We start from the raw sequence: 48,107 nt of genomic DNA, 5'->3' as shown, positions 1-48,107 counted from the left end.
TGTCATCAAAACCTGGTGCATGAAGAAGCGCCGATGACGGACCTGGATGCCAGCAAAGAGCAGGGCGAGCTTGTGCTGAAGGAAGACGGCTGGGATGATTGGGAGGAGGAAGATGACGATGACGACTACGAAGATGATGACGACGAGGACGACGACGATTATTAATATGTTTGTACCTTGCAGTCTATTGATCAATTAATACACGATAACCCGCATAGTGTCTACCTATGCGGGTTATGTATTTTTTAAAGACAAAATTGACTTTTTAAAAACCATAACAGAACTCAGTATTTTTACACTGCCATATCCATCCAATTTCACCTCTCGTCCGATTCCAGAGCTTAACGGCTTGATAAGCTGCATTCCCATTCTTAATGAAATCCGCGACTGATAACTCTAGTCTGATTTATTTTCTGTTTATGTATCAGGTCATTTTTTTCACAGGAAAACAACACCACTTATATTATGAAAATATAAGAGTAGTAAAAAGAAGCAAATGTTTAGGAGTTTAATAAATGTTATTTGAAGAGCTTGGTTTGTCAGCCAACATTCTACGGGCTGTTGCAGAAGAAGGTTATAAATCTCCAACACCCATACAGGAAAAAGCGATACCGACAGTTTTAGAAGGCAAAGATGTGATGGGCGGTGCGCAAACCGGTACAGGTAAAACCGCTGGCTTTACATTACCAATGCTGCAAAGACTTGAGGCTTATGCAAATACCAGTGCATCACCTGCCAGGCACTCACTGCGCGCTTTAGTTCTGGCACCTACCAGAGAACTGGCCATTCAGGTTTTTGAAAGTATTCAGAACTATAGTAAATATACAGGTTTAAGATCTGCACTTGTCTATGGCGGAGTTAATATTGATTCACAAATAAATATTATTAGAAACGGTATAGAGGTACTCGTTGCAACACCTGGTCGTCTACTGGATCATATCCAGCAAAAAAATATAGCACTTTCCAAAGTTGAAATTTTAATATTGGATGAAGCGGATCGAATGCTTGATATGGGTTTTTTGCCTGATATTAAAAAAATAGTAGATTACTTACCATTGAAACGTCAGAACCTTATGTTTTCAGCCACATTTTCTGATGAGATAAAAAACCTTGCCAACCAGATACTAAATAAACCGGTACTAATTGAAGTAGCCAAAGGAAATTCAATCAATGACTCAATAACCCATGTTGTTTATTCAACTCAAACTGTATCCAAGTCAAAGTTATTGATACAATTGATAAATGAAAAAAAATTAAGTCAGGTCCTGATATTTAATCGCACAAAAACTGGTGCCGATCGTTTAAAAAAATTCTTGGATAAAGAGGGTGTCTCTGCGGCGGTTATTCATGGTAACAAAAATCAACTACAACGGACACAAGCCTATAATGATTTCAAACAAGGTGCTATACAGGTTCTAGTCGCTACCGATGTAGCAGCAAGAGGATTGGACATTGAAGAATTGCTATGTGTTATTAATTTCGAATTACCCAATAATCCGGAAGACTATATTCATAGAGTAGGTCGTACAGGTAGGGCAGGTGCGAAAGGCTATGCCATATCATTTGTTAGTCCCGAGGAAAAAAAATTATTAGCAGGTATCGAGAAGTTATTACAAAAAAAAATAAAAATTGAAAAATTACCAGAACTTGAAAAGAAACCAGGTAAAGGCACTAAAGTTAAAGAGAAACCAACTATATCTGGTAAGCGCGATAAGAAAACAAAACATAATCCTGCTGAAAAAAGTAATGTGCGTGACTCAGGAGAAAATCGTGCTGAAGTAATTTATTTCAATGGCGAACAAGTGTCACATAATAATGCTTCAAAAATCTCAGAAAACGACGATCCACTATTTACACAACCGTATAATTCAAATCCAGATAAAACGAAATCACACTCCAACTTAGACGAGCGTAACTTGGCGTCAAAACATAGAAAAAGAAAATTCTTAACAAAACCGATTCCAGCTTTGTTCGAACCGCCGGTAAACAAATAGTAAGACATTAGACACTGCATTTGATCCAGCGGTAAAAGTTATTATGATCCAACCATAAAAGAAACGGATTATCTATATAGTCTGATCAGGTCGTTCTTTCGTAATTCAATTACTATTTACCTTATTTAAAAGGCTTCGAATATCCTCAAGGGCTGGGATTGGGATGAAACTGGTGAATTTCTTCAATTTCTTCGAACACATCTTTCGATAAATTCAAATGAATGCTATTGATATTCGATTTTAACTGTTCCATGGTCGTAGCGCCGATAATCGTACTGGTAAGAAAAAGTCGACTGTTTACAAAAGCAAGAGACATTTGTGCGGGATCCATTTGATATTTTTTTGCAATTGAAACGTAACTTTCAATCGCACGTATAGCGTTTTGACTGCTGTATCGCATATAATTCGGAAATAAATCGAGTCTTGATCCTGATGGCCTTCGACTGTTCAAATACTTACCAGATAAAGTTCCGAATCCCAGAGGGGAATAAGACAATAATCCAACTTTCTCACGCCAGGATACTTCAGCCATACCAACTTCGTAACTACGATTCAACAAATTGTAAGGATTCTGAACACTGACAATACACGGCAGATTATGCTGCCGTGCGAGCTCAAGAAACTTCATCACTCCCCAGGGTGTTTCGTTTGACAAGCCGATATAACGTATTTTTCCGGCACGAACTGCAGCCTCCAATACTTGCAATGTCTCAACAAACGGAGTGTATTGTGCATCGTCTGCCGGTGCAAAACCAAGTTGACCGAAATAGTTGGTTTTGCGCTCCGGCCAGTGTAATTGATACAGATCGATATAATCCGTCTGCAGTCGTTTCAGACTGCCGTCCAGCGCGGATTGAATATTTTCCCGATTGTATGTGGTTCGACCGCTTCGAATATGCGGTATCCAATCAGAACCGGGGCCAGCTATCTTTGTTGCCAGGACAACTTTATCGCGTCGACCTCGTGCTTTGAACCATTCACCGATGATAGTTTCTGTAAAACCATATGTGTCAGCTTTTGGTGGTATTGAATACAGTTCAGCGGTGTCAAAAAAATTGACACCTTCTGACAGCGCATAGTCCATTTGTTCAAAAGCTTCATTCCGGGTATTTTGCTGGCCCCAGGTCATAGTTCCCAAGCAAATGACACTGACTTTCGTTTCTGTATTGCCCAGATTTCTGTATTGCATGATTTCAGCCAGATTCTCGTAGAAATTTACAATGCGATTGTGTTGGTACGCTCTAAGTACCAGTAACGATTTCACTCTTGCGTCGATTGATGATCGCAGAATTAATCGGCGCATGTCAAACCACAAAATTCCACCACGTCTTTAGAGCGATACGTCCACTTGCGGACCATTATTCAAAATAGACGTAAAGCCATTGAACTTGAAATAGAAACAGTTATCATACCGACATGAAAAATTGCTTTATCTTTATCCTATTGCTGCTGTTCCCTCCAACACTGGCAGTAGCACATGAGCTGCCAGATCTGGGTGATGTGTCACAAGCAACAATTACACCACGTGAAGAACGACAGATCGGATTGCAGATTATGCGGCAAATTCGAGCTGACCCCAGTTATCTGGACGATCCAGAGATTTCAGCTTATCTCAATAACCTTGGGCACAAATTGATAGCAAATTCAAAAGAAACACGCCCGGGACAATCCTTTGAATTTTTTGCATTACAGGATTCCACCATAAACGCGTTTGCGTTACCGGGTGGTTTTATGGGATTTAACAGCGGCCTGATAATTGCTGCTCAAAGTGAATCTGAGCTCGCAGGCGTGATGGCTCACGAAATCGCTCATGTCACACAAAAGCATCTTGCGCGCATGATTGCTGGTCAGAAATACAGCATGATCACTTCAATAGCAGCGCTTGCCGTTGCCATTCTGGCATCACGTTCAAATCCACAGGCAGGTCAGGCAATCATTGCTGCATCCCAGGCAGGCGCCATACAGTCACAACTTAACTTTACACGGAAACATGAGAAAGAAGCAGATCGCGTCGGCCTGAACATACTGCTGGATGCAGGATTTGATCCACAAGGCATGTCATCTTTTTTCGAGCGATTGCAAAAAGCTGGGCGTTTTTATGAGAACGGTGCGCCATCCTATATGCGTACACATCCATTAACATACGAACGGATCGCTGATATTCAGAACCGCACGCATGAACTTGGTTACCGTCAGGTTCCTGACAGTTCGGATTTTCTACTGGTGCGTGCGAAGCTGCGCGCCTTGCACGGAAAATCCACTGATGCGGTCAATCAATTTAGAGCACGTCTTCAAGACAAACGGTATATTAATGAAGCGGTTGAACGGTATGGTTATATTTATGCATTACTGCGTGATAAACAATATCACGAGGCTGATTCGCAGCTGGCACGGCTTTATACGCTCATACAAACTGATACTAAGCCGGACATGGTACTTAAAAACCACAGGCTGGGAAAAGCTATTCAAGTGGAGCAAAAAGGATTGCAAGCTGGCGCAATGATCGAGACACTGGCCGCAGAAGTAAAACTGGCGAATGGACAGATTGAAGACGCATTTCGGATATATCGCACCGCGTTGAAAATTTATCCGCAACATAAAGCACTTATTCACGGATATGCCAATACGCTGCTACAAAACAATCAGACCGATGCCGCGCTAGAACTGATTAATCGTGAATTGCAGTTTAATCCCAGCGATATTCCATTATACCGATTACAAGCCCGTGCATACGCACAACAGGACAAGTTAATGTTGAAACATCGTGCACTGGCAGAAGTCTATTTCTTGCAAGGCTACCATGATGCAGCCATCGAGCAACTCAGAATTGCACTAAAGCATGATAATGGAGATTTTTATCAGTTATCAAGTGTCGAGGCACGCCTACGGCAGCTACAGAAATTTATTGAAGAAGAAAACGAAGAATGATTCATCAGATTACGGCAAATTACATCCTGATGGACCCGGACGAATAACTACCACGATACGTCAAAGATACTTTAATAGAATCTTTTAGGTGGAATAACCTTCATTTTTTCCAGAAAACCACGCGCTAGTTGGCGTGCTTCAGCAACAGGCGGCATCGTGTTGGTTGCAAAGCGCAACTTCAGACGAAATTGCGCGGAATTATCTTGTCCTTTTATCTCGGATCGACGCAAAAGAAAAGGATCGGTATCCAGTCTGTTTGGCCAGGGCATTGTCGAACACGCGCCAGTATAATTCGCATTCATGACAATTTCACGTACAGCAGGATTCCAGCTCCCGAATGGATATGCAAAGTGTGGTACTTCGCAAGCAAGTATATCTTCCAGCATACATTTACTCTTCAGTATTTCATCTATGGTGACTTGTGTTGCTGTCTTGCCCAAAGCAAGGTGATGGACAGTATGACTGCCAATATCCACACCGGCTTTTTTCAAGGCTTTTATTTGGTTGACAGTTAGCATGCGTCTTCGGGAAAAACCGTAGTTTCTGCTAAAGTCATTGTATCCACCAATATAACTTGTCACGACAAATACCGAAGCCGTATATCCAAATTCTTCCAATACAGGCAAGGCATTTTCATAGTTACAAGCAAGGCCATCATCGAATGTGATAACGACTGCTTTGCTTAAGTGTTGGTCTTTATTTTTTATAGCTTCTAGCAACGTCTTCATTGATATGACACGGTATCCCGCTTCATGAATAATCTGCATATCATTTCGAAAATTTTCTGGAGAACGGCAAAAACGTCGCTCCTCGGGTGTTACCGGCGTATCTATCATGTGATACATCAAGACTGTTACGCGCATCATTCAAGTTTTTTCTTCAAATCGTCATTTAATGAACGCCAGGTCGGCCAGGGAATATCAGTGCGATTCAGTTGCCGTGACAATTCGAACATGTCATCAGCCAGTAATGATTGCAAATATTCTCGTGTAGATGGCTGTATTGCAGGAATAATATCGCGCAGATCGACTTCATTATACTGACGAAGTCTGCGTAACCATTTGTTTTTCTTTACACTTTCTATGATGCTGCCAGCACCTAAAGCACGCCCTAACTGCCCTGTATATCTGGCAAAGCGCTCAAAACCTTGATGCCTGGAAATCTGGCTTTTATTGATCTTCTCTTTTAAGAATTTTGAATGATGAGAGTCATCTAGTCCGAGGAATCGATAAAGTTTGCGTGACTGCTCAAGAGGCGTATCGCGTATCTCTTCCTGAAATAACACCAGTAGCTGGCTGGCAGGAAAAATCTCCAGCCAGCGTTTCAAATGCAAAGAGTAACGCGATTGCAACAAATACATCGGATTATTTTTTAGCCCGGTTTCAAAAGTGAGGTTACGTCCGGTTATATGCTGTAGACGAACCTCATGCAGGTGATTTGAATAAGCTCGATCAATCGGGTCGCGCAGGGAGAGAATGATGCGCATGCCAGGATTGTAACTGAATACACGTTCAGGCGAATCACTGTCCGTGAAGTATGAAGTCGAAAACTCACCAATCGCGACTTTACCACTTTCTTGCAGCTGTTTTTCGTACCATTGGTAACCGCGATCGTAAAAAAAGGAAAAAAAATCTATTTGTTTCCCCGAATAAATTGTTACCTCAGGATGATCGGATAACACGCGATGTATCCATGTCGAGGCGCATTTCTGTGCACCAATACCAATAAAATTAACTTTCACTGTAAGCAAGTCAGTTTTCGAAATATTTCCGTAATCGATAATTGATGTATCCAACACCTCAGCCAGATTCGTTCATTAAAAACGAATAGTTGATTGGTGACCGGAGCGACAACTGTAAATCCAGATTCCTGTTTGTGTGATGTCACGCTATTTTGTCAGGTCTTTACCAGATAAATATTTTTTTATTCATAAAAGTATTTAGTCTTTTCCTTTCTTCAGCTTTAAAAGGTTTGATTAAATAAGCCGACAACAAGAAACATACAATTACAGCAACCATCATTAACAACATACTGATTTCACTGTGTAGCCATTCAAAGGTAAATTGCACAATAATCAATACACAGAATGAAGATAGTATCAGCCTGAAGAAACCGGCCGTATCCGGACGGTATGCCGTGTTGTGCACCAGATAAAAAATAATAGTAAGATTATAGAATGCCTGACCGGCAATAATCGCAATGATCGGTCCCCATAATCCTTTATCCATTTCCAGAAATAAATAGGCCATTGGCAATGATAATGCACCGAAAAAACCGCCCCATACAACAATTCTGTATTTATCAATGGCTACCAGAACGGTTGTCAAGATACGGTGCTGACTAAGTGGAATCATGGCCAGCATTAAACCTAAAAAATAATTACCTGATAACAGAAACTTGCCATCACTTAGCAAATTGAGGAACTCATCGCCACTCAACCAGATAAAAACGATGGCCGGCATTAAAATAAACAAACTCAATTTACCTGCCAGGTTCGCATTATGCGTTAATTCCCTGATGTCTCCAGAGCTAATGTAGCTTGCGACCAGTTTTGGCTGGATCAAGTTGAATAACAATGTTGCTGGTAAATAATTTGCAATCTGAGCATATATTTTACATAAAAATCCGAACAATGCGGTCGCCTCGATACCCAGGTAGCGCTGAGACAAAAAGATGAAGATTTGCGGGCTGTATAGTAATGTTATTAGATTATTAAAATACATATTACAAGCAAGGGACCACATTTTTCGCCATTCGGGAATGTTCCAATCGTTCGGGTCAATCTTCTCGCGATAGCGCTTTAAATGCCAGACCAGTCCATATGCAACTAGCCATAAGCTTAATATAGATGAAACAATTTCGGCATAGACCACATGGAGTAAATCGATATTATTTTGAAAGGCAAAAAAACCAATTATGAGCAGAAAGCTGATATTGCGTACTACCAGGCTGATTTGTGCTATTTTTTGTTGCATCAAAGGAGCCAGGATATTTTCCCGAATACGCCTGCTCAAGCCTTCGAGAATCAATACAACCAAAAACAATTTAGTTACTTCTGCATATTGAACCAATTCAAGGGGAAGGAAATACGGAACTGCAAAGCAGGTGAACAAACTGCCTAAAATGAGAAATAATCCAAGCAGCGCTACAATTTGCCATATAAATCGAGTGATTTGTGTGCGACGGGCATTCAACCGGAATTCAGGCAAATAACGTGCCAATAACCAGGGCAGGCCAAATGAAAAGATCGCCAGCGCCATTTCCATGCCGGCTACGAGCAGAACATACATCCCATATTCTTTCGTGGTAAGTATTCTAACCAGCAGCAATAAAGTGGCGAAAGTAAGAAATGCCGATACTGCTTTACCTGCCAGGAAATGCAACGCGCTGTATTTCAGTTCAGATGCAGTGTACATTTCTGAATCATGTTAAACGTTATCGCTCGGTTTGTAGATGCTGTCGATACAACCAGGCCAGGTAACCTAACAGAAGGGTAAATACAATCTGAAAACTCAATAATTCCAGAATACCGATCCGGTAAAACAGATAAAAGGCAAAGAGTGTTAGCGCTGCCTGTATGGCCTTCGCATCTGCGCGGACAATTGCGGAGGATGACTCCCTTATTAATCGACTGGCGCAACGCCAGGCTGATATCAGTATGGCCAAGAATAAAAGGAAACCAGCTAACCCCAGATCCCAGAGCAGGGTCGGAACAGCAGTCAGGTCTATGCCATATCCAGGGTAATGTACAGCTATATGTCCCTGTGTGGCACTGTGGGATGCACCCAGGCCGTTTCCAAAAATAAATGCTATCGGATTACCGACTTGCTGTTTCTGTGCCCAGAAAGTAATAGCAGTTGTACGGTTCAGATAATAACCCCCATAACCTTTGTCCAGAAAATTATATTCAATCGTGTCGGAAATGAGTGCTTCTCGGTTTTTCTCGGGCATCACGCTCAAATATGTATATCCAGCCGCGATTGTTATCAACATGATCATCGTGAAACTCAGCAGCCAGTAACGAAACTGGCTCATTATTTTATGCCGGTAAAGCACCATGAACATGAGTGGAAGCATCAACATGACCGCTTTCGTTTCACCCAGGAACAACGGAGCCATAATGATAGATACCAGCAAGATAAATTGTTTGCCTGGTACAATCTTCTCCATTCGTCGCGCCAATACAAAACCTAGGAAAATAATTAGAAAAGTGGCCATTTCAGCACTTGCCCCACCTCCGGTAGTGCTTGAACCGAACGTGCCAGCAACGACATCAATCGGCACCATATTTGGATAAGCACTTTTTATGCTTTCTCGAAAGGGAACCCAGGTGATCAATTGATAAATTGCGAGCGGCAATTGTATGACAGCGATGCACAGCATATAAACACGCCAGCGCTGCATTTTCTGCTCGTCCAGAGACAACCAGCACAATGCAAAGATGATTCCCCACATTTGAAAATAACGCTTAACACCACCAAAGAACTCACCTGACGAATGCCAGTTTGCAAGTGAAGTAGAAATAGCATAAATAAAAAACAGCAACGCGAACCAGACAAATGCAGGTGTTTCCTTATGTATACGCGGAGTCGAAAATATTTTTAAAAAACCGACACTCAACAGAAAAAAACCGAGTATTGAGACACTCCAGGCGCTTCTGGCAGCCAGACCTTCATGAATGTAGAGCGGGAGTATCCCGGTTATCATTAACCCGAACGTCAGTATCAACCAGATGATCCAGTCAGGCTTGGCTAACAATGCAAAACCGAGTATCAGTGCTATTGCAAAACCAATGAGCAGAGGGTTTGCAGTGACAGCCACCAGCCCAAAAAACAGTGCAAACGGAATACTGAGTATTAAAAGTATGAATGTGGGATTCGCACGGTCGGCTGAAGTAAACAAGTAATTCATTCTGAGCTGGAATCGCAAATTGTTTTTCAGTTACAAATCTGCAAAACCGGTTAGCCTGTTGCGCATTTTTGTATCTACGGATACCAGCATGTCCTGTAAAAACTTTTCCTGCATTCGGTAGGCTTGTTCGGTATTCGTGCCAAGCGTAGATACCCGGACCAGCATGCCGTCTGGGACATTTCCGGACAAACCATAGCGAATTTGCTGTAATTTCTGATTTATACCAGACAAAACAGCTTTATCACCGACAGTTACCCAATAAGTAATTGGTTCGCTACGATTGCCCCGTGTTGCAAGCAGACGCCTGCCTGGCAAATTACCGTACTGTGTCTTTATTTCTCCGGCAATATTATGTTTAATTTCAAAGCCCTGTGCCAAATAACAGACTTCCGGTTTGTGCAGCGATAATTGATCGCTCTGATCACCGCCATATGCGACAGCCAGCATGACACGTATGCCTTGAGAGTTGATATACGTTCTTGCAAGTGTTTGATTGTACAGCTTATCCAGCTTGGCCTGAGTTTTGGGATCGACCTGCAATGGTACGATGGATGTATCAATTTTCCAGTCATTGAAAGATGCCGGAATCAGCGTATCCAGATTTATTGTACCTCTAAGATCAGCAATTTTGACAGTGGGAGTTATCACCATTGTCAAAGTAGCAGTAGATATCATCAGCAAACATAGAGCCAGGCTAGTCAATATCGATTTTTTCATAAGAATTGATGAATGTTTTTCATTTAATTCACGGTGCAGCTGCGGCAGAATTTATCCAACGAGGTTTCGTCAAATAGTGCAAAAATGAATCTACGCTTAATATCATAACAAGTGCGCTGATAAACAGCACCATACCAGCGAATCCGTGCAGGAATCCCTGGCCGGCGGCATCCCCGTAATGATATGTAATCAATGTAAGCGCGATTACACGAATGACATTTGCGATAAATGAAATAGGAACAATCAGAATGACCAACGTTATATTGCGCAATACAGAAGGGTGTTGGACCAGATTTAAATAAAACAATCCCAGTGCCTCCAGTGTCAGAAGTGTCTGCAAGCCAGCACATGCATCAGCAACGAGCAACTGGTATTGACCGATTTGAAGTATGACACCATTTCGGGCGATTGGATATTCTGCCCAATACAAAACTTGCTCCGCAACATAGGACACGGCCATTTTCATCGGCATCGTCAACATACTGACAACCGGGCCAGGCAGTGGAATCATGAACAGCATAAAAAATAGCGGAAACCACAGTACTTTAAGGGCTGCAATACCACGCGAAATTAACAGAATTGCTGCCAGAGTCAAAATAAACGAGCCGATTTCAAATACGAGGATTTGCTGTGAACGGCCAATGGCATATAACCCCAAAGCAACGATAAATAATAGCCAGCCGCTTGCGGCAGGGGGACTGTATTCGCTGCACTTTATCATTTGGGGCCATTTTCGATAAATCAGCCATATGGAAAGTGCCAATATGATTGGGCCATGCATTTGCTCGTCTTCTGTCCACAACCCGTTGGCAAGATCATAAAAAGTAGGCAAATACAATACAATCAAACCAATCAGGATGGGCAGCCAGAAGAAAACCCAGGTATTCCGGATATGCTGGTTTGTGACGGGTATAGTCATGATCGGATATGTTTTTTTATAAGGAATCAATAAGAACTGATCCTATAATCGCGATACCGTTGTCTGTCATTTGTTTATTAACGGCACTCACATCGGCTAGACGGGATCGGTGCTTGAGCACCAGCAGCAAGGCAAAATCACAGTGATGACAGACCATCAGGGCATCGGTGGTCTCCTGAATATCAGGTGTATCGTATATCACGACATCAAATTGACTTGTCAGCAGCTCATGAATGGCTTTGAACCTGGTCAAGCTAAGTAATTCCGATGAATTCACGGGCGATGTTCCGGACGGCAGCAGTGCAAGGTTTGGTAATGAATCTATGGTAACCAGTACATCAGCAATAGTAGCGTGGTCGACCAGCAGATCACTCAACCCCCGGTTTTCAGCCAGGCCAAATAACTTATGCTGAACAGGGTTTCTAATATTTGCATCAATAAGCAACGTTCGTTTGCCTAATTGGGAATACATGGCGGCAAGACTTGCAACAAAGTGACTGGTTTCAGCGCTTTTCTGAATCCCAACTATGGCCAATGCGTTCTGGCTCGATGGAAATCCACGCAAAATCAGCTGAGTTCGTACCGAGCGAATCGATTCGGCCAGAATACTGTCCGGTTGATTTATTACGGGCAGATTTACCGCAATACCTTCCGGTTTTGTGTGCAGCTCCGATCCGTCAAGTTGGCAAACTAATGCATGCTGAATATCATAATCTGAAATCAATCCCAGCTGCTTGGCAGCAGCACCGAACTGGACCTGCTTCGTTTTTTGTAGTTGCAGAATATTTTCAATATCTTCCAAAGTTAACTTGCCCATATCCAGAAGGATCTGGCCGATGCGACGTATTTGATGTGGGGTGGAACCGGTCGAGGAAGAAGGATCTTGCGTCTTAACAAATTCGACTGCAGGTAATATGGACGGATTCATATCGCATTAACATCCCGTTACTTTGTGGGCAGGTTTCAAGAAAGACCAGCGAGAACGCTTGGTTATCTTTGAACGCAGATCGATACTACCCAGAATAGGTGTCTGCAGAACGTCGACCAGATCTTCCGCTGATCGGATTCGGCGATCTGTCATCTCAGCCAATAAACTGAAAACAATGCCGAGCAGGCTGCCAAGAAAGACAGATACAACTAAATTGAGTTGCAGGTTTGGACTATCATGGCTAGCAGGAATTGTCGCAGGGTCAAGAATGGAAACACTTGAAAGATCAGAGCGTCCTTCCAGGCTTGTTCTATTCAAATGCTGCAATGCACTGTCATAAGCATGTTGCGCGCCTTCGGCTTCTCTTAGCAGCAATTTAAGTTCATTTCGGGCCTGTTGCAGCGCCAGCACCTTGGTTTTTTGATTCTCTAGCGCATCCCGTATTTCCGTTTCCCGGCTGAGGGCTTTTTGTGTCGTAATTTTTGTATGTTTGGCCAGTTCGGCACGGATTTTTGCAACCTGCGCTTTGACTCCCTCATATTCCGGATGGTTTTTGCCCAACCGTTGCTGGGTATCTGCCAATTTTGCTTCGGCCTGAACGAGATTGACCTTTAGTCCGTTTATCAAAGTATTGTTGACAAGACTGTGTCCACCATCTGTATTTGAATCGCTTCGCTCCCCCCCGGAACCCATCACATCACTCTGTGCCAAGGTTAATTTACTGGAAAGCTCGTTTAACCGGCGTGTTTCGACATCAAGGCGGTTGTCTACATCAACGATCCCTTCCTCCTGCTGAAATCGAGATACTTTTTTTTGCGCCAGTTGCAGTTTCTCGCGCAGGACTTGTAACTGATTTGATAAATAAACCGATGCCTGCTGCGAAGGTTCTACTGACAAGCGAATGTTCATTTCCTGATATGCACGTGCAAAAGCGTTCGCTACGGCTGCGACAAATTCTCGATCAGAACCTTTAAAGCTGATACTGATAACGTTGCTTTCACGGGATGGCTCAACATGTAAATTCTTTACCAGCATGGAGGCCAGCCAGTCACGAATACTGCCTTCTCCATCTGCTTTTTCGAAACGCTGTTTGATGGCTGTATGCTGGTCCAGTTTGAGCTGGTCCACTACCATCAATGCGGTTCTGTTGCTGGTGATAATATCCAGTTGCGTGGCCATGAAACCATGCATCAATTGAACGGGTATGGTATGACCTGTTACAGGGTCAACACCTTTACTCGTGAGCATGACGGTCGTGGTGGCTTTAAATGACTTTGGAAGGAGTATGCTGATGCAAAGTGTTGTAAGCACAGTGAGTAGCAATACAAACAGTACGATTTTAAAACGTGCTTGCAGAATACGCGTTAGCTGCAAAAAATTCATATGTAATACTCGATAAGGTTTACAGATTGATACTCACGTACATAAATTGTCATTTAAAATAAACTTTCCTGAATATAAACAACATCATCAGGCTGCACCAAATCATCCGGCTTTACTTTAATTACGTGCAATGTACCATCGGTATCGCGACGTTGAATCCTTACACCACGTTCTGTACCCCGTTGATTAAGTCCGCCACCGGTTGAAAGCGCCTGAACAACAGTCATGTTGGGTTCCAGCCGGTAGAAACCCGGGCGTTGCACCTCACCATAAATATAAAAACGGGGTGCAATAGCGACATAAATTAGATCGCCACCGTATATGACTGGATTCAAATTCATATCGCCCGACTGAAAGATTGAAAGCAGGTTTATTTCCTTTTTGATGAACTGCCCATCTTCAGCACGGATTAGCGTTACTATGTTCCCGCCTTCCGGGCTGACTCCACCTGCCATGGCGAGCACGTCCGTCAAACTTCGCTGGCCTTCTATGGTATAGCGTCCCTGATTACGGACATGACCGAGTACTGAAATCTGCTGGTTATACAGGGCAGTGGTCAGAATTGTAACCTGCGGTTTTTTCAGAAAGCCCTGGTGCTCCAGCAGATCAGCAATCTTTTTTTCGGCGGCATTCGGTGACAGTCCCCCGATGGTTATCTCTCCTAATAGAGGATACGTTATATTTCCTGACTCGCTCACTTTGGTTTCAAGTGTCAGGTCAGGATTCCCATACACAATGATTTTTAATATATCTCCCGAACTGAACTGGCTTGTATTAATATTTTTTGAGTCAGCATGACTAAAACCGATCGACAAACCATACAGCAGCAAAGCCAGACTCCAATAAATTATTTTTATCATTTTCACCGTCGTATCAGTTGTCATTAATTCAGATGATCATTTCAGGCCACTAATACCGCGTTCAATTGATTCATTCTGCAACAGTGTATCCTCCAGCAGATGATTGTCTTTTTCAGAGATCAACGGAGGAGACAGGGATTGAACTGTCATATCAGCTTCAGCTTCGGTTTCAGTGCTGGTATCTTGGCGTGCATGCAGGTAATCAATCTCGGCTTCTGCACGCAATTGCGTAATTGCAGCCCTCGCTGCCTCGCGACGCTTCTGATTCAGTAAGTGCGAAAAAATTTGCGATCTTACATCGTCGATTGATACCGGACTGTTCTCTACATTATCAACAAATATCAACAGATTATTTGTGTTCTCATTGACAAGAAACAACTCTCCTTGTTTGGCTTCTCGAAGCCGGGCAATCATTTGAGGTGGCATATCCATCGTGGTACGCGTCATTTTATCTCGCAAATATGAAATCTGATGCATGTCCAGCAATTGCGTGACTTCACTTATTGATTGTGCTGAATTAATCGCAACATTCAGTTCGTCATTCAGATCGTTAACCGGATAGCGTAAAAATGTCAGATGATATTTGCTCCGTTTCGCAAACAATTCTGGATGTTCGTTATGAAACTGGCTGATTTCAGCGTCTGTAGGTTCATTTACTTGGTTCAAAGTCGTTTGCATGTAAGATTGGGCGATAATTTGCATTTTGGCGCGTTCTATAGCACGCATAACATTCGGTGCACGATCTAGTTGATTGCGCTTGGCTTCAGCGACCATTAGCTGGCGGTCAATCATTGATTCAAGTAACTGTTGCTTTGCCTGATCTATCTGGTCAGGCTGGACCCTGGCTCGGTTCAATTCATCATTCAACTGAATGACAGTTATTTCTTCACCATCCACACGAACCAGGGCCTGGCCGGGTTCATCACTGGCCGGCTGGTTGTCGCACGCCGATAAAAACAGGAAGCAGCCAAGTAATAACGTATAGAGCAGGAACACTTTGAGGTCATAAAAATATCTTTTATTCATATTGTTATCAATAATCTGTTTATCAAGGCACACACAAGTTAATTTTGGCTCTGGCGCAAGATGGCCCCGGATAAAACAATCATTACACCATGATGGCGCTGCGCCAGCTGAAATTTTCATCGATTTTTGAAAGATTGTATTGCAAAATTTTCATATATTTCTGTATATGCCCATTTTACAGGTAGTTGATATACTGCTTGCTACACCATGGTCGCAAAATTAACTGTTTATTGTGACAACATTCATCGAATTTACCACGCCGGAAATAATGCGCCTGACTACTGCCATTTATCAAATGCCAGGCAGCATTATGACCTGATGAACTTTGGAAGTGTATTATTATCTTTGCTTACAGCGGGTATTTCAATGCGACAATATGTCGCAACTACTCTGTAGTTTTTATTGTTACATTTAATAACTGGTTATTGTCATATCAAAAAATTAGAAACGGTTCTATACAGCAAATAAAATGGTTGAGATAAAACAATCGACACATGCGCAGCCGAACGGGTCGCAACCGTGCCAGCGGCGGCGAAAAGGAATTGTGCTGGCTGGCGGTTCGGGTACACGACTCTATCCAGTAACCCAGGTAACCTCAAAGCAATTACTGCCGGTTTTTGACAAACCCATGGTGTATTACCCGCTCAGCACGCTGATGCTTGCGGGTATCCGCGACCTGCTGGTGATCTCAACCCCGATGGACATATCGCATTACGAGCGATTACTGGGAGACGGACACCAGTGGGGACTAAACATCAATTATGCGATCCAGCCAAAACCGGGTGGACTGGCCGAAGCTTTTTTAATCGGTGAGCCGTATATCGGCAACGACTATTCGGCATTGGTACTGGGCGATAATATCTTCTATGGACACGACTTGCATCATTTACTTCTCAACGCCACGAATCGCCCATCTGGTGCAAGCATTTTTGCGTATCATGTGCACGACCCCGAGCGGTACGGTGTTGTTGAATTTGATACAGAAGGCAGGGCAATCAACCTGGAAGAGAAACCGAAGAACCCAAAATCGAATTATGCGGTAACCGGATTGTATTTTTATGATCATCAAGTCGTAGATTTTGCAAAAAATATACGTCCATCCCGGCGCGGCGAACTGGAAATTACCGATGTTAACCGGATATACTTGGAACAGGCAGAATTGCATGTTGAAATGATGGGGCGTGGCTACGCCTGGCTTGATACCGGGACACATGAATCTCTACTGGAGGCAAGCCATTTTGTCGCCACCATTGAACACCGACAAGGACTCAAGATCGCGTGCCCTGAAGAAATTGCATATAAACATGGTTGGATAGACGCGTCGCAGCTAGAAACACTGGCAATGCGGCTGGCTGGCAATGGATATGGGCGATATCTGCTACAGGTGTTGAAACGAAAAATTTGAATTTGGCCAAAAATTGCACTTTTAAAATCAACGACTCAACTGGCGTGGTTTATGTCTGTACAACATGAGGCCGACAAACATTGTATCAACGGGGACAGTGTAAATATTGCCAGTCCTGTCGTACGCTGGTTGATATGAAAATCACATACAATCCGGATACAGCCAATCAATTTGAAGCCGAACTCGTCTGGAGCGGCAGGCAGCCACTAGTGCCGGGCCGTCAATACCGAATCGATATTTCCAGTAAAAAAACGGCAGCCACAATCACGTCGATTAAATACCGAATGGATGTGGCTACTGGGGCACGTCTGGCAGCCCGAACATTAAATATTAACGAAACTGGCCGTGTCAATCTGTATACAGAAGAGCCACTTAAACTTGAGCGCAAGGACAACAGAAATAAACTAATTTTTTTGTTAAGTGAATGGCTGACAGGTGAACAGGTTGCTACCGGAACAATCGATTTTGCTTTGCGCCGTGCTGCGAATCTGCAGTGGCAGGAATTGACAATTGACAAAGCAGCCCGGTCAGTCCAGAAGCAACAAACGCCGAAGTGTGTCTGGCTAACCGGATTGTCCGGCTCAGGTAAATCAACTATCGCCAATTTACTGGAAAAACACCTACATCAGGCAAACAGGCATACATACCTGCTTGATGGTGATAATATCCGGCATGGCCTGTGTCGTGACCTGGGTTTTACCGAGGCCGACCGTGTCGAGAATATCCGTCGCGTTTCTGAAGTTGCCAGACTTATGGTTGATGCGGGATTGATTGTGCTGGTCAGCTTTATTTCTCCGTTTCGCAGTGAACGGCGTATGGCAAGGGAATTGTTTGCAGTGGATGAATTTATTGAGGTTTTTATAGATACCGCGCTTGAAGAGTGCGAGCGCCGTGACGTAAAAGGCTTGTATGCAAAAGCACGTAGTGGGTTATTAAAGAATTTTACCGGAATCGACAGCCCTTATGAACCGCCTGAATCACCTGAAATTCATATCCAGACATCTTTACAACCCCCACAGGCTGCTGTTGAAACGATACTGAGAAAATTGTAAATAAGAAATGAATTATATCGATGTCTTTAACGGCGATGCTGACGGCATTTGTGCACTGATACAACTGCGCAAAGTCAATCCACAAAAATCACAACTGGTTACCGGCGTCAAGCGGGACATCGAACTGCTCAAACGTATTAATGGAACATCGGAAGATCATATCAGCGTGCTGGACATTTCCTTTGATAGAAACCGAACGGATGTGCAGCGGTTGTTAAATCAGGGGGCGTCCATTGAATATTTTGATCATCATTATTGTGGGTCTCTCGTGCACCACCCAAGATTGAGTACGGTTATCAACGATCAATCAGCGGATATCTGTACAGGGCTGATTGTTGATCAACATATTGGTGGCCTGTTTCGGGCATGGGCACTGGTTGCAGCATTCGGTGACAACATGAATACAGCGGGTATGAAGCTTGGGCAGGCATCCGGTTATAGTCAGGATTCACTGACTTCACTTCAGCGACTCGGTATGTATATCAACTACAACAGCTATGGCAACAGCCTGTCGGATCTGTTCTACCACCCGGACAAGTTGTATCAATATCTGCTGCAATATGACTCCCCCTTTGATTTTATACATGAAGACACTGAAATTTACAATACTTTGGACAACGGTTATAAAGAAGACATTGCGAAAGCAAAAGCCAGCCCATTTTTACATCAGTCAGCAGACTCGGCTGTGATGCTGTTTCGCAATGAAAAATGGGCCCGTCGTATCAATGGTGTTTTTATCAATGATCTGGTGGGTCAATATCCTGACCGCGCGCATGCCGTAATTACTGTAAATACCGACTCCATTTGCTCTGTCAATATACGCACGCCTCTTAACAGAAAAACAAAGCCTGCTGATCAACTGGCTCGAAAATTCGAATCAGGCGGTGGTCGAAAAAGCGCTGCGGGCATCAATGCCTTGCATATTGATCAGATAGATCATTTTGTTGATTCTTTCAAGAAATATTTTTCTTAAAAAGAATCAATCTGGAAATACGCCGACTAATCTGTATTCATCCGTCTAACGCGCTCGCAGTGTCCATACTGATAGGCAAAATAAACGCGTTCGAACATGATTACGACCAGTTGAACGCGATTTTTATAAATGGCGTTTGAAATATTACAATGTGTCGAGATCCAGTTCCGACTCTATCAAAGGTGGATTGGCTTCAAATTCGGTGACAGGAATAATCTTGAGTGAATCGGACAATACTGAACCGTTGTTTTTAATGGGACCAGGAGGGCTGATCGTTGCCACATGGTGAATTCTGGGATCTCTTTTTACGAGACCGAACCTTGATGCTGCAACGGCGGGAACCCAATAGTGTGGCGCGGTAAAATCTCTAACCCGCAAATTCATGTCCGGATAATAGTCGGCACCGACACTAACCAGTAATTGCGCTTCAACACGATCGTCGCGCTTATCCGGATCATCAAGAACCAGCTCTGTCGTTAATTGCGCGTAGACGGCTTTGACATCCGGTCCGTAAATTTCATATTTGTGAATGCCACCGTGAATGGGATTTAATCCCTTATTGAGTTTAAAGGATATTTTACCGTCAGGCTCAATTCTTTTGTTTACCTTCTGGCTAGCAGTACTCGATGAAATATACGATTGATGAAACTGCCAGGTAGGGTCGGCATCATCAGTATTGACAAGCTCCCAGGTATTGGAACTGCGTTTTAGAATATATAGCTTTATCTCGGATATTTTAACGCGTACATTGCTTGCATTATGCATTGTTCCGGGATAAATAATAAACCATGGCGTTATTGCATGCCAGTAAGCTGAGGATTTGTAGTATTTATCATTAGGTTGCCACCAGGAAGGTGTCGCATCACCTCTGGGCGCACCTCCCATTGTAATATTGGCCCTTTTTGCCCAACCTGCATTTACCGGTGCATCAAGCAATTCAGCCTCATTTAACAACATGTCAGCTTTGATATCGTCGATAATATTTGAAAAAGCGTGATTGCTGATGAAGAATAATGTGCACAACGCAATAACTATTGAGCCGTTAATGCAAAAATTTCTGTACAGGCTTTCTTTTATGTACATTGATTTTCTGGCGCCAGATGAAAACAGATAGTTAGCGGGTGGTTTATAATTAATGGTCATGCTGGGTCCTCCTGTGTAGATGGAAGACTGGAAGATGTTTCTTTACATATCTAGAATCAGTTATGAATTGACAGGAATTAACGACCATTACCTTATACATAAAGTTAAAGCAATTTCAGCGATCAATTCTTAATCCGGTCAGTAAAACTGTGACATGTGTAAATATCTTTGCAGTGCCGCCATCCTTGGTTATTCTTTTACCTTTAGATCGTTCACTTTGCGCCCCAGTCTTTCGACTGGTTTGCCTTTAAAAGCTATTTCACTTTCTCAGCTTTATAATTACTGCTGAGCTATGTCATATAATCAAAATGATTAATCTGAACTTTATAAGTGTTTGTGAATGGTTTTCACGACAGTTTTGCAGATTTCTTTAATTAAAAAAGATCTCGATCCAGTGATGCAGTTTTCTTTTTTCAGGAATACTCAGTGCAGGCTAATAAAACAACGTTCGATTTGGATAAATGAACATATTACGCTCCGTTTGCCATGTAAAATAACTATGCTATTTCTTCTAAAAGCTCTTAATTGTGTATAAAAAGTGTGTAAAAACCATATCAACTGACAGCCTCCAATTATTATGAAAACCAGGAAATCCATAAGAATTCTTGGGACACGTGGAATACCGGCACAACACGGCGGTTTTGAAACTTTTGCAGAACATCTGGCACTGTATCTAACCCGGAAGGGCTGGTCTGTAACAGTTTATTGTCAGGAGAAAGGAAATGGACCGGTATACGAAGATAAATGGCAGGATATAAAACTGGTCCATTTTCCAATTAGCTACAAAGGTGCGTTTGGCACCATTTCCTTCGATTGGAAAACTACGCGGCACGCGGCACGCCACCGGGACGGAATACTGACACTGGGTTACAACACCGCTATTTTTGGGATTATCTACAGGGTATTGGGTTTAAAAAATATTATTAATATGGATGGTCTTGAATGGCAACGAAAAAAATGGTCTTATCCAGCCAGGTTGTGGCTGTATCTGAACGAACGAGCGGGCTGCTGGATTGGCGATCACTTGATAGCCGATCACCCCGAAATACAGAAACACCTGGCAACCCGTGTCCATCCCGACAAAATAACGATGATTCCCTATGGCGCCCCGAGTGTTAACAGCGCCAGCCATGAGTTGCTGGCAACATTAAAGTTGCATCCACAGCAATATGCAATTGTTATTGCCCGACCTGAACCAGAAAATTCGATTCTGGAAATAGTGACCGCTTTTTCCAAACGATCACGGGGTATAAAACTGGTTGTGCTCGGTAATTTCAATAAAGCAAATCCAAAATACCGAAGCAAGGTGTTCGCTGCTGCCAGCAGTGAAGTTCAATTTCCAGGTGCCATTTATGATCAGCGGATGGTGAAAGCGCTTCGATTTTATGCATATCTGTATATACATGGTCATCAGGTCGGTGGTACAAACCCGTCTCTGGTTGAAGCCCTGGGGGCCGGAATGCCGATACTCGCACATGACAACCGCTATAACCGCTGGGTAGCCGGAAAAAACAATTATTATTTTTCGGACACGCATGAATGCGCACAGTCCCTGGATTTTATACTGGAAAATAAAGGGTTATTGCAAACCCTGCGGCAAAAAAACCGCATGCGTCACCTGACTTGTTTTAACTGGGAAAGCATTCTCGCCCAATACGAACAACTATTGTGCGAGCATTTCTAGAATACAGCTTCATTTTTTCAATTGCGCCTGTCGTAATAGGGAGCCGCCATCGGCTCACCGACAAACAAACCCTGTCCCGGCCAGGCTACGCTTTTCCAATAGGCTTCTATCAGTGATTCACCGCGTGTATAACGATCAATAACAATACCGGGGTGCGGAAACTTCTGGGGAAAGGCGCAAGGTTCAGTCACCGTACCATAGCTGGCCGTGACCCCCGAATCGAGCCATTTCAGCAGGCTCATCTGCTGATCGTCAAACAACACGCCGCCAGAAGAAGTCAAATGATCCGCTATCGCACCTGGCAGATAGCGATTGGTTTCCAATGCACCCACAGCAGTCTTGCCGGTGAAATAAAAAAGCACATCCTGTTTTTCGCTTAGCGAATCAGCTTTGATAATCTCGATATCGATACGGCTGGCGAATGCGGATTTGACCTTTTCATACACATAAGCACGTACGTTTCTCGCCGCATCTGTTGTACTCACAAGATAAGCCGTACCTTTTGGATAGGTGCCATCAGAATTTACGCCGTTGTCAATCATTGCTTTTATCTGCATCACGCTGCTGCCTGCCAGCATCATGGTCGGGCGCACATTGAAATCATCAAAAGGACGCGAGGAGTTCGAGTTGAAATACATACTGGTCTCGGTCGGAGTGCAGCCATGTGCACAGTATTTGCGATCAAATCCGAATGTCATCGCGCTGGTAATCGACATACAGGCAACTCTGAAAGGTTTTGACCAGGCAAGCACATAAAACTGAACATGCTCAGGTGTTTGACTGTAAATTTTTTCTCTTAAGGCAGTGAACAAATGGCTTCCCATTGAGCCAGTAACCGGGAACCCAACTCGTATGATATTTTCACCGGGTATGGCGCGCTTTTGTTGATAGTAATCAGCGATTTCCGGGCTTGTTTTATCGTTATTGTTGACAATAACCGCTATTTGTTCCGGCAGAATTGAAGCAGAGGCACAGCCTGCAAAAAAAATGCTCCAAATGATGCAGTGAAAATAAATACGCATAGCAGGTTCAGGGTCACTATGAAAGGACATTATCGTATGCACATCTTAACATGCCAATACCCGGAAGTTGTTATCGGAAAAATCAATAATTGTCAGAATCATTGTGACTACAGGTAGTTACAAAGAGGCAACCAACTCAGTGCGGCAATTTGTCACATTGTTTTCAATGCTTTTTTCCGGATAATTAAGTTAAAAAGAAATACCACCCTCGTTGTAAAGCGGGTCCGGAAAGCCGACGGGTCTCTTTTTTGTATCGAGATGGCCGGGTTGCCTCCCAGGAATGATGGGGAGTCGCTGAAAGGTTTGATGGCAAACATGCTCTTTCTCCACTTCAGTGCATCATTCATCGTTCAGTGCCTTGTATCTACTAACAAATGGCACTGACTGATTCATTAATCATTAATCACAAGGAGAGAAAATTGTTAGTGAGAAATCATGTGCAATCAACGTCACTCGCTATTCAGGCTTCACTGATCGCTGTAGTCGCATTATTCAGCACGGGTGTCGAAGCAGCTGACGCCGTGGGACCGAAACCCTGGACAACGGCAAATTCGCTGAATAGTGGTTCTACGTCGATTACTGCCTCTGAAGCTGCTTCAAAAAACAGTTATACGACCAATCCCGCACTGAATAATTCTGCCTGGGCGCACACGGGTGACTGGTTTACCTTTCAGAATCTTCTGGATGGTGCCGATGTCAGTGTAACCGTGAACGGCGATGCAGATTTTGTCCCGGGACTTTCGGTCTGGGCAACCGGAGCGTCGGAATTCGATGGGGGTACAGAAAACTTTCTCAGCGAGACCAGCACGGCAGGTTTTGGAACGCCGCACTCATTCAATGTTACCGGCGCGATGGGTGATGCCGGTACGTTATGGATGGCTGACGGCCAGGGCGGTAACGTTCTTGAAACGCTTGGCTATGCGGTCGCCAATCCGGGTGTTAACTATACCTCCGGGACCGGGTGGGGTGAAACAATTCAGTCCGGCGCGCATGACGTCAGTCTGACCAATGCGTTTGAAGCGGGCATATCAGGCAGCACAGGTGCACATTCTGCAACGCTTGAATTTAATGATCTGGCCGCAGGTTGGTATACCGTATATGTCGGTGGTACCGATGGAACTACGGCTGGCGGTGGCTATGATCTTGTTGTGAGCGCTGTACCGGAAGCGGAAACATGGGCAATGCTACTGGCAGGTCTGGGACTGATTGGGTGGCGTTTGAGAAACCAGCCTAGAGAAGAAAATATGATTCCGGCTTAGCTCGATTATCGGCCGTATCAAAGAAAGGACAGTACAAATGTCCTTTCTTTGCTGAATTGCCAACAACATTATCTGCATCACTCAAATAGCAGCTGCAGCTGAAAGACGCTTTATTGCCGAAACCTGAAACTGGCAGTCAGTAAGTTTGCATAATCAGTCAATCACCCCCTGATTGAGTAATGTAAACGGTATTAATAATACCTGTCCGCAAAAAAATACTTCTATCGCAATAGCATAAAAATTCCAAATACAAAACACATACTGATACGCCAAATCAATGTTATGCGGCAATTTGTCGCATTGATTTCCGGTCGTTTTCAAGATAATTTTAAGGTAAAACAATACCACCCTCGTTGTAAGACGGGTCCGGAAAGCCAACGGGTCTCACCAGTATATCGAGACGGCCGGGTTGCCTCCCGAAATGATAGGGAGTAGCTGACATGGATATGGCTGCAAGTCTATGTATTTTTGCACATTATTCATAAACTGATGCCTGAAGGAAATTTTAATAACTGGCACACACTATATGTTACTTCAATAGTCATTGATTTAAGGGAGAAAATTGTTAATGCGAAATCTTATGCAATCGCTTTCACACGCAGTGAAGGCTGCACTCATTACAATGGTAACGTTATTCAGCGCAAATATTGACGCAGCCGGTGCAGTAACTTCCAGTTCCTGGACCAGTACAAATCATCTGAATAATAGCTCAACCAGCATATCAGCTGAGGGCGCAGGACTGAATCCACAGGGTTACACAGACAACGCGCTACTCAATTATTCAGCGTGGGGCCATGCAGGCGACTGGTTTACCTTTCAAAATCATTTGGATGGTATTGATGTCAGCGTGGCTGTTAACGGTGATGCAGCATTTGTTCCAGGTTTTACAGTGTGGGCAACGGGCACATCTGAATTTGATGGCGGTACAACCAATTTCGCAGCAGAAGTCAGTTCTGCAGGTTGGGGTACCCCTCACTCATTTAACGCAACCGGCAAGATTGGAGATAACGGAACACGTTGGATGGCTGACGGACAGGGTGGAAATGTATTGGAAACGCTTGGTTACGCAGTCGCGAATCCAGGAATTAACCATACACTCGGCACCGGGTGGGGTGAAACAATTCAGTTCGGCACCCATGATGTCAGTCTGACCAATACATTTGAAACGGGAATCACGGGCAGTACCGGCATCCATTCCGCAACGCTTGAATTTAATGATCTCGCAGCAGGCTGGTATGCCATATATGTCGGTGGCACTGACGGCTCGTTTGCCGGCGGCGGTTATGATCTTGTCGTCAGCGCCGTGCCTGAAGCACATACCTGGGCGATGCTGCTGGCAGGCATGGGACTGATCGGATGGCGAATGAGACATCGGCCCCGTAATGGATCCACCCTGATACCTGTTTATTAATTTAAACAAATGGAAGTGACATATAAGGAACAGCTGTACATCTGTTTTGTCCTCTTTACATTCCATTCGCGTGAATACAATCAATTGGAACGCGCACCCTCGATACACACTGCATTACTAAAACGTATTTTTGGCTGTCCGGCTGCTTACGCATCGTCAGTTAGCCATTTCTATCATGACCTGAAGACAAGCGGTTCTATCATTCAAATAAACCGCTGAAGTCACAATAATACGATCATGGCTCACCACTAGACTACTGGCTTGTGATGAATATAAAAAAAATCAACGAAGTAGTGCAGATACTAGCCAGGAGAAGAATATGCTAATACAAATAAAAAAAATCACCATTAATCTGTTTAAAATATGTTATCTGACCTTCTATACCAGCACGATTGCGCTGGCTGATGGTTTCGGACCAATACCGATTTCGCTGAAAAACGCGCCTGTTCCGGAAGTGCCGGGACTTCTTGATGGCCCCGATCCGGTTATTGTTGACAAAGAGGCAGCGATTATTCTGGGCAAAGCATTGTTCTGGGAAATGAATGTGGGCAGTGATGGGGTGGCTTGTGCTACGTGCCATTTTCACGCCGGCGCAGACAGACGTACTAAGAATCAGCTTTCCCCGACCGGCAGGGACAGCCATCTGCCAACAGAATTCACCATAGGCAAAGACGGTACACTTCGTGGACCAAACACAGCTTTATCAAAACATGATTTTCCGTTTTTTGATACCGATAATCCAACAACTGACACAGGTACTGTAACTTATAACAGCAATGATGTTGTGTCATCTGCCGGCACATATGGCGGTAATTTTCAACGGGTCAACTGGTTTCATGGCACCAATGACAACTGCGACTACAGTACTGACCCTGTATTTCATGTTGGTGCAATAGGTACGCGCAAGGTCGAACCACGTAACACGCCAACTGTCATTAACGCAGTGTTTAATTTTCGTAATTTCTGGGATGGACGGGCAAATAATATTTTCAATGGTAGCAGCCCGTGGGGGGACCGCGACCCCGATGCCGGTGTCTGGGTAATGCAACCAGGCGGTACTGTATCAAAAGAGCGCATGCATCTGATCAATTCATCGCTGGCTTCTCAGTCAGTTTCCCCGCCTGTGGACAACGTCGAAATGGCCTGTGAAAACCGGACTTTTGCCGACCTTGGTCAAAAACTGCTGTTTCGCATGCCGCTCGAACATCAGGCCGTACACTGGAATGACAGTGTTCTGGGCGGCCTTGCCTTCAGCACAGAAGGACAATTGAGAAAAGGATTGAATACGCGATATCTTAAACTGGTGATGGATGCGTTCAATCCAAAATACTGGTCATACCCCAGACGTGGTCCGTTTGGTGCACCTTCAGGAAATGGCCTGGCCTACTCACAGGCTGAAGCCAATTTCGCGATGTTTTTTGGGCTGGCACTGCAAATGTATCAATCCACGCTTATTTCGGACGACTCACCCTTCGACCGAAGTGCTGTCGACGAGCATGGCGCCCCGATTGATTTGAGCGAATCGGCCCGGCGCGGTATGGAAATTTTTCGCGAAGCGCACTGCGCACTCTGCCACATCGGCCCGAACTTCACATCTTCTGCTGTGGTGACCAATGGTATCCTGCAAAAAATCAATCCGCATGCATTCGGTAACGAATCGTTTCGAATCAGTTCCACTGATGTTGTTACGCTGCTGGCCGTTAACGGTGGCCACATGTTTCAAGATGTCGGTTTTAATGGCACCGGCGTCACGCCTGATGAAAACGATCCCGGGCTGGGCGGAACCGACCCATTCGGTAATCCATTATCGTTTTCCGACCAGTACATGCAGCTTATTGCAGGTAACGATGAAGCAATTGTCGATCCTTATGTTGAAGACGTGCGACCGTGCGATATGGATTTCCCGATTGCGATGGATATTGATGCGCCGCATCAATTTAAATTTACGCGTGCAGACGGTATACAGCTGCAGAAACAGGACACAGCGGATTGCTTTCACCCACATGGCGCTTTTATTCCTACCGAAGAAACAGCTCAGGCGGAACTGGAAAAGCCAGACAGAAAGCGATTTCTGAGTGCCGCAGCAGGATCATTTAAAGTACCTACACTCAGGAATATCGAATTGACGGGACCGTACATGCACAATGGAGGCATGGCAACGCTGGAGCAGACCATAGAATTCTATACACGCGGTGGCAATTTCGAAGTTAATGCCAAAGAATTCGCCAAGGTATTTACTCAACCTGAGTTGAGAGATCCGCAGCATTTAAAAGATTTGCTTAATTTTTTGAAAAGTCTGACCGATGAACGTGTACGATACGAGAGGGCGCCGTTTGATCATCCCGAATTGTACGTGCCACACGGTCATACAGGTGATAACCATATCATCAAAGCGACCAGTTCCCTGAATGAATCACTCGCAGCTGATGAAATTCTGGTGATTCCGGCAGTAGGCGCTGAAGGTTCAGCCGAACCGTTACAACCATTTGAATACTATCTTGATTAGCACGCTAGTGCGTTTTCAAACCTGCCTGCAGAATCAGATCGACGAGTCGGTGATCGAGAGCTGATTCTGCAGCAGATTTGTTTTAAATACCAAACCTGCGTGATTATGCAAAGAATAATCACGGGTTTATCCAATCGTTCTTGTCGGTCAGAATGCGTTCTTTCTGTTCAATACAACCCAGACAGTCCGGATAATGATCCATATATCCAGCCAGATTGACCAGTTATTCAGATAGTACAGGTCATGTTCGACGCGTTTTTTCATTTTATCCAAAACTTCGGTTTCGCCGCGCCATCCGTTCACTTGAGCCCAGCCGGTAATTCCCGGTTTGGTTTTATGCCGCATCATATAACCTCTGATCAGTTTGCGATACATTTCATTGTGGGCGACAGCATGTGGACGCGGTCCGACAACACTCATACGTCCTTGCAGCACATTGACAAACTGCGGCAGCTCATCCAGTGAAGTCCGTCTTAGAAAAGCACCAATTTTCGTGACCCGATGATCATTCCGTTTTGCCTGCACGATAGAACTGCCGTTTTCGGTTACGTTCATCGTGCGAAATTTGTACACTATGATCTCTTTGCCATTGTAGCCATACCGGCGTTGTTTGAAGATAACGGGGCCGGGTGATGACAGTTTGACCGCAAGGGCAATACACATCATCAAAGGAGAAAGCATAACCAGGATAAGAGTGGCGAACAGATAGTCGCTTGCGATTTTGATTACGCCATCAATACCGGAATAGGGCGATTCACCAAGAGAAACGATTGGCATATCGCCAATATAATCGACCTGCGCCTGGAGTAAATCAAAAACATACATATCCGGTAAAAAATAAATCGAAATGGTTGTGTCTGAAAACTGCTCTATGATCTGCTGAATACGCGGCTGAGAGGTCATGGGCAGGCTGATAAAAATCATATCGATGCTGTTTTTCTCAAGATATGAAATGATATCTTTCGTTTTTCCAAGGCATGGCCCAAAGTTGCCGCTGATTCTGGGTTGCTGCCGATCATCGAAATATCCGCGATTCTCAATAAACAACAAAGGTTGAGCGGTGATACTGCTCAATAGTTTCTGGCTGATTGCATTTACACCGATAATGACAGAAGACCGTTGTTTACCCCGGCTACGCTGAATGCTGATGATTAATTTGACAATCAGATGACTGACAATAAGCGTTAACGGCGTCACGATCATCCACGTCACAATTACCTGTCTGGAAAAATGCTCCGAGAAATGTGTCACATGACCAAGAAATAATAAAATTGCAATAATAATTGACCAGCCGATGAACGTATTTCGAATGTACGCAAACAGATTTCCCTGTCGCCAGTTTTTATAAAGCGAGGTATGTTCATATACATAGCTGGATACAAAAAATATCAGAATAATCAATACAAGATAATGACTTGTAAATGCTTCATCAAATATCCAGATCAACAGCAATAACACACTCCAGGTTATTGTCGGATCCAGAATGTGCTTGAAAAGAGCAATTACCGGCAAGTCATATGTTTTCATTTTCTTCCTAGTATATATCGCAACGAAACAGTCACTCCATTGGCTGTAAAACCACCCAGGGGAGAATTTGAAGACAGACTGTTATGCACAGCAGCAGTGCTGATTTCGGTGCCATAAAATGGTGCGTATGTTAATTCCAGAGATCCAGTAAGGATTTTATTGTTATTGCCAAGATCATCTGTTTGGTTCGTCAAGACAGAAAAGCGATCAAACTTTTGTGTTAGATAGGAAAAATAACCTTGCAGTTTCGTTTTTTCAGAAAATTGCCAGACCGCTGTTGTGCTTCCCCCGGTATTCAGGCTGAAATTGGCAGTCAGACTTTGTATCGCAACAGTTTCTCTCCACCCACTCAACGTTATTCCGATTTTGCTGGTGGGTTTCCAGAAATAGGTCATACGCGCGTTAAAGCCACTGAAATCACTGGCAGAAAATGATGCATTGTTTCTCTCTACCCATCCGCCTAAAAACTTCAGATGCGATTTTCCGGTCAGTTTCCAATCAATTTTGCCTTTGACTTCATTCTGATTATAGTCATTCTCGGTGAATATCCCGTCAAGCGTCTGAACGGGGGATGTAAATTCTCCACGAATATGCCGGTACTGCAAGCCAATTGAACTGCCGCTTGACGCCAGAAAATCCAGTCCGCCCTCAAACCGGTTTTCTCTACGATTCTGAAATCGCAGGACAAAATTGCTTGATTCAAAATTAAAATGCGAATAGTCGCCGCGTAATCGCCAGCTGGGATGATAATGCCAGGCAAAATTAAAATATTCAGTATGCTGACTGTGAATATTTTTTATAGCGGGCTGAAACAGGAAAGGTGCCTGGCTCCTGTTAAATTTAGCGCCCAGGTTTCCTTCAAACCGGTTCCCGAGAAACCAGTTCCAGTTTCCCTGTAAATCGTACGCATTGTTGTTTATCCGACTGAATTTTTCAAACCGGGTGTGGCTCCAGTGTCCGGTTATGTGAAATTTCTGTCTGCTGATCTGTTTGTCGATAACGGCACCGCCCAGAAATCGATGCGAAATATCGAACAGATTGCTGGTACCGAACAGAGCTTCAGCATCCATTTGGTCGCGGATGCGAAGTATATTGTCATCAGCCGTCATGCCGTAACTTATGAAGGGGCGAACCAATTTTCCGACAATCTCTGCGTAAACTGCCGGATTGAAGAATAGCAACACAACAGCAACAAGCACGCGTGTTAATAATCCGTTAGTCGACAACATCAAAATATGTATCACAGTTAATTTCAACCGGTTCGGCAGTTGCAAACAATGCTATATATGGAAAAATTTATCTTTGACGGGCTTAAACCATGATCCGGCGTAAACCTGAACTCAGCTGCCGTACCGATAGATGCGGGACTGTATACAAGAATATCTGGAATTGCCAGGTGAATTACCGAAAGAGAATGCCTGGTTGTATTGTTCGGCAGGATAACAACCATGGATAGCTGTTAGGTTTCATACGTAGCCCAACGCGCACATGGTTTCGTGAAAAGGCTTTCTGATCACCTGATTTAACGTATAGGTATCTTTGGCTGCTGCAGGATGTAAGGTGGTGTTTACATACTGAAAAAACTGCTTGTCATTCTGGTCTAGTTCCAGAAATTCTAAAATCTGTGTCATTGTTTTCCGTGGTTCAGAACAAAGTGTTTCATACCTGACAAGGTGGGTGTCATCTGGAAACCGCTGTAACAGCGACAAACCTTCCCGCATGGTGACGATCCATTCAACAGCGGCCATATTGACCTGATGCGCCCAGGTTGCCATTTCACTGACATAAGGTGAAAGGTCGCTGTGTTCTTTCACAATTTCGTTAGTCAATAGGCGCCATTTACGCTGATTCACACCCCACCAGTCATGTGTTTCTTTGCCAGTATCCTTTCCCTTGTGTTTTGACCAGTCGGCAATGGACTGACATGTATCCCAGCCATTGCGTGCCAGAAAAATAAATTTGGCGTCCGGAAAAATCGCTTTAACGAAAGGGACGCGAAAAATCAGTTCGGGATACTTGTCGACAATCCGGCCTGAAAAGGAGACGGATAAATACATGCCGTAAATCCTGTGCGCGTTCTGGATGACACTATCGGAGGCGTCTGACGCATTGAGTCTGTATTGTGCATGATTACGGTTGTAGCTGCCTACCAGATCTTCTCCGGGATGAATTGCGTGCCACAACGCTTTGGGCTCATTGAGAAAACCCACATCACGATGCATCGATAACACAACACCCAGTATTGTAGTGCCGCTACGACCGGTCCCAAGGATAAAAACGGGTTTTTCAATTCTTTTTTGTATGGGCAGCCGTTTCCCAACAGCAAAATGAGCGAACACCAGCGGATTGATCCATCGGCCGCGCGTAGTAACAGGTCTTCCCTCAAACAATGCATAACTGATCATGCGGTTCCATAGTTTCCAGGGGCGTATTTTAATGTAAGACGCATCAAGCTGAGCGATCATGATTTAATTTTCATATTGTTGAGGCTGCAGTTTCTAAAAGAATTTAATTCCCGCGGTAAAATAACAAACGCTTTCAATTTCAAAGCAATATAAATTTTATATGAACAGACAGCGGTTTATGTGCGACAAATTGTCACATTGAATGGCTGTCTGACGATAGCAAGGGTAATGCTTGCTCAGACTGTTATTGTTTGAAAATTTAACATAAATTTATCACGCCTTTGTTACTGTGATAGTATTCGTAAAAATTTAGTACAGCCAGAGATGTTTTTCAGTTTTGCGTAAGTTAAGGAAAAAATAATAGAATATCGGAAAGAAAAATATTCTTTGCAACAAAAACACATAAAAAAATACTGCAGAATAATAACTTAGTGCAGAACTACTTCTAAAAACGTGATTTAGATTCGGGTGCGGAACGACATGAAGCTGAATTTTAAGACCGTGCTGGTGCTGTTGTTATTGGCGGTAAGTTTTAATATATGGGCACAGCAAAAATACGTGCGAGCTATCGACTTTAACCTGTTACGATCTAACGCACTTATTTCTGGCACAGCAATCAATTATTTGAATTATGCGTCTACGCACTATGCTTTCAGTCAGCGTTCTTCTGATGCAAATCAAGCGCAGATGGTGTCGAATGTAAATACCGGCAACGATGCAGTTAGTTTATCTGAAAACGGGGTGACTTCAACGACATTGAACATCATCAATGGAACTTACAGCTATGTTACTACTTCAGAACTGTTTTATCCATATACGAATGTCATCGACAGAACAGCTTTGCACAATTTTATTCCTGAGTTCGGATATGGGATTCAGACTATCCATTTTTCAGAACCGACACGCAAAACCTATAATACGCACATAATACCTGATCGCGTTGATGACGTATTTTTGTTTGGAAATGAAGCATTTGATAAACGGAATGCGCCAGTACAGAGACCCGAGACATACGCAATAATTTTGACAGGCGTTGTGTTAATAGGGTTTGCAGCAAAGCGTCGAAGAACATTCTATCACTAGATTTTAATGTCAAAAACAGGGAAGGGAACTGTAATCATGATTTGGACCAGACACTATATCGTTGCAGCATGTTTTATTAGCGCCTTAATTTTTAGCTGTACCGCGCACGCCAGTAATTTTGTTGCCGGATTGAGCGATGGTTCGAACAATTACGGTGGCGCTTTTCTGGAACTGTCCAATAACAGGGATGAACTGGATTTCAGGCTCGCCCTGATTGGCCTGGATCTCAGCGCTAATCCGCTTGATCCCCAGGACAATAACGATGTAACCGCGATTCGCATCGTATCAGGTAATCCAAACACAAATCCGCCTCATGCACTGAATATTTTTGGCGTGGCAAATGGTGTTGTCCGTCAGGATGATGCCGATATGCAATTCTGGCCATTCAGGTTTGGCGGCAATTCCAACGCTATACAAGATATTGCTTTTCTGATGGGATCCTGGGATGACAGTGATCGTCACTATACAGGTACTGGAGGGACAAAGGAGTTCTGGGATTCGGCGCCTTTAAGTGATCTGTTGACTTCACTCGAAAACAATCAGCTTTATTTTGAAGTACTGACAAAGGGTTCGCCCAACGGGGAAATTAACGGGAATATCTTTAACATCATACCGCAAATTCCCGAGCCGGAACTATATGCCATGCTGTTGATTGGTCTGGTAATTGTTGGTGTTTCAGCACGTCGCCGGCAACACTGGAACAAACCTGTATTTAGTCATAATTAAATAATAAGACACGCGCCCCAATAACAGGTGCAATTTGCCGTGTCGCATTACTTTTGTGGATATATATCGGTATAAGTGGCTGTGTATCGACTTAATAACATGAAACAATGCTGTCCGTCGATCAATTTTCTGTTACTGCTGTTATTGTCAGCAGCGTCACTGTATACCTACGCTGTTGACCCTGATACTGAAAAGCGCCTCAATGATGTAGCTGAACGTGGTGTGCACATCATGCCTTTTGATCTTGAAAAAACAGTGCATGTGTTTTCAAAAACACAACATGGCGGTGTTCAGCAGGTGATCGCCAATGATGAATCCGATACCGGACAAATCAGACAGATACGCGAACATTTACTGGAAATCTCTGTAGCGTTCGGGCAGGGTGATTTTTCTTATCCCGAGTATATTCATGGTGCAGGCATGCCAGGACTCGCCGCACTGAAAACAGCCAAGCCGGGTCAGATCAGAATTGAATATACTGAACTGCCCGATGGTGCGCAAATCAATTATTTTTCACCTTTACCGCGACTGATTGAGGCAATACATCAATGGTTTGATGCACAACTAAGTGATCATGCACGTCATGCCATCCCGGGGCACAATCATGAACATGGGCATGACCATGATATGCACCATGATTGATCAGTCATTTATTTACAGCATGCACACTGCCTGCAATCAGCAGTGTACACTCCCGAGTAATATTTTTTCTGCATGCTGTTATCCCCTTAAAGATTCATTGTTTATTATTTTTTAGTGTGACTGGTTCGATAAAAACAAAAATAGAACCGGTATTCCATGTCCGTCCCGATATTCAAAGATTCGAAGTAGTGCTGCAGGGCGAAATGAAAGCCATCGTAAATAAACAGTGTTTATTTTTCGTAACGCGGTCTTGAATTTTCCGAATTTTCCGAATTTTCCGAATTTTCCGAATTTTCCTTTACCGAATTGTTACAGCGCGTGATGTCATAACGCTCATTGTAGCGCGGACAACCGGTTACAAGGACCAGATGATATTTCAAACAAGAAAAGTTGAAGATGAACAACAGGGTGCTATACCTGCAAAATTGTCACGTCAAAGTGCACATTATGTATCCAGTGGTGCAATCCGAACGTCATTAGCAGCAATCATTGACAATAAAACAGCATCATCGGTACACTCGCCCGCGGCTTGTATTCCGTCAGACACCATAACTATCATCAAAAAATAGTTGAATCAAACCTACTATCACAATGTATATAAAAAGGAATATGTATGAAGTTGAATAAATTACTCAAATACGCTGTTCTGACTTTTGCAACACCCATATTAATGGGATTTGCTTTAACAAACGTATTCGCCGCAGGCCCTGCGAAATATAACGAAGCAGGAGAACTTTTACTGCCGCAGAACTACCGCGAATGGATCATGGTAGGTACTCAGGTGACCCCCAATGAATTGAATGAGGGTAACGCACCTTTCGCGGAGATCAGGACTGTGTATCTTGACCCCGACAGTTACGCGCACTGGAAAAAAACTGGCGAATTTCGAGACGGTGCCATGACTGTCAAAGAACTGATTAGTGTTGGCGCACGCAAAGGTCCTGGCAGCGGCAATGGTTATTTCATGGGAGACTACATCGGTCTGGAAGCATCCGTTAAAGATTCCAAACGGTTCCCTGACGAACCCGGTAACTGGGCTTTTTATATTTTCTACATTCCGGACATGGAAATGATAACCGCGGCCAAAAACCTGCCTACTGAGGAATGCGCTGCGTGCCATAAAAAAAACGCCAAAGATGATCTTGTTTTCACCCAGTTTTATCCGGTGCTGCGGGCATCCAAGGCTACAGGCATATCAGGCGTGCAGGCATCCGGAAAATAATCGAACCGGCCGCAGGTGCTCAATCACCTGCATTGCAGTAAATTAGTGTTTGACGGTAACAAAACAGGATGGCTGGCGCACATTGTCATATGCGCAGCCGTCCTTCCTGCTGGCCGCTTCAGGAAACAGCAGTTACAGCATGACTGGCAGCTTCGTGTCTCGATTGTCTTTCCATTTCAAGTTATAGTCTCAATTGATGACAAAAATTTTTGCTGTAGTCACTTATTTTTATTCGATTAATATACGATCAATACAAAAGAGATTAAAAACGGATGCCGGCTTTCACTCAATCAACGGCTAAAGTTGCCTGCTGGAATCTTGCAGGCTATCACGGCCTGAACGAAGACAGGCTTGACAGGCAGGCTGAGGGACTCGGGTTGCTGGATGCCGAATTGGTTGTATTAGTGGAAATCAATCCCGAAAACGCTTTACAGGGCTTGCAGGAACGATTGCGCAAAAAGGGTATTGATTACCATACGGCGATTATTCCGCAGACCAGCAAATTAAAAATCGGGCTTCTTTATAAAAATGGGGTAACTGTTGACAATCTTCGCTTGCTCGAAGGGTCCGATCTGGGCAATCCAGACAAGCGCAAAGCGTTCATGGCAGATATCAGAATCGGAAAATTTGATTTTCAGCTAATTGCAGTACATCTGAAGTCAGGTCGTGGCAGAGCGGAACAGCAGTTCAGAGATGACCAGTGCAAAATCATTGGCACCTATATCACACAGCAACGTGCCGCCAGCAGGGAAGATATTCTGCTGCTTGGTGACTTCAATATGATACCCGGCCAGGACGTTTCTAATTTCCACCATCTGGGAGGAGATGACCTTATGGATTTCATATCCTCGTGGGATTTGCAGGACAGAGATTCACACATCCTTCCCAAAGGAAGGGCGAATTTGCTCGATGGATTTGCCATCAGCCGAAATTACAGCACTGAATATATCCGTGGCAGCCTCCGTATATTTCCTATGCACTGGGCAATGGATATTGGCCGGGAAGCCTTCAGAGAAGATGTGTCAGACCATCTGCCTTTCGTAGCAAATTTCAGAATTGATCGTTCAAGGGATTGAATTTTTCGTAAAAATGTTAAAAAAACCACATTAACAACGTCATATTCTGCAAAAATATATAATGTTCATAGCACTAAAGCGTCTCCCTGTGCTACTATGTTAAAGTCTTGTCGCAGCTGATTAGCTGGTTTTCGAAGCAATTGGTAGCGCGAACGCAGATTTTGGAACTTTTTTCTACCGTTTTTGGTGTTCTGGTAGCCGCATCCGACTTCTACTGGTCGCTTAGAACGCCATACCGGGCTTCCGGCCTGATTACGTTTTTGCATTTAACATTAACCCCTTCCGTTAATCATAAACATTTTCGGGCCGGAACTTTAAACCCGTCATATCCAAGGGTATAGCACTGGCACAGAATCAGGCTAGCTGACTGAATAATACACTTGCATGCCCCCAAACCAGCAATTTCAGTAAACAGGCACACGTCAAACGCTTAACCTCGGGCAAGCGGGACAGGCATTTAGCAAATTCCTGGTAATAACCAGTCCATAAAGGCCCGCACACATTTCCAGCGCATTTGTTTATCTTTTATCTTATTGGCAGCATTAATTTGGACTGAGCGGCCAAAAAATTCAAGAGAAACGTAATTGGTACCGTATAGTACATATACCTTCAGAAACCTTCTGTAAATACTGTCCAGTGGCATTTTTCAGGATTACATATATCAGCACGGCAATAAACAAACGAGGCTGTTAAACGCCGAATTAAATATTAACAATGTCAATCAAATTCAATTAAGTATGAGAAAAGTGCTAGATCGGTATTTAAAATTGATGTCTGCAAAAGGAGCATCAGATCTTTATTTCACAACGGGCGCTCTGCCCAGTATGAAAATTCAAGGCATGCTGACTCCCGTCAGTCAACAGATACTGCTTCCGGGCATGGTGAAAAAACTCGCCTACAGCATTCTCAATCAAAATAAAATTGAGGAATTTGAAAGAGAACTCGAACTGGATATTGGTTTGGGAATGCCCGACGTCGGTCGCTACCGAATCAATATTTATATGCAGCGTGGTGAGGTGTCCATGGTCATCCGTTACATCAAATCCGAAATACCCGACATAGCAGCACTGGGCCTGCCTTCTGTATTGAAAAAAATTATTCTCAACAAATCGGGATTGGTCCTGGTTGTCGGGTCAACCGGATCAGGAAAATCAACCGCCTTGGCTGCAATGATCGACCATAGGAATGCCGTCCATGCTGGTCATATCCTGACCATTGAAGATCCTATCGAGTATGTGTTTAATCACAAAAAATCCATTGTAGGGCAGCGCGAAATCGGTCTCGATACGCACTCTTACAAAAACGCACTTCGTGAAGCCATGCGCGAGTCGCCTGATCTGATTATGATCGGCGAAATACGTGACGCGGATACCATGGAAGCAAGCATTACCTATGCGGATACGGGGCATTTGTGTGTCAGCACACTGCATGCTGTTAACGCGAACCAGGCGCTGGACAGAATTATTAACCTGTTTCCGGCCAAACAACAAAACCAGATATTGATGGATCTGTCACTCAATCTGCGTGCAATTGTATCGCTACGCTTGGTTAACAGAAAAGAAGGCGGACGTATCGCTGCAGTCGAACTTATGCTGAATACGCCCTACATTGCCGAAATCATCAGGCAGGGGGATTTTCATAAAATCAAAGAAAGCATTGAGAATGGCGCTCAGCTTGGAATGCAGTCATTCGACCAGACGCTGTATGAGTTGTATAAACAGGACAAAATAGAGCTGGAGGAAGCATTCAACAACGCAGATTCGCGGTCAAACCTTGAATGGAAAGTCAATTTTGGAGACGGGGCCGACGCTGGCTCCAAAAATAAAAATCAGGAAATGATCGATTCTCCTGGTTTGCCGAATAGCAGGAATTTGGTCCAAACCCCGAAAAATATTTTACCAGCAAGTAAATTGGCTGATCTGCCTGTTCTAGATGAGTTCACGTTAGAAGATGAAGCGCAATAACATTCATTACGGTCACCAAAATCTCTAGCATCCGGCCTGTGGCCGCTTCCAAATATTACACGACACTATCGCACATCTTACCGGTATGCCACTTGGAATCGATTTTCTGATCACTACCCAGTAACTCGGCAATCTACATACCGGCTTTCACCTCTGTTATCCGTCCATATGCAAAATAGTCTGGACACAAAATACCACCCGCATGGCAAAAACTGCTCACGTATAATGAAATATAAGTAATTCTTATTATTAGAAAATTATTTACATTTTTTATAATATATGGTTTTTGATTATCCAGTATAATAAGGTGTTGAAATTTGCTGTTTATTGAACCTTTTCGCGGGAGGTTTAAGCATGACACGTTGTCTAGGAGCTATTATCAAGGAAGGCAAAAAACATATCTGCCAGCATACACTCTATCATTGTATAAACTGTGGAAGCGTCGGATGTGATCAGCATAGCTTCAGCCAGTGCTCAAATCAGGGTTTTCTATATTGTAAATGTTTGGTTTGCGGTACGAACGGTCAAAGCAAAATATTTTATTCCGATGACTGAACTTTGTTATTGGGATATATCCGTTACAAAAAAACAATATCCTAAACAACATAGAAATGCCCTGATTTTAAATATGTGCATAGGGAATTGAAAAATGCTCCGTGGGCACTTTTTCTGAGTCCAGCATTCTTCCAAAACATTTCAGTAATTTAGGATCATATAAGTGTGATTCCTTCTGAAGAATGCCAAAGGCCTCACTATGACTGAATCCCTGGTGATAGGGTCTGTCACCTGTTAATGCATCAAATGAATCAAGAATTCTTGTCATACGTGCCAGAAATGGTATTTTGTCCCCAATCAAGCCATCTGGATAACCGCTGCCGTCATAATTTTCATGGTGATATAAAACTATCTCATTTATTCTTGCATCAAGCCTTAAAGGTTCCAGAAACTTAAAACCAAATTCAACATGCTTCTGAACCAGCGTATATTCTGAGGCAGTTAATTTTTTAGGTTTATTTAGAATATGGTCGCTTATTGAAAGCTTGCCAACATCGTGAATACCTGCACCGATTATTAAAATCCCTGTTTCCTTTATAGACAAATCAGCAAATTGGGAAAATAGGATAGCCTGTTTTTGGATACGGTATAAATGAGATCCTATTTCAGAATTTCTACCCGCAATAATTTTCATCAGGAATTGATAAACACCGTCCTGATTATTTAATATGTCATTAACTTCAGATGTAGAATTTTCCATTATTGTTCTTAGCCAAATTGAATTGAATAACAAATTAATTTCTTTCGAAGATTTCTAGACAATATCAACATTAATTACTTTGCAACCACTGAATTGAAGGATGTTTCTGGCGCTGTTTCACATTTCGATTTTCGATTTTGGTCTGATAAAGAGAGTAGGGGTCAGTCAGCATCGAAAACTGCCCTGTTTTCAGCGTCGAAAACTGTCCACCTGTCAGCATTGCGCCAATTAACAGCTCAATAAAGGTGCCAACTAATCCTGAGGGAAGCGCTTTCGTTAAAAATGTTATCTAATACCGTAGTTCGCTGGGGATACCATTATATCCTTTTGCGTTCATCGTGGCTTCCAGAGTCAAAATCGTAAAATTTCTTTCTGGAGACCACTTACCAGTTCATCTGGAAAGATTGCAACCCGTTCTCCCTTTCCAAAACAAATATCAAAAATCGCTGTTCGCCTTACACGAGGCGACCACAAAAGCAAGAGAATACTGAACATGGTTCAGTTTATTGCATTCCACTAACAACCTGCCAGTCCCATCGGTTCCCAGACCAATAGCGCAAAAAGAAAAAACATTGATCCCATGTTTTAAACAAAATGCGGCAATTTGTCACATTCTTATTTTTTGTAATGTATGGATAATGGTTTGATCATAACCAGAATAGAGTGAAACTTTTTGCTGAACAGCTTTCTAGTTGAGTAACCCTGATCAATTAAAATAATTAATTCACCATGCCAGAAATACCTTCTCCTCATTCTTCAACCACACGCTACGCACTCTCTTTACTGATCACACCCAATTCGCTGGTTCTTTTTGCGATACTGCTGTCTCTTGCCATTCCACACGTTGCATTCAATTTCCATTTCGATAGCGACTGGAATGAAGGCTTCCAGCATCCATTGACCGGCTGGGATCATGTACTCGTGATGGTTGCCGTAGGCATCTGGTCGGCCCAGATACGCGGACAGGCGTTGTGGGTGCTGCCGGTTGTTTTTGTCAGCGTGATGAGCCTTGGTGGCCTGATCGGCGCGGCAAGCTTGATCATTCCTGGTGCGGAAGCAGTGATCTTCCTGTCCTGCATTACTATCAGTGCACTGATAGTACGTGGAATATGGTTCAGTACGCCCCTCAATATCATCATTATTTCGCTGTTTGCTTTTTTTCATGGTTACGTGCATGGACAGGAAATATCCGCAGCCAGCAGCCTTGCTTCCTACACCACCGGTTTTATGCTGGCCACGTTATTCCTGCATGGCGCTGGCATTCTGATTTTCAAGCTTACCGTTCTGGCGATTACGTGCTTTGTCGGCTCAAGTCTTCATGCTCATAACGATTCTGCGTCTATTGATGCCAACACCTTTAAATCCGATTCACGCAACGACCGGTTGGCGCATGTGGTTCTGGATGAAATGCTCGTCACCGGACGCGCGGACAAGTTGATCGGCATAGCTGACAGCGCTTCACAAGGCAAGGTAGGACAGGATCAAATCCGCTACCGGCCGATTATCCGGCCCGGTGAGATACTCGAAACAGTACCTGGCTTGATCGCCACCCAGCATAGCGGGGAAGGTAAGGCGAACCAGTTCTTTTTGCGCGGCTTCAACCTGGATCATGGTACCGATTTTCTGACCCAGATTGAAGGTGTGCCTGTCAATCAGCTTTCACATGCACACGGCCAGGGATGGACGGACGTTAATTTTCTGATTCCAGAACTTGTCGAATCGATTGACTTCAGAAAGGGCAATTACTTTGCCGACACAGGCGATTTTTCCAGCGCCGGGTCAACCAATATCCGCTACTTCAACCGCTTACCCGAGAACCTGTTCCGATTTACCGGCGGCAGCTTTGATTACTATCGCGGGCTGGTAGCCGGGTCGCATCAGCTTTTGAAAGGCGACGTTTTATATGCCGGAGAAGTTGTGCACAATGACGGTCCCTGGGATATTGGTAATAATTATCTGAAATTCAACGGCCTGCTTCGCTACAGCCGTGAATATGGCCATCACAGCTGGCGCATCACCGCCATGGCGACACATGCTGACTGGCGGGCGACCGACCAAATTCCAAGGCGTGCGCTAAAGCAAGGCCTGGTCGGCCGGTTCGGCGCGCTGGATCCGACCGACGGTGGAAACAGCCATCGCTACAGTCTGACCGCCGACTGGCGTGTACACGGAGAAAACAGCATAACGTCCGTCATGGCGTACGGGGTATATTCCAAGCTGGATCTTTTTTCAAATTTTTCCTTTTTTCTGGATAATAACGAGATGACCAATCCGGCGGGATGCGCCGGATTACGCGGACTGCCGCCCGGAAACCGGGTTTCTCCAGCACTGTTTAGAACCTGTGGCGATCAATTCGGACAACCGGACGATCGCTGGACGACCGGCTTGGTGGCCAGCCACACCCTGTTTCACAAAATTGGCACATTCGATGCTGAGACAACACTGGGTGTTCAACTGCGCAACGATAACATTCAAAACGCCCTTACAAAAACCCATGCGCAGAAAACGTATGGCATTACCCGCCAGGATAAAGTCTGGGTGACCAGCATCAGTCCTTATCTTGAAAACAAAGTACACTGGCGCAAATGGCTGCGTACAAGTATGGGAGTGCGTTTTGACGGTTTCCGCTTCGACAACAGCCACAGCAACATCCAGCAAAACAACGGTACGCGTTATGATGGTCTGGTCAGTCCGAAATTGAGTGTTGTCTTCGGTCCCTGGGCGGATACCGAGCTTTATTTAAATGGCGGGCTGGGTTTCCATAGCAACGACGCCCGCGGAATCAACACCCGCATCGACCCGGCAAGCGGGGACATCGTCAATCGCGCAGATCCGCTGGCGCGCACATACAGCGCTGAAACGGGCATCCGCTCAACCTGGGTTCGCGGACTACAAAGCACGCTGACCGTCTGGTGGATGGATCTTGAGTCCGAACTGGTTTTTGTCGGAGACGCAGGCGCGACCGAAGCAAGCCGTCCCAGCCGCCGATACGGACTCGAATTCACCAACTATTACCAGCCGGTGCACTGGCTGACGCTTGATGCTGATTTCAGTTTTTCTCATTCACGTTTCCGTAACACGATTGCCGGCGAAGGCGATTATGTGCCCAATGCCGTGGAAACGGTGATCGCCACAGGCGCGACATTTCATGATGTTTTCGGCGGTTTCTATGGCGGCCCGCGGTTGCGGTATCTCGGCCCGCGCGCACTGAATGAGGACAATTCCAGCCGGTCGAATGACACCATTTTGCTGTCGGCGATGCTGGGTTATGAAATCAACAGGTCGCTACGCATCCAAGGTGAAGTATTCAACATACTGAATCGCAAGGATGATGCGATCACGTATTACTATACCTCGCGCCTGCCGGGAGAGTCGCAGTCGGGTGTGGATGACTTCCATTTTCACCCTGTCGAGCCGGTGAGCTTCCGGGTTGGCTTTATTCTCAATTATTGAGCGACTGAAAATTTCATTTGATTGAGGATTTCAGGTTCAATGTGAAAGATAAGGAGAAACAGCATGCTATTGAGAAAAGTATTAATCATTTTTCTTCTGAAAACAGGATTTGTGATTCCAGGGCAAGCTGAGGAGGCCGCGCTGCGGCATTTTACCTCCGGCAGTTACCAGCAAATGCTTCAGAACCATACCGACAAGCCTGTTATGCTTTCCATCTGGTCAACGACCTGTTCAACGTGCCTGGAAAAGATGCCGCTGCTCAGCGAACTGCGGAGCAATCAACCAGACGTCAGCATTATTTTACTCTCTGTCGATGATGCGGCGGACGAGGAACAGGTACAGGCTATCCTGTCTGAAAACGGATTGACAGACCTGGAAAACTGGATTTTCGCCGATGAAAATGCCCAGCGCCTGCGTCATGAAATTGACCCGCTGTGGTTTGGAGAATTGCCACGCACTTATTTTCTGAACAATGATCATGAGCGCGAAGGTATCAGCGGCGCCTTATCGTCCGAGGATTATCAATCCATTTTTAAAATTCTCGTCAATTGATGACGACGCCAGTTTTTCAAATCATGACTCACCGTAAAATAAACAACAGGCAACTGCGAATGGCGATCTTGTCAATCCAGATACTTCTGTTCAACCTTGGCGTCATACCCGCCGTGCATTCAGCAGAAACCAGCGACGAATCCAAAGCGCACTATACGAAATCAACACTGGGCCTGTACGATGTCACCACATTCGACATATACAAAGACGGGCAAAACATACATATCATCGCCGGCGGACGGCTGTCGCCAGACGACACTTCTCTTACCATTCGGCATAAGCAGTCAAAGGACGGCGGTTACAGTTGGACGGATCCCATCACGGTCAAAGCGGAAGGACAATTACCAGCTATTAATGCCAAGCGTGGTAATGATATTCAGCTGGCAGCCAAGGAAAATCAATTGGTTGCGCTGATGCAGAAAAAAAGCGAATTACCGGGAATGGGTCCCGTTATTAGCCTGTACTCCACGAACAACGGTGAAACCTGGCAATCCGGCTCCAATCCGGCAAAGGATGATGCAGGCAGCCAGGCACACATTGATATCATAGCTGACAATAAAGGAATTTTTCATGCCATCTGGCTTGAGGACCCGGAAGAAAACGGATACCAGAGTCTGCGCTACGCCCGTTCAAAAGATGGCGGCAGAAGCTGGAGTCAGCTGAATACGATAGAGGACACAACCTGTTCATGCTGCTGGAATACGCTGTTGGATTCTCCACTAAATCATCTAAAGGTACTCTATCGTGACATGGCGCCCAGAGATATGGCATTGGTACATTCCACCGACGCCGGCATAACCTGGCAACAACTGGGAACAATAGGAAATTTCGGCTGGCAGCTAAAAGGCTGCCCGCAAGTTGGCGGCAACGCGGACTATGTTATCAACGGCGATATGCAATGGCTGCACAGCCTTGTCTGGACCGGCACGCCAGGAAAGGCCGGCCTGTATCATTTATTTTCCTCTGATCACGGATTCACCTGGTCTATGCCGGCACGGCTGAGCAAAACTGGAATGAACGGTGATATCGCACACTATGGCGGTCATATCGTTGCGGTATGGAATGAACTGGAAGCTGCGGGAATGAGCGTCGTGTATGCCCGTACAACAGATAACGGCGCAACCTGGTCCAAACCTGCTCAGTTAGCGCAAGCGGAAAACGCAACGACACAACCAAGGCTTGTTTCGACCCTGAACGGCGTCCTGGCTATATGGACCGAAAAACCAGCCGGACAAACCAGTTATCTGGCATGGAAAATGATAGAAATTAAAGCAGCGCATCACACCAGAAGGGAGGCGTCCATGTAGTCACCACACAAACACAAGCACCAATACAAGCTACTGATATTAATCATCAACCCCTGTTGATTGTCAGCATTTCCGGGCTATCATGCGTACAACCAATGGGGCACTCTGGAGAATTAAAATGAAACATTTCCGAGCTATTCTAAATACGCTGATGCTGCTGATGCAGATTGTTTTAATAACCCTTTCTTCTGCGGCATTTGCGCACGCAATACTGGTGGAATCCAAGCCCAAAGTGGATAGCATAGTGAATACCTCTCCCGATCAAGTCAGCATCTGGTTCAATGAAAATGTCGCCAGTGAATTCAAATCACTGGCAGTCATCAACAGCGCAGGAAAACGCGTAGACAATAACGATGTCAAACAGGCTGCGCTGGATCGCTCCCATATCTTCGCCACAACGCCAAAATTGCCACCCGATACATATACCGTTCGCTACCGCGTCATGTCGGCGGATACGCATATCGTGACCGGCAGATTCACATTCACTGTCGCCACGCCTGATAAAGCCGAATTTCAAGCCGAATAAAAAGGGGAAGCACGCCATGAAAACATTATTAACTGCAAAACCGTATCTGCCTCTCGTACTGTTCGTCATTCTGTTTCTTGCGGCCTGCAACCGCATCAGTCCCGTGCAACACCATTACAGCACCAATGTCGGTTGCGTTATCGCCAATGACCTTTATGCCGTCTACTTCAGTGCTTATGTCGCGCCCGAGAACAACTCGAGTGATCCGGCTAAAGTTGATGAATCCCTGTATACATCGTATTGCGGAAGCATCCCTCGTACTGGTTCCGTCTTTTTTACAGCAGATTTGATTGATGAAGATCTGAGAGAAATGCCAATCAGTTTGCGGCTGGTTGAACAGGAGCCGACCGGTGACAGCAACACACCGGACTACAGTGATGGTCATGTTCTGTCGAAAGTAAACCCCAGAATCTATTCGCAGGGAACAATCGAAGCACAGGCATTTATCGACAAAAAAGGCCACTACGCACTCTATCTGATTGTCGGCGAAGAAGCGGTATTCGAAGATGATATTCTGAAAATCCCATTCACTGTCGGCATGGAAACCGCTGCACAACCGATCAGATATTACGTTATAAAAGTGACAACTCTGCTGATGACATTTGCATTCCCGGCTTTCATCCTGTTGCTGATCATGCTGCCGATGTTTCCGAAATTGCGCTTGATGGCTTTGTCGAAAATATTATCCAACGCGCAGAACCGTTAAAATTGACCGATGCTGTCTGGAGTTTTTTTGTTGAAATCTCTTGCAAAATTAGCATGTGACGATTTTGATTCAAATCACTTCAAACTCGCAAATTAGCTCTGAAATGAAATTATCAGTAAATCAATAACTCTCCTGGCCGCCAGAGACGACTCTAACTGCTAATAAAAAGACAATCAGCCTGTTTTTTTGCAATATAAAGTGGTCAGTGTACTGGCATACTGCATGCAGAAGTATAAATTGTTGTTATGTATTTCTTTGTGTAGCAGCCTATATTCAGGAACCAATATGCAAAATAAGTTTGAAAGTCTGGAACTCGGCCAGTTCATTCCACTACATTACCATCACAACATGCTAAATGATCCCCACCGGATGAAGGGCTTTAAACAAGCAATTGATTGGGTGGTAAAACCAGGCGCCAAAGTTTTAGAACTGGGTGGCGGAACAGGTGTGCAGTCTTTTTTTGCCGCGCAAAAAGCGCAAAAGGTTTATTGCGTTGAACGCAATCCGGAGTTGGTGGAAGCTGCACGTAAATTAATTAAAAAAAATACCAATGGTGACAAGATTGATGTGATTCAGGCAGATGCTATGTATTACCTGCCGCCTGAACCCGTTGATGTTGTAATCTGTGAAATGCTGCATACTGGCTTGTTGCGCGAAAAACAAATGCCCGTTATCAATGCTTTTAAAAAACGTTATTTGCAAAAGTTCGGCGGGCCATTGCCCGTCTTTGTACCAGAAGCCAGCATTCAGGCTATTCAGCCAATACAACAAGACTTTAATTTTGAGGGTTTTAATGCGCCTACGATATTGTTTCAAGATCCCTATTCAATTCAAGCAAGAAGTCAAAATCTCAGTGATCCCGAAATATTTCAATTATTGACCTATGCCGAGCCATTTAACCCAAATTGTAGTTGGGATGGGGAAATAATGATTACCCAGAGTGGTCAACTTAATGCCTTACGACTTATCACTAAAAATATACTGGCTCTTAACATGGAAACATGTAGCACTCTGGATTGGTATACACAATATATAATTTTTCCCTTGGCTAAACCACTTACAGTATCCAAGGGTGATAAAGTCGCCATCTGTTTTAATTATCAAGGCGGCGCTCCACTAAATGCGCTCTCAGATTCACTAGAAGTTACAAAAATAAACGATATTAAATGTCAATCGGTTAATGAGTTAGGCATTTTATATGCCGGTTCTGTGGAAAACCTGGCTGATATTGCGCAATCTCAACAAAAACGTAGAAATACCCAGTCCGAGCGCAAAGCGTAGGTATTACCGCTATATATAGCCAAGGAAATAAACGCCTGCTTGGAGCAGGTGTTTATCATGAATGTTTGAGACTATTATGCTGGTCTTTGGCGTTCAGGCAGAATAACCATGTCAATCGGCATTGAAAATTTTCCAGTTATCGGCGTCGAAAAGTTTCCACCTTGTTTAGTTGGTTAATCGGTCTTTATGCATTGTTTTCGATGCTTGAAACGGTAAGAATCATTGCCAGTTTCAAGAATGTCGCAATGATGTGTAATTCTG

38 protein-coding genes and 3 riboswitches are annotated in these 48,107 nt (G+C 44.2%); of the genes, 21 read left to right on the top strand and 17 right to left on the bottom strand.

Annotated features, from left to right (window positions below; translation table 11 throughout):
* Positions 1-515: 515 nt before the first annotated feature.
* Complete coding sequence (locus BMX44_RS14035) at positions 516-1,994, top strand: DEAD/DEAH box helicase (protein ID WP_090634191.1); 1,479 nt, start codon at positions 516-518, stop codon at positions 1,992-1,994.
* Between the two features lie 145 nt (positions 1,995-2,139).
* On the opposite strand, the gene BMX44_RS14030 is transcribed toward BMX44_RS14035, so the two are convergent.
* Complete coding sequence (locus BMX44_RS14030) at positions 2,140-3,297, bottom strand: NADP(H)-dependent aldo-keto reductase (RefSeq protein ID WP_425433718.1); 1,158 nt, start codon at positions 3,295-3,297, stop codon at positions 2,140-2,142.
* A 113-nt stretch (positions 3,298-3,410) separates the two neighbouring features.
* Here BMX44_RS14030 and BMX44_RS14025 point away from each other — a divergent pair, with 113 nt between their 5' ends.
* On the top strand, positions 3,411-4,922 hold the full coding sequence (locus BMX44_RS14025) for a M48 family metalloprotease (RefSeq protein WP_090634188.1): 1,512 nt from the start codon (positions 3,411-3,413) through the stop codon (positions 4,920-4,922).
* Between the two features lie 71 nt (positions 4,923-4,993).
* Here BMX44_RS14025 and BMX44_RS14020 read toward each other — a convergent pair whose 3' ends face one another.
* From BMX44_RS14020 to BMX44_RS13975, 10 genes are all read right to left on the bottom strand, one after another.
* Complete coding sequence (locus BMX44_RS14020) at positions 4,994-5,785, bottom strand: polysaccharide deacetylase family protein (RefSeq protein ID WP_177167773.1); 792 nt, start codon at positions 5,783-5,785, stop codon at positions 4,994-4,996.
* On the bottom strand, positions 5,785-6,663 hold the full coding sequence (locus BMX44_RS14015; RefSeq protein ID WP_090634209.1) for a sulfotransferase family protein: 879 nt from the start codon (positions 6,661-6,663) through the stop codon (positions 5,785-5,787). Before BMX44_RS14015 ends, BMX44_RS14020 begins: the two co-directional genes overlap by 1 nt.
* Before the next feature lie 163 nt (positions 6,664-6,826).
* Positions 6,827-8,338 carry a lipopolysaccharide biosynthesis protein gene (locus BMX44_RS14010; RefSeq protein ID WP_090634184.1) on the bottom strand — a complete coding sequence of 504 codons (1,512 nt, stop codon included), beginning with the start codon at positions 8,336-8,338 and terminating at the stop codon, positions 6,827-6,829.
* A 19-nt stretch (positions 8,339-8,357) separates the two neighbouring features.
* Positions 8,358-9,833: a hypothetical protein gene (locus tag BMX44_RS14005; protein ID WP_090634181.1), complete on the bottom strand. Its 1,476-nt coding sequence runs from the start codon at positions 9,831-9,833 to the stop codon at positions 8,358-8,360.
* Positions 9,834-9,863: 30 nt separating this feature from the next.
* Entirely contained in the window at positions 9,864-10,550 is a 687-nt protein-coding gene (gene epsI, locus BMX44_RS14000; protein WP_090634179.1) for an exosortase-associated protein EpsI, B-type, read from the bottom strand.
* A gap of 28 nt (positions 10,551-10,578) precedes the next feature.
* On the bottom strand, positions 10,579-11,469 hold the full coding sequence (gene xrtB, locus BMX44_RS13995) for an exosortase B (RefSeq protein ID WP_090634207.1): 891 nt from the start codon (positions 11,467-11,469) through the stop codon (positions 10,579-10,581).
* A gap of 16 nt (positions 11,470-11,485) precedes the next feature.
* On the bottom strand, positions 11,486-12,397 hold the full coding sequence (locus BMX44_RS13990; RefSeq protein ID WP_090634177.1) for a CpsD/CapB family tyrosine-protein kinase: 912 nt from the start codon (positions 12,395-12,397) through the stop codon (positions 11,486-11,488).
* Between the two features lie 6 nt (positions 12,398-12,403).
* Positions 12,404-13,780: a chain length determinant protein EpsF gene (gene epsF / locus BMX44_RS13985; RefSeq protein ID WP_090634175.1), complete on the bottom strand. Its 1,377-nt coding sequence runs from the start codon at positions 13,778-13,780 to the stop codon at positions 12,404-12,406.
* A gap of 53 nt (positions 13,781-13,833) precedes the next feature.
* Positions 13,834-14,640 carry a polysaccharide export protein EpsE gene (gene epsE / locus BMX44_RS13980; RefSeq protein ID WP_090634205.1) on the bottom strand — a complete coding sequence of 269 codons (807 nt, stop codon included), beginning with the start codon at positions 14,638-14,640 and terminating at the stop codon, positions 13,834-13,836.
* A 36-nt stretch (positions 14,641-14,676) separates the two neighbouring features.
* A complete protein-coding gene (locus tag BMX44_RS13975) occupies positions 14,677-15,666 on the bottom strand; it encodes an EpsD family peptidyl-prolyl cis-trans isomerase (RefSeq protein WP_177167772.1) in 990 nt (329 codons plus the stop codon).
* 469 nt (positions 15,667-16,135) lie between these two features.
* Here BMX44_RS13975 and rfbA point away from each other — a divergent pair, with 469 nt between their 5' ends.
* From rfbA to BMX44_RS13960, 3 genes are all read left to right on the top strand, one after another.
* Positions 16,136-17,071 (top strand): glucose-1-phosphate thymidylyltransferase RfbA, encoded by a 936-nt coding sequence (gene rfbA / locus BMX44_RS13970; RefSeq protein WP_090634171.1) that lies wholly within the window; start codon positions 16,136-16,138, stop codon positions 17,069-17,071.
* A 134-nt stretch (positions 17,072-17,205) separates the two neighbouring features.
* Positions 17,206-18,123, top strand: coding sequence for an adenylyl-sulfate kinase (gene cysC, locus BMX44_RS13965; protein ID WP_090634169.1), 918 nt, complete (start codon positions 17,206-17,208; stop codon positions 18,121-18,123).
* Between the two features lie 7 nt (positions 18,124-18,130).
* On the top strand, positions 18,131-19,096 hold the full coding sequence (locus BMX44_RS13960; RefSeq protein ID WP_090634166.1) for a DHH family phosphoesterase: 966 nt from the start codon (positions 18,131-18,133) through the stop codon (positions 19,094-19,096).
* A 144-nt stretch (positions 19,097-19,240) separates the two neighbouring features.
* Here the strand turns inward: BMX44_RS13960 and BMX44_RS13955 are convergent, their stop codons facing one another.
* Positions 19,241-20,239, bottom strand: coding sequence for a hypothetical protein (locus BMX44_RS13955; protein ID WP_090634163.1), 999 nt, complete (start codon positions 20,237-20,239; stop codon positions 19,241-19,243).
* 166 nt (positions 20,240-20,405) lie between these two features.
* A riboswitch (cyclic di-GMP riboswitch) is annotated at positions 20,406-20,495 on the bottom strand.
* 321 nt (positions 20,496-20,816) lie between these two features.
* Here BMX44_RS13955 and BMX44_RS13950 point away from each other — a divergent pair.
* Complete coding sequence (locus BMX44_RS13950) at positions 20,817-21,923, top strand: DUF1972 domain-containing protein (RefSeq protein WP_090634161.1); 1,107 nt, start codon at positions 20,817-20,819, stop codon at positions 21,921-21,923.
* Between the two features lie 17 nt (positions 21,924-21,940).
* Here BMX44_RS13950 and BMX44_RS13945 read toward each other — a convergent pair whose 3' ends face one another.
* Positions 21,941-22,975 (bottom strand): TIGR03790 family protein, encoded by a 1,035-nt coding sequence (locus BMX44_RS13945; RefSeq protein ID WP_218143978.1) that lies wholly within the window; start codon positions 22,973-22,975, stop codon positions 21,941-21,943.
* A gap of 161 nt (positions 22,976-23,136) precedes the next feature.
* A riboswitch (cyclic di-GMP riboswitch) is annotated at positions 23,137-23,220 on the top strand.
* A gap of 150 nt (positions 23,221-23,370) precedes the next feature.
* On the opposite strand from BMX44_RS13945, the gene BMX44_RS13940 reads away from it, so the two are divergent.
* The 3 genes from BMX44_RS13940 (at position 23,371) to BMX44_RS13930 (ending at position 28,121) form a co-directional block, all read left to right on the top strand.
* Positions 23,371-24,204, top strand: coding sequence for a PEP-CTERM sorting domain-containing protein (locus tag BMX44_RS13940; protein ID WP_245738947.1), 834 nt, complete (start codon positions 23,371-23,373; stop codon positions 24,202-24,204).
* 333 nt (positions 24,205-24,537) lie between these two features.
* A riboswitch (cyclic di-GMP riboswitch) is annotated at positions 24,538-24,621 on the top strand.
* A gap of 151 nt (positions 24,622-24,772) precedes the next feature.
* Entirely contained in the window at positions 24,773-25,615 is an 843-nt protein-coding gene (locus BMX44_RS13935; RefSeq protein ID WP_245738946.1) for a PEP-CTERM sorting domain-containing protein, read from the top strand.
* A gap of 319 nt (positions 25,616-25,934) precedes the next feature.
* Positions 25,935-28,121, top strand: coding sequence for a cytochrome-c peroxidase (locus tag BMX44_RS13930; RefSeq protein WP_090634153.1), 2,187 nt, complete (start codon positions 25,935-25,937; stop codon positions 28,119-28,121).
* A gap of 147 nt (positions 28,122-28,268) precedes the next feature.
* On the opposite strand, the gene BMX44_RS13925 is transcribed toward BMX44_RS13930, so the two are convergent.
* The 3 genes from BMX44_RS13925 to BMX44_RS13915 form a co-directional block, all read right to left on the bottom strand.
* Positions 28,269-29,648 (bottom strand): undecaprenyl-phosphate glucose phosphotransferase, encoded by a 1,380-nt coding sequence (locus BMX44_RS13925; RefSeq protein ID WP_090634151.1) that lies wholly within the window; start codon positions 29,646-29,648, stop codon positions 28,269-28,271.
* Positions 29,645-30,877, bottom strand: a complete 1,233-nt coding sequence (epsL, locus tag BMX44_RS13920) for an XrtB/PEP-CTERM-associated polysaccharide biosynthesis outer membrane protein EpsL (protein WP_090634149.1) — start codon at positions 30,875-30,877, stop codon at positions 29,645-29,647. The genes BMX44_RS13925 and epsL overlap by 4 nt, the downstream gene beginning before the upstream one ends.
* A gap of 237 nt (positions 30,878-31,114) precedes the next feature.
* Positions 31,115-32,113, bottom strand: a complete 999-nt coding sequence (locus tag BMX44_RS13915) for a sulfotransferase family protein (protein ID WP_218143977.1) — start codon at positions 32,111-32,113, stop codon at positions 31,115-31,117.
* A gap of 420 nt (positions 32,114-32,533) precedes the next feature.
* Between BMX44_RS13915 and BMX44_RS13910 the strand changes: the two genes are divergently transcribed.
* From BMX44_RS13910 to BMX44_RS13875, 6 genes are all read left to right on the top strand, one after another.
* On the top strand, positions 32,534-33,136 hold the full coding sequence (locus BMX44_RS13910; RefSeq protein ID WP_090634147.1) for a hypothetical protein: 603 nt from the start codon (positions 32,534-32,536) through the stop codon (positions 33,134-33,136).
* Positions 33,137-33,172: 36 nt separating this feature from the next.
* Entirely contained in the window at positions 33,173-33,862 is a 690-nt protein-coding gene (locus BMX44_RS17310) for a CHRD domain-containing protein (RefSeq protein WP_177167771.1), read from the top strand.
* Positions 33,863-33,961: 99 nt separating this feature from the next.
* Entirely contained in the window at positions 33,962-34,504 is a 543-nt protein-coding gene (locus BMX44_RS13900; RefSeq protein WP_245738945.1) for an aspartate carbamoyltransferase, read from the top strand.
* A 613-nt stretch (positions 34,505-35,117) separates the two neighbouring features.
* Positions 35,118-35,726, top strand: coding sequence for a cytochrome P460 family protein (locus BMX44_RS13890; protein WP_177167770.1), 609 nt, complete (start codon positions 35,118-35,120; stop codon positions 35,724-35,726).
* 272 nt (positions 35,727-35,998) lie between these two features.
* On the top strand, positions 35,999-36,802 hold the full coding sequence (locus BMX44_RS13885; protein WP_090634141.1) for an endonuclease/exonuclease/phosphatase family protein: 804 nt from the start codon (positions 35,999-36,001) through the stop codon (positions 36,800-36,802).
* A gap of 737 nt (positions 36,803-37,539) precedes the next feature.
* Entirely contained in the window at positions 37,540-38,766 is a 1,227-nt protein-coding gene (locus BMX44_RS13875) for a PilT/PilU family type 4a pilus ATPase (protein WP_090634136.1), read from the top strand.
* 622 nt (positions 38,767-39,388) lie between these two features.
* Here BMX44_RS13875 and BMX44_RS13870 read toward each other — a convergent pair.
* Entirely contained in the window at positions 39,389-40,021 is a 633-nt protein-coding gene (locus BMX44_RS13870) for an HD-GYP domain-containing protein (RefSeq protein WP_090634134.1), read from the bottom strand.
* 729 nt (positions 40,022-40,750) lie between these two features.
* Between BMX44_RS13870 and BMX44_RS13865 the strand changes: the two genes are divergently transcribed.
* From BMX44_RS13865 to BMX44_RS13840, 6 genes are all read left to right on the top strand, one after another.
* Entirely contained in the window at positions 40,751-43,474 is a 2,724-nt protein-coding gene (locus BMX44_RS13865; RefSeq protein WP_090634132.1) for a TonB-dependent receptor domain-containing protein, read from the top strand.
* A gap of 63 nt (positions 43,475-43,537) precedes the next feature.
* A complete protein-coding gene (locus tag BMX44_RS13860) occupies positions 43,538-44,026 on the top strand; it encodes a TlpA family protein disulfide reductase (RefSeq protein WP_090634130.1) in 489 nt (162 codons plus the stop codon).
* 59 nt (positions 44,027-44,085) lie between these two features.
* The gene (locus BMX44_RS13855) at positions 44,086-45,333 is read left to right on the top strand and encodes a sialidase family protein (protein WP_177167769.1); all 1,248 of its coding nucleotides are present in this window, start codon (positions 44,086-44,088) and stop codon (positions 45,331-45,333) included.
* 118 nt (positions 45,334-45,451) lie between these two features.
* The gene (locus tag BMX44_RS13850) at positions 45,452-45,859 is read left to right on the top strand and encodes a copper resistance CopC family protein (RefSeq protein WP_218143976.1); all 408 of its coding nucleotides are present in this window, start codon (positions 45,452-45,454) and stop codon (positions 45,857-45,859) included.
* Between the two features lie 16 nt (positions 45,860-45,875).
* Complete coding sequence (locus BMX44_RS13845) at positions 45,876-46,565, top strand: hypothetical protein (protein ID WP_090634126.1); 690 nt, start codon at positions 45,876-45,878, stop codon at positions 46,563-46,565.
* A 285-nt stretch (positions 46,566-46,850) separates the two neighbouring features.
* Positions 46,851-47,846, top strand: a complete 996-nt coding sequence (locus tag BMX44_RS13840) for a class I SAM-dependent methyltransferase (protein WP_090634123.1) — start codon at positions 46,851-46,853, stop codon at positions 47,844-47,846.
* Positions 47,847-48,107 lie beyond the last annotated feature (261 nt).

This window comes from Nitrosomonas marina (genome assembly GCF_900110145.1).
Taxonomy (GTDB): domain Bacteria; phylum Pseudomonadota; class Gammaproteobacteria; order Burkholderiales; family Nitrosomonadaceae; genus Nitrosomonas; species Nitrosomonas marina.
The sequence above is the reverse complement of the archived record's forward strand: the minus strand, read 5'-3'. Positions and strand labels throughout refer to the sequence as shown.

Coding starts and splice junctions, on each gene's coding strand:
- BMX44_RS13950 (WP_090634161.1), top strand. CDS start 20,817: ATGAAAACCAGGAAATCCATAAGAATTCTTGGGACACGTGGAATACCG.
- BMX44_RS14020 (WP_177167773.1), bottom strand. CDS start 5,785: ATGCGCGTAACAGTCTTGATGTATCACATGATAGATACGCCGGTAACA.
- epsL (WP_090634149.1), bottom strand. CDS start 30,877: ATGTTGTCGACTAACGGATTATTAACACGCGTGCTTGTTGCTGTTGTG.
- BMX44_RS13990 (WP_090634177.1), bottom strand. CDS start 12,397: ATGAATCCGTCCATATTACCTGCAGTCGAATTTGTTAAGACGCAAGAT.
- BMX44_RS13935 (WP_245738946.1), top strand. CDS start 24,773: ATGCGAAATCTTATGCAATCGCTTTCACACGCAGTGAAGGCTGCACTC.
- BMX44_RS13870 (WP_090634134.1), bottom strand. CDS start 40,021: ATGGAAAATTCTACATCTGAAGTTAATGACATATTAAATAATCAGGAC.
- BMX44_RS13865 (WP_090634132.1), top strand. CDS start 40,751: ATGCCAGAAATACCTTCTCCTCATTCTTCAACCACACGCTACGCACTC.
- BMX44_RS13845 (WP_090634126.1), top strand. CDS start 45,876: ATGAAAACATTATTAACTGCAAAACCGTATCTGCCTCTCGTACTGTTC.
- BMX44_RS13885 (WP_090634141.1), top strand. CDS start 35,999: ATGCCGGCTTTCACTCAATCAACGGCTAAAGTTGCCTGCTGGAATCTT.
- BMX44_RS13910 (WP_090634147.1), top strand. CDS start 32,534: ATGAAGCTGAATTTTAAGACCGTGCTGGTGCTGTTGTTATTGGCGGTA.
- BMX44_RS13875 (WP_090634136.1), top strand. CDS start 37,540: ATGAGAAAAGTGCTAGATCGGTATTTAAAATTGATGTCTGCAAAAGGA.
- epsF (WP_090634175.1), bottom strand. CDS start 13,780: ATGAATTTTTTGCAGCTAACGCGTATTCTGCAAGCACGTTTTAAAATC.
- BMX44_RS13975 (WP_177167772.1), bottom strand. CDS start 15,666: ATGAATAAAAGATATTTTTATGACCTCAAAGTGTTCCTGCTCTATACG.
- BMX44_RS13855 (WP_177167769.1), top strand. CDS start 44,086: ATGGCGATCTTGTCAATCCAGATACTTCTGTTCAACCTTGGCGTCATA.
- BMX44_RS13925 (WP_090634151.1), bottom strand. CDS start 29,648: ATGAAAACATATGACTTGCCGGTAATTGCTCTTTTCAAGCACATTCTG.
- BMX44_RS13955 (WP_090634163.1), bottom strand. CDS start 20,239: ATGACCATTAATTATAAACCACCCGCTAACTATCTGTTTTCATCTGGC.
- epsI (WP_090634179.1), bottom strand. CDS start 10,550: ATGAAAAAATCGATATTGACTAGCCTGGCTCTATGTTTGCTGATGATA.
- cysC (WP_090634169.1), top strand. CDS start 17,206: ATGAAAATCACATACAATCCGGATACAGCCAATCAATTTGAAGCCGAA.
- BMX44_RS13840 (WP_090634123.1), top strand. CDS start 46,851: ATGCAAAATAAGTTTGAAAGTCTGGAACTCGGCCAGTTCATTCCACTA.
- BMX44_RS13900 (WP_245738945.1), top strand. CDS start 33,962: ATGAAACAATGCTGTCCGTCGATCAATTTTCTGTTACTGCTGTTATTG.
- BMX44_RS13960 (WP_090634166.1), top strand. CDS start 18,131: ATGAATTATATCGATGTCTTTAACGGCGATGCTGACGGCATTTGTGCA.
- BMX44_RS13860 (WP_090634130.1), top strand. CDS start 43,538: ATGCTATTGAGAAAAGTATTAATCATTTTTCTTCTGAAAACAGGATTT.
- BMX44_RS14025 (WP_090634188.1), top strand. CDS start 3,411: ATGAAAAATTGCTTTATCTTTATCCTATTGCTGCTGTTCCCTCCAACA.
- BMX44_RS13945 (WP_218143978.1), bottom strand. CDS start 22,975: ATGTCCTTTCATAGTGACCCTGAACCTGCTATGCGTATTTATTTTCAC.
- BMX44_RS14030 (WP_425433718.1), bottom strand. CDS start 3,297: ATGCGCCGATTAATTCTGCGATCATCAATCGACGCAAGAGTGAAATCG.
- BMX44_RS13890 (WP_177167770.1), top strand. CDS start 35,118: ATGAAGTTGAATAAATTACTCAAATACGCTGTTCTGACTTTTGCAACA.
- BMX44_RS13850 (WP_218143976.1), top strand. CDS start 45,452: ATGAAACATTTCCGAGCTATTCTAAATACGCTGATGCTGCTGATGCAG.
- BMX44_RS13930 (WP_090634153.1), top strand. CDS start 25,935: ATGCTAATACAAATAAAAAAAATCACCATTAATCTGTTTAAAATATGT.
- xrtB (WP_090634207.1), bottom strand. CDS start 11,469: ATGACTATACCCGTCACAAACCAGCATATCCGGAATACCTGGGTTTTC.
- BMX44_RS14035 (WP_090634191.1), top strand. CDS start 516: ATGTTATTTGAAGAGCTTGGTTTGTCAGCCAACATTCTACGGGCTGTT.
- BMX44_RS13915 (WP_218143977.1), bottom strand. CDS start 32,113: ATGATCGCTCAGCTTGATGCGTCTTACATTAAAATACGCCCCTGGAAA.
- BMX44_RS14005 (WP_090634181.1), bottom strand. CDS start 9,833: ATGAATTACTTGTTTACTTCAGCCGACCGTGCGAATCCCACATTCATA.
- BMX44_RS14010 (WP_090634184.1), bottom strand. CDS start 8,338: ATGTACACTGCATCTGAACTGAAATACAGCGCGTTGCATTTCCTGGCA.
- rfbA (WP_090634171.1), top strand. CDS start 16,136: ATGGTTGAGATAAAACAATCGACACATGCGCAGCCGAACGGGTCGCAA.
- epsE (WP_090634205.1), bottom strand. CDS start 14,640: ATGATAAAAATAATTTATTGGAGTCTGGCTTTGCTGCTGTATGGTTTG.
- BMX44_RS17310 (WP_177167771.1), top strand. CDS start 33,173: ATGATTTGGACCAGACACTATATCGTTGCAGCATGTTTTATTAGCGCC.